Origin of the sequence: Microbacterium gilvum, from assembly GCF_039543865.1 — a bacterium.
GTDB classification, from domain to species: domain Bacteria; phylum Actinomycetota; class Actinomycetes; order Actinomycetales; family Microbacteriaceae; genus Microbacterium; species Microbacterium gilvum.
The window spans coordinates 167,559-208,856 of record NZ_BAABKO010000007.1 but is presented as its reverse complement, the minus strand read 5'-3'; the positions used below and the strand labels follow the sequence as shown (position 1 = coordinate 208,856).

Here is a 41,298-nt window from a genome sequence, read left to right as displayed (position 1 = left end):
GCGAGCCGGCCCCGGGATCCGGGGCCGGCTCGCGGCGTCTGCGCCCGCCTCAGCCGAAGGCGCGCGCGAAGCCGAGGCTGCGCGCGATGACCCCCAGCTGCACCTCCGTCGACCCCTCGCCGAGGGTGAGCACGCGCGCGTCGCGGTAGTGCCGGGCGACCGGGTTCTCGTTCATGAACCCGTACCCGCCCCAGATCTGCGTCGCATCGCCCGCGTTCGCGACGGCGGCCTCCGAGGCGACGAGCTTCGCGAGCGACGCCTCGGTCGTGAACGGCATCCCGAGGTCGAGGCGGCGCGCCGCCTCGTGCATGACGGCCCGAGCCGATGCGACGCGCGCCTGCATGCGGGCGATCGTGAACGCGATGTGCTGGTTGTCCCCGATCGGGCGGCCGAACACGACCCGCCGCCGTGCGTGGAGCACCGCCTGCTCGAGGCAGCCCTGCGCGACGCCGACGCAGAGAGCGGCGAACGCGACACGGCCCTCGTCGAGCACGCTGAGGAAGTTCGCGAAGCCGCGTCCGCGCTCGCCGAGCAGGTTGCCCTCGGGAACGCGCACCCCCTCGAAGACGAGCGGGTGCGTGTCGGACGTGTGCCATCCGACCTTGTCGTAGGCGGGCAGCGCCGTGAACCCCGGCGTCGGGACGGGCACGATGATCGTCGACAGCTCGGGGCGCCGGGCGCCGTCGTCGTCGATGCGCTCGCCCGTCACGGCGGTGACGGTCACGATGCGGGTGAGCGGAGACCCCGAGTTCGTGATGAACTGCTTCGTCCCGTCGATCGTCCACCAGCCGTCCGAGAGCACGGCGGTCGTCCTCGTGCCCCCGGCGTCCGACCCCGCCTCCGCCTCGGTGAGGCCGAAGGCCGCGAGCCCCTCCCCGCGCGCGAGGGCGGGCAGGTGCGCGCGGCGCTGCTCGTCGGTGCCGAAGCGGTGGATCGGCATCGCGCCGAGGCCGACGCCCGCTTCGAGGGTCACGGCGATCGACTGGTCGACGCGCGCGAGCTGCTCGACGGCGACGCACAGGTGGAGGTACGACAGCCCCTGCCCTCCGTACTCCTCCGGCAGCGGGAGGCCGAAGAGTCCCATCCGGCCCATCTCGCGGATGATCTCGACGGGCAGGCGCCGCTCGGTGTCGTAGGCGTAGGCGGCGGGGGCGACGACCTCGTCGGCGAAGTCGCGGACACGGCGCGCGAGCTCCTGCAGATCGGGGGCGAGCATGTCCGTGCCGGGAACGGGCGTGCGGGTGGGCGTGATGATCGACATCGTCGTCTCCTTTCACGGTGCGGCGCTCGTGGCGCCGCTGCGGGCGCGCGCGAGGATGCCGCGCGCGTGTCTCAGGACCGGCTCGTCGACCATCCGGCCGTCGAGGCGGAAGGCGCCGCGCCCCTGCGCCGCGGCGAGCACGGCGCGCGCCCAGGCGACGTCGTCGGGCGGCGGGGCGAAGGCCGAGCGGATGGCCGCGGCGTGCGCGGGATGGATGGCGGCCTTCGCCGCGAAGCCGCTCGCGGCCGCGTCCTCCGCCTCCGTCCGGCAGCCCTCGATGTCGTCGATGTCGATCCGGACGGCGTCGATCGCGGCCTTGCGGGCGGCTCCCGCGGCGAGGAGGACCGCGGACCGGGCGTGCGCCGCGACGGCGCGGTAGGCGCCGCCGGGCGTGCGGCTCGAGGTGCCGCCGAGCGACGCGACGAGGTCCTCCGCGCCCCACATCAGCGCGACGACCCGGGGGTGGTCGGCGATCGCGGCGGCGTGCACGACGCCGGCGGCGGTCTCGCACAGGGCGACGACGTCGAGATCGCCGTCGACGGCGTCGACGTCGGCGGGGCTCTCCGTCTTCGCGAGCATGACGGTGCGGTACGGCGAGCGTCGCACGGCGGCGAGGTCGGCAGCCAGGCGCCCGGACCGCGCGTCGCACACCCGGACGATCGTGCGGTCGGGGTCGAGCGCGGAGGCGGCGACGGCCGCGCGCGCGGTGTCCTTCGCCTCCGGGGCGACGGCGTCCTCCAGGTCGAGGACGACGGCGTCGGCACGCTCGGCGGCCTTCTCGAAGCGGTCGGCGCGGTCGCCGGGGCAGAACAGCAGCGCGGGACCGAGGACGGTGCTCATGCGGGCCTCCCCTGCATGAGGACGGCGCGGACGGCCCTCGCCACGACGACGCCGTCCTGGTTCCGGCCCGTGTGCTCGAGGGTCACGACGCCCTGGCCGGGGCGGGATCGCGACGGTCGGATGTCGACGACGCGCGTCTCGCCGTACAGCGTGTCGCCGTGCCGCATGGGCGCGGGGAACTCGACGGACGAGAACCCGAGGTTCGCGACGATCGTGCCGTTCGTGAGCTGGCCCGTCGACATCCCGACGATCGTGGCGAGCGTGAGCATGGAGTTCACGAGCCGCTCGCCGAACTCCGTCTGCGCGGCCCAGTGCGCGTCGAGATGCAGCGCCTGCGTGTTCATCGTGAGCGTCGTGAACAGCACGTCGTCGCCCTCCGTGATCGTGCGCCCAGGGCGGTGCTCGTAGACGACGCCGATCTCGAACTCGTCGAGCCACAGTCCGCGCTGCGTGATCCTCCGCTCGCCGGTCATGGCCGTCGCTCGTCCGTCGGGGGCTCGACGACGGCGAGCCGCTGTCCTCGGACCACGGCCGCGCCGACGACCGCCAGGAGGCGCACCACGCCCGCGACGGGCGCGCGCAGCACGTGCTCCATCTTCATCGCCTCGACGCTCGCGACGGCGTCGCCCAGGGCGACCTCGTCCCCGTCGGCGACGTGCACGGCGACGACGGAGCCCGGCATGGGCGAGACGAGCTCGGGAGACGAGGCCCGGAGCGCCCGGCGGACGAGGGCGGGGCGCGAGATCGCGCGGTCGCCGGCCGCACCCGACACCCAGAGCGTCGCGCCGTCCTCGGCGGCACGCACCTCGAGGTCGGCGAGCTCTGCGCGCGGCACGACGGCGCGCGACCCCGCCCGCTCCACGACGACGTCGCGCTCCCGCACCGTCACGACAGCCTCGCCATCGCCGTCCGCGTAGCGGAGCACCGCTCCCCGTGCGCCCGCGAGGCGCCATCCGTCGGCGCGCCACGCGCCGTGGCCGGAGGGGACCTCGTGCACGGCGCACGCGGCGAAGTCGGCGTCGGGGACGGGATCGGCCGAGAGCGCCGGCACCTCGCGGTCGACGAGACCCGTGTCGAGATCGCCTGCCACGACGGCGGGCAGGTCGAGCAGCCGGCCGAGGAAGCGGATGTTCGTCGTCACGCCGGGGAGCCGCGTCGCAGAGAGCGCCTGCTGCAGGGACGCGAGCGCGTCCGCGCGCGTCGCGCCGTGGGCGACGACCTTGGCGATCATCGGGTCGTAGTGCGCGCCGACGAGCGACCCCGCCGCCACCCCCGCGTCGACGCGCACATCAGCGGGCCACCGCACATCGAGCAGGCGCCCGCCCGTGGGCAGGAATCCGTTCGAGGGGTCCTCCGCGTAGACGCGCGCCTCGATGGCGTGACCCGCGAGCCGGATGCCGTCCTGCGTGAGGGCGAGCGGCTCCCCCGCCGCGACACGCAGCTGCTGCTCCACGAGGTCGATGCCCGTGACGAGCTCGGTGACGGCGTGCTCGACCTGCAGGCGCGTGTTCATCTCCATGAAGAATGGCTCGTCGGGGCGCCGGGCCGACACGATGAACTCGACCGTCCCGACGCCCGCGTAGCCCACGGCGCGAGCCGTCTCGCAGGCGGCGCGCCCGATGGCCGCCCGCTGCGCCGGGTCGAGCAGGGGGCTCGGAGCCTCCTCCACGATCTTCTGGTGCCGGCGCTGCAGCGAGCATTCGCGTTCGCCGAGGTGGATGACGGCGCCGTGCGCATCGGCGAGCACCTGCACCTCGATGTGCCGGGGCTCGGCGACGAACCGCTCCACGAACAGCGCGTCGTCGCCGAACGCCGCCGCCGCCTCGCGGCGCGCCTGCGCGAGCGCCGCGGGCAGGTCGTCCGCGCGGTCGACCCTGTGCATCCCCTTGCCGCCCCCGCCCGCCGACGGCTTCACGAGCACGGGGTAGCCGACCTCGGCGGCCCCCTCGACGAGGTCGGCGTCGGAGAGCCCCGGCCGCGCGATGCCGGGCACGGTGGCGACGCCGCGCGCCTCCACCGCCGCGCGTGCGCGGATCTTGTCGCCCATCGTCTCGATGGCGGGAGCCGGCGGGCCGACGAACACGAGCCCCGCCTCGGCGCACGCCCGGGCGAAGGCGGCGTTCTCGGAGAGGAAGCCGTAGCCGGGGTGCACCGCCTGCGCGCCGGCGGCGAGCGCGGCGCCGATGACGGCCGCACCGTCGAGGTACGACCGGCGCGCGTCGGCCGGCCCGATGCGGACGGCCGTGGTCGCCGCGCGGACGTGCGGCGCATCGGCGTCGGCGTCGGAGAACACGGCGACCGATTCCACGCCCAGTCGATCGAGCGTGCGGATGATGCGCACCGCGATCTCGCCGCGGTTGGCGATCAGGACCCTGTCGAACACGGCGATCACATCCGGAAGACGCCGTGCCGGATGCCCGGGAGCGGCGCCTGCCCCACGACGTCGAGGGCGAGCGCGAGCACGCGGCGCGTGTCCGCGGGGTCGATCACGCCGTCGTCCCACAGCCGCGCGGTGGAGTAGTACGGCGACCCCTGCCGCTCGTACCGCTCCCGGATGGGGGCTTCGAACGCCGCCTGCTCCTCGTCCGACCACGTTCCGCCATCCGTCTCGATCTGCTCGCGCTTGACGGTGGAGAGGACGCTCGCGGCCTGGGGGCCGCCCATGACGGAGACGCGTGCTGTGGGCCACAGCCACAGGAAGCGCGGATCGAACGCCCGCCCGCACATGGAGTAGGTTCCTGCGCCGAACGAGCCGCCCACCACCACGGTGAGCTTCGGCACGCGCGCGCACGAGACGGCCGTCACCATCTTCGCGCCGTGCTTGGCGATGCCCCCGCGCTCGTACTCGGACCCCACCATGAAGCCGGTGATGTTCTGCAGGAAGACCAGGGGGACGCCCCGCTGATCGCAGAGCTCGACGAAGTGGGCTCCCTTCTGCGCGCTCTCGGAGAACAGCACGCCGTTGTTCGCGACGATCCCGACGGGATGGCCGTGCAGCCGCGCGAAGCCCGTGACGAGCGTCGCGCCGAACCCCGTCTTGAACTCGTGGAACGCGCTGCCGTCGACGAGCCGCGCGATGATCTCCCGCACGTCGTACGGCGTCTGGAGATCGACGGGGAGCGCGGCGCCCAGCGTGGCTGGGTCGACCAGCGGCTCCTCGGCGGCGACGGTCTCCCATGGCGGCGCAGGGCTCGGCGGCAGGGTGGACACGATGTCGCGCACGATGCCGAGCGCGTGGTCGTCGGAGTCCGCGAGGTGGTCGGCGACGCCCGACACGGTCGTGTGCATCTCGCCGCCGCCGAGGTCCTCCGCCGTGACGACCTCGCCCGTCGCCGCGCGCACGAGGGGCGGCCCTCCGAGGAAGATGGTGCCCTGTGCCGCGACGATGACGGTCTCGTCGCTCATGGCGGGGACGTAGGCCCCTCCCGCCGTCGACGATCCCATCACGCACGCGATCTGCGGGATGCCCTCGGCGCTCATCACGGCCTGGTGGTAGAAGATGCGCCCGAAGTGCTCGCGGTCGGGGAACACCTCGTCCTGCAGGGGGAGGAAGGCGCCGCCCGAGTCGACGAGGCTGATGCACGGCAGGCGGTTCTCGCGCGCGATCTCCTGGGCGCGCAGGTGCTTCTTCACGGTGAGCGGGAAGTACGTCCCGCCCTTGACCGTCGCGTCGTTGGCGATGATCATGCAGCGCCGCCCGCAGACGAGCCCGATGCCCGTGAGGATGCCGGCGGCGGGCGCCTCGTCGTCGTAGACGCCGCCGGCGGCGAGGGGAGACAGCTCGAGGAACGGGCTGCCCGCGTCGAGCAGGCGGTCGATCCGCTCCCGCGGCAGCAGCTTGCCGCGCTCGACGTGCCGCTGCCGGGCACGGTCCGGGCCTCCCCGCGCCGCCGCGTGGAGGCGCGAGCGCAGATCCTCGACGAGGGCGGCGAGCGCGGCCGCGCGCCGCGCACCCTCCTCGCCTGTCGCGTCGACCGTCGTCGTGAGCCGGTCCATGGCGCCCTCCTGCCGTCACCCGCGCGCGAGCGCGAGCCCCGGTCGCTCCAGCATCCGGCCGACGTCCCGGAGGAACCCGCTCGCCTCGCGGCCGTCGACGACGCGGTGGTCGAACGTCACGGTGACGGTGAGCACGTCGCGCAGCGCGACCCCGCCCTCGTGCTCCCACGGCATGCGGCGGACGGCGCCGAGCGCGATGATCGCCGACTGCCCGGGGGCGAGGAGGGGGATGCCGCCGTCGACGCCGAACACGCCCACGTTCGAGAGCGTGAGCGTCGCGGACGTCAGCGCGGCCATCCCGATGGTGCCGGCACGGGCCTCGGCGGCGCACCGGGCGATCGCGGCGGCGAGCGACCCCGCATCGAGGCGGCCGGCGTCGTCGACGCTCGCGACGAGGAGCCCGCGATCGGCGGCGACAGCGATCCCGAGGTTCACCGTCGGTCGGAACTCGATCTCGTCCGTCTCGGGCAGGTAGGCGGCGTTGACGCCCGGCGTGCGCGGCACGGCCAGCACGACCGCGCGCGCCACGAGGGAGAGCAGGGTCGGCGCTCCCTGCTCGTCGGCGAGATCGTGCACGAGGCGCAGCGTCTCGGTGACGTCGACCTGCAGGAAGCACGCCGCCTGCGGCACGGTGAGCGCCGCCGTCATGGTCTTCGCGGTCTGGCGGCGCAGGCCCGTCGCCTTCTCACGACGGGGGCCGGGGGCTGCCGCGGGCGCACGCACCGCGCGGTCGAGGTCGGAGCGCGTGACGACCCCGCCCTCCCCCGTCGCGACGACGGCCGCGAGGTCGATGCCGCGCTCCTTCGCGAGACGCCGCACGGGAGGGTAGGCGCGGGCGGCGGCGCGCTCCTCGCGCACGAACGGCGTCTGCGCGAACGTGCGGGGTGCACGAGCGGCGCGCGTCGCGCCCCCGACCGCGACGGAGCCGACGAGCACGGGCACGCGCTCGGGCTCCGGCTGCGGCTCGGGCTGGTGCGCGGTGTCGGGCTCGTCCTCGTGCTCACGGGTCTCGGACGCGGGCGCCGCCGCCGGCGCGGCCGGATCGGGGCCTGGCGGCGCCAGCTCGTACTCGACGAGCGGGGCGCCCACCTCGACGGTGTCGCCCTCCGCCGCGTGCAGACGGCGGATGGTCCCGGCGTAGGGGCTCGGGAGGTCGACGACCGCCTTCGCGGTCTCGACCTCCGCGATGACCTGGTTGAGCGCGACCTGGTCGCCTTCCGCGACCTTCCAGCTCACGATCTCGCTCTCTGTGAGGCCCTCTCCGAGGTCGGGCAGGCGGAACACGATGCTCATCGCGCGCCTCCTGCGAGCAGCGATCGCGACGAGCGGCGGCCGAGCGCGCGGTCGACCGCGTCAAGGATGCGGTCGAGGCCGGGGAGGTAGTGCTGCTCGAGCGCAGACGGCGGGTAGGGCGTGTCGTATCCCGTGACGCGCTCGGGCGGAGCCTCCAGCGCGGCGAACGCGCGCTCGACGACGCACGCGACGAGCTCGCTCGAGACGGACGCCTCGGCGGGCGCCTCATGGGCGACGACGAGGCGGCCCGTGCGCTCCACGCTCGCGACCACGGCGTCGACGTCGAGCGGGGAGATCGACCGGAGGTCGATCACCTCGATCTCGATGCCCTCCTCTCGGGCGGCGGCCGCCGCGTCGAGCGCGGTCTGGACGAGCGGACCGTACACGGCGAGCGTTGCGTCGCGCCCGGGGACCAGCACGCGGGCGGTCTCGAGGTCGGCGGTCGCGTCGACGTCGACCTCTCCCTTGGCCCAGTAGCGCGCCTTCGGCTCGAGGAAGAGCACGGGGTCGTCGCTCGCGATCGCGGCGCGCAGCGTCGAGTACGCCTCCTGGGCGCTCGAGGCCGTCACGACCCGGATGCCCGGCGTGTGGGCGAAGTAGGCCTCGGGCGACTCCGCGTGGTGCTCGACGGAGCCGATGCCGCCGCCGTAGGGCATCCGGATGGTGAGCGGCATCCGAACGCGTCCGCGCGTGCGGTAGTGCAGTCGCGCCACCTGGGCGACGACCTGGTCGAGCGCGGGGAACACGAATCCGTCGAACTGGATTTCGACGACGGGGCGCGCACCGCGGTAGGCCATGCCCACCGCGGTGCCGACGATCGCCGCCTCGGCGAGCGGCGTGTCGATGACGCGGTCGGCGCCGAAGCGCGCCTGCAGTCCGTCGGTGACGCGGAACACGCCGCCGAGCCGTCCGATGTCCTCGCCGAGGAGGACGACGTCCGGGTCGGCGTCGAGGGCGTCGCCGAGCGCGCGTCCGACCGCCGCGCCCAGCGTCAGGGTCTCGGGCGTCAGGGTCTCGGGCGTCAGGGTCTCCTCGGTCATCGCGCGCCGCCCTCCACGCTCGCCGCGAAGGCGAGGTGCTCGGCGCGCTGGCGCTCGAGTCGTCGTGTCGGCGCGGTCAGCACGTGATCGAACAGCGTCTCGGGGGCAGGAGCCTCGGCGCGGACGACGGCGTCGCGCAGACGCGCGGCGAGCGCATCGCATCGGATGCCCGCCTCCTCGCGGATCCGGTCGACGGGTGCGCCGATGCGCGCCAGGTGCCGCTCGAGGCGATCGAGCGGGTCTTTGGCGCGCCACGCCGCCACCTCGGCGTCGTCGCGGTAGCGGGCGGGATCGTCGGTCGTCGTGTGCGGGCCCATCCGGTAGGTGACGGCCTCGACGAACGACGGCCCCTTGCCGGAGCGGGCGTGCTCGGCGGCCAGGCGGACGGCGGCGCGAACGGCGAGGACGTCGTTCCCGTCGACGCGGAGGGCGGGGATGCCGAACCCTGTCGCACGCAGCGCGAGCGGGGTCGCGGACTGCACGCGCACGGGTTCGGAGATGGCGTACTGGTTGTTCTGGCAGAGGAAGACGACGGGCGCGCGGAACGAGCTCGCGAAGACCATCGCCTCGTTGACGTCGCCCTCGCTCGTGGCTCCGTCGCCGAAGCAGGCGAGCGCGATGTCGTCGCCTCCCGCGCGGCGGGCGGCCATGGCGTAGCCGGTGGCGTGGAGCGTCTGGGCGCCGATGATGATCTGCGAGGGGGCGAGCCGGTGGACGAGGGGATCCCATCCCGACAGCGCCGCGCCGCGCCAGACCGACAGCATCTCGCCGAGGTCGACGCCGCGCAGCAGCGCGAAGGCGTGCTCGCGGTACGAGCCGAAGACGAAGTCGTCGTCGCGGATGGCGCGAGCGGCCCCCACCTGCGCGGCCTCCTGCCCGCGCGACGGCGGCCAGAGCACGAGCTCGCCCTGACGGGTGAGGGCGAACGCCTCCTCGTCGAGGCGGCGGACGACGGCCATGTCGACGTAGAGGTCGGTGAGCACCGTCTCGTCGACGTCGCCCAGGTGCGGATCGAGGACCGGCTCGTGTCGGCGGGAGCCGTCGGGGGAGATCAGGGAGAGGGGGGCGTCGATCCCCTCGACGAGCTCGCTCCGGGGAGCGGGGATGGCGATCGACATACGCGGAACCTCCTCGTTCGCGCGGCGCTTCGTGGGCGCCCGGTCGTCCCGGGTGGGGACTGTGCCGTCCTGGCGTGGACAGGCCACACGCTACGCTCCCCGAGCAGACCGAGCAACGGGATCATCCGCCACAGCGCAGATTGCTCAACCCGCCCTCTCCCGCACACCCCTGTTCTCCGTGTTCGCCTCCTCCAACGGATATCCGTTTGGCGAGAAGCCACCTGATTCCGCTGAATCCCGTGGGGTCTCGGCAAGCGGATATCCGTTGGAGTCAGGTGACAGCGGCGGAGCCGGCGACTCACCCGCGCGGGCGCTACCCGCGCAGGTCGACGTGGTGCAGGGCGCGGGCGGCGTCGGTGATGGATCCGGCGAGCGACGGGTACGCGGCGAACACGCGTGCGACCTGATCGACCGTCAGGCGGCGCTCGACGGCGATCGAGATCGGGTAGATGAGCTCGGAGGCCCGGGGCGCGACGATGACGCCGCCGACGATCGTGCCTGAGCCCTGACGGGCGTAGAGCTTCACGAAGCCGTCCTTGACGCCCATCATCTTCGCGCGCGCGTTGGAGGCGAGCGGGAGCTTGTGGACCTCGGCGCTCACGGCGCCCTCGTCGACGGCCGGCTGCGTCCATCCGACCGTCGCGATCTCCGGGCTCGTGAAGATGTTCGCCGCGATCTTGTGGGTGTCGAACGGGATGGCGACATCGCCCATGGCGTGGAAGACGGCCGTCCGTCCGAGCATCGACGCGACCGACGCGAGCGGCATCATCGTCGTGCAGTCGCCGACCGCGTACACGTTGGGGACCGACGTGCGGCCGACCTTGTTGATCCGGATGCGCCCGCCCTCGTCGGTCTGCACGCCCGCGCCCTCGAGCCCGATGTCGCGCGTGTTCGCGACGGAGCCGACCGCCATGAGGCAGTGCGAGCCCTCGACCGTGCGGCCGTCCGACAGGGTGACGACGACGCCGTCGCCCGTGTTCTCGACCGACTCGGCGCGCGACTTGGCGAGGAGCGTCATCCCGCCGCGCGTGAAGACCTTCTCGAGCACCTTCGCGGCGTCCTGGTCCTCGCCGGGGAGCACCTGGTCGCGGCTCGAGACGAGCGTCACCTTCGCGCCGAGGTTCATGTACGCCGAGGCGAACTCGGCGCCCGTGACGCCCGATCCGACGACGATGAGGTGCTCGGGCACAGCGGGGATGTCGTACAGCTGCTTCCACGTGAGGATGCGCGTGCCGTCGGGCTTCGCGGACGGCAGCTCGCGCGGCGACGCGCCGACCGAGACGATGATGGTGTCGGCCTCGACGCGGTCGAAGTCGGTGCCGCCGGGCCCCGTCGACACGACGATGGCCTCGTCGCCCTCGAGCCGCCCGTGGCCCGAGATGATCTTCACGCCCGCCTCGATGAGCTGGGCGCGCATGTCCTCGGACTGTTGCCCGGCCAGCGCCAGGAGCCGCTTGTTGATCGCGAGCAGGTTGATGGCGACCTCGGGCTTGAGGGGCTTGCCATCGCCCCCCTTCGCGTAGAACTGCACGCCCAGCTCCCCCGCGTCGGCGATCGACTGGGCGGCGTCCGCCGTCGCGATGAGCGTCTTGGAGGGGACGACGTCGGTGAGCACGGCGGAGCCGCCCACGCCCGTCGACTCCACGAGGGTGACGTCGGCGCCGAGCTGGGCGCCCGCGAGCGCCGCCTCGTAGCCGCCGGGGCCGCCTCCCAGAATCGCGATCCGCTGCGTCCGCTCGAAATCAAAGGCCATGCCCCCATTGTCCTCCTTCCCTGGGGAGGGCACGACCGGCGCGGAGGCGCCGTCGTTATGCTCGTGCCATGACAGAGCACGGCGCCCATCCCCTCGACCCGCCCGCCGATCCGTTCGAGGTCGCCAGGGCCGCGGCGTCCGACATCGCGCGCCTCACCGGGGTGGAGCACCACGACGTCGCCGTCACGCTCGGAAGCGGATGGGGCAAGGCGGCCGAGCTCATCGGCGAGACGATCGCGACCATCCCGGCCACGGACGTCACGGGCTTCTCGAAGCCCGCGCTGGAGGGCCACGTCGGCACCCTCCGGAGCGTCCGGACGCCGGCGGGGCGCAACGTCCTCGTCATCGGCGCCCGCACGCACTACTACGAGGGCCACGGCGTGCGCCGTGTCGTGCACAGCGTCCGCACGGCGGCCGCGGCCGGGGCGACGACCATGGTCCTCACGAACGGCGCCGGCGGCATCAAGGACACCTGGACGGCGGGGCAGCCCGTCCTCCTCAGCGACCACATCAACCTCACGGCCGACTCGCCGCTCGAAGGGGCGACGTTCATCGATCTCACCGACCTCTACTCGCGCCGCCTGCGCGACATCGCCCGGTCGGTCGACCCGTCGCTCGACGAGGGCGTGTACTGCCAGTTCCGGGGGCCGCACTACGAGACGCCGGCCGAGGTGCAGATGGCCAAGGCGATCGGCGGCCACATCGTCGGCATGTCGACGGCTCTCGAGGCCATCGCTGCACGTCAGGCCGGCATGGAGGTGCTCGGCTTCTCGCTCATCACCAACCTCGCGGCGGGCATCTCGCCCGACCCGCTCAGCCATGCCGAGGTCATCGAGGCGGGTCGGATGGCCGAGGGCCGCATCTCCGCGCTCCTCGCCGAGGTGGTCGGGAAGCTGTGATGGACGCCGTCGCGCAGGCGCGCGCCTGGCTCGCGCAGGACCCCGATCCCGTCACGCGCCGCGAGCTGGAGGAGCTCGTGCGCGCGGCGGAGGCGGGCGAAGACACCGCGTCGGCCGAGCTCGCCGCCCGGTTCGGCGGGCGGCTCGCGTTCGGCACGGCCGGGCTGCGCGGCCGCCTCGGAGCGGGCCCCCTCCGGATGAACCGCGTGCTCGTCGCGCAGGCGGCTGCCGGCTTCGCGGCCTACCTCTCGGAGCACGTCGACGGCGTGCCGACGGTCGTCATCGGCTACGACGGCCGCCGGAACTCCGAGGTGTTCGCCCGCGACTCGGCCGAGCTGTTCGCGGGCGCGGGCCTCAAGGCCGTCCTCCTCCCCCGGCTCCTGCCCACGCCCGTGCTCGCGTTCGCCGTTCGGCACCTCGGCGCCAACGCGGGCGTGATGGTGACGGCGAGCCACAACCCGCCCGACGACAACGGGTACAAGGTCTACCTCGGCGGCGCCGACGAGGGGGCGCAGATCGTGTCGCCGGCCGACCGCGAGATCGCCGCGCACATCCAGCGCATCGCGGACGAGCGGCCCGTGCCCGGCCTCCCCCGTTCCGGGGCCTACGAGATCGCCGACGAGTCCATCGTCGCGGCGTACGAGATCGCGACGGCCGCCGTCGCGCCCGCTCCCGCCTCCGCCGACGGCATGCGCTGGGCGTACACGGCGATGCACGGCGTGGGATGGGAGACGCTCTCGGCCATCCTCGATCGCGCGGGGTACCCGGCGCCCGCGCTCGTCGAGGCGCAGATCGCCCCGGACGGCGCGTTCCCGACCGTGGCGTTCCCGAATCCGGAGGAGCCCGGCGCGATGGATCTCGCGTTCGAGACCGCGGCGGCCTCCGACGCGGAGTTCGTCCTCGCGAACGATCCGGATGCCGACCGCCTCGCCGTGGGCATCCCGACGGCGGACGGATGGCGGCGGCTGACGGGGAACGAGATCGGACTGCTCCTGGGGCTCCGCGCGGCGCGCGCGGCTGCCGGCGAGCCCGGCGCCTCGCTCGCGTGCTCGCTCGTCTCGTCGCCGGGGCTCGGCGCGATCGCCGAGCGCTACGGCCTCGGCTTCCATACGACCCTCACGGGCTTCAAGTGGATCTCGCGCGCGCCGGGCCTCGTGTACGGGTTCGAGGAGGCGCTCGGCTACCTCGTGAACCCCGGCACGGTGCGCGACAAGGACGGCATCTCCGCCGCGGTCGCGGTGCTCGGGCTCGCGGCCGAGGCTCGCGGGCGCGGCACGACGATCGCAGGGCTCCTCGACGAGCTGACGGCCGAGATCGGCCACGACGCGAGCGGGCAGGTGTCCCTGCGGGTCGACGACGTCGGCGTCATCGCCCGCATCATGGCCGGGCTGCGGGCGGAGCCGCCGCGCGCGTTCGGCGGCGTCGATGTCGCACGCACGGAGGACCTGCTGCACCCCGCAGACGGCGGGCCGGCCGGCGACATCCTGCGGTACGCGCTCGCCGACGGCTCGCGGGTGATCGTGCGCCCGAGCGGCACGGAGCCGAAGCTGAAGGCCTATCTCGACGTGCGCGGCGAGACGGCGGACGACGCGGCGTCCCGGCTCGTCGCCCTCGACGCGGCCGTGCGCGACGTGCTCGACCGGGCGGGGAGCTGACGCTCGCCACCCGGTCGAGCGCCCGGCGCTACGCCGTCTGCCGTCGGATCGCCCGGCCGAGGCGCGCCGCCGCCTCCTCCAGCACGGCGACGGGCTTGTCGCCGAAGGCGAAGCGCAGGTGCCGGTCTGCACCCGTGCCGGGGCCCGACGGGAAGAACGACCCGCGCTGGTACTCGACGCCCTCCGCGCTCGCATCGTCTGCGAGCCGGTCGGCGTCGATGGCGTCGTCGGCGAGACGCGGCCAGAGGAAGAGCCCGCCCTCGGGCGGTGTGATCTCGAACACGCCGGGCGCCTCCGCCTCGAGCGCCGCGGAGAACGCGTCCGACCGCTCGCGGTACAGCGCCCGCGCACGGTCGAGCGTCGCGTCGAAGATGCCGGGATCGCTCGTGAGAAGCTCGGCGATGACCGCCTGCACGAACGTCGAGCTGTGCGAGTCCTGTCGCGCGCGCAGGGCCGCGACGTCGCCGGCGAGGTCCTCCGGCAGCACGAGCCATCCGAGCCGGAGGCCGGGGCCGAGGGTCTTCGTGAACGTGTTGACGTGCACGACGTGGCTCGACGTGTTGAACGGCTCCGCGCTCACGCCCTCGCCGCGGAAGCGCAGCTCGCGGTAGGGGTTGTCGGCGAGCACGAGGAATCCGTAGTGCTCCGCCAGCCGGACGAGCTCGACGCGCTGCTCGGCCGGCAGGGTGCCCTGCGAGGGGTTGTGGAAGTCGGGGACGGTGTACAGCGCCGCGGGCCGCTCCCCCGCCTCCAGCAGGGCGGCGAGGTGCGCGACGTCGATCCCCTGGGCCGTGACGGGGACGGGGAGGATGCGCGCGTCCGACAGCTCGGCGCCGCGCAGGAACAGCGGGAAGATCGGGTTGTCGACGGCGATGAGGTCGCCGCGCTCGAGGAGCGCCTGGATGGCGAGCGCCAGCCCGTGGAACCCGCCGTTCGTGACGAGCACGCGCTCCTCCGCGACGCCTTCGCGCGCCGCGATCCAGGAGCGGAGGGCGGGGATGCCCGCTGTCCGCGAGTACTGCAGGGCGGGCACACCCGGCTCGGCGAGCACGCGCGCCGTCGCGGCCGCGATCTCGTCGGTCGGCAGCGCGCCGGCGTCGGGGATGCCACCGAGCAGCTCGATGGCGTCGGCCCGGCGATCGCGCAGGGTCTGGTCTCCGAAGCCCTTCGGCACGGTGAATGCGCGGACGAGCTCCGGGCGGCGGCGCTCGACGAGCGCGGAGGGGATGGTCATGGATGCTCCCTGCGGGTCAGACGGCGCCGGCGAGGGCGCCGCGATGGGCGGACGGGTCGGGGATGGCGTCGACGAGCGCACGCGTGTACGGCTCTGCCGGCGTGTCGAGCACATCGGCCGCGGCGCCCTGCTCGACGATGCGGCCCCGCTGCAGCACGGTGACGGTGTCGGCGATCTGGCGCACGAGCGCGAGGTCGTGCGAGACGAAGAGGTAGGTGAGCCCGCGCTCGGCCTGGAGGCGGACGAGCACGTCGAGGATCTCGGCCTGCACGCTGACGTCGAGGGCGGATGTGGGCTCGTCGAGGACGATGACGTCGGGGCGGAGCACGAGCGACCGGGCGATCGCGACACGCTGGCGCTGGCCGCCCGAGAGGTCGGAGGGCCGGCGCCGGGCGAGGTGCGCGCCGAGGCCCACCGAGGCCAGCGCGTCGGCGACGGCCGCGACCCGCTCGGCCCGGCTGCCGACCGCGTACCGGTCGAGCGGCTCCCGCACGATGCGGTCGATCCGCCACGTCGGGTCGAGCGATGTGAACGGGTTCTGGTAGACGAGCTGCAGCTGACGACGGGCCGTCCGCAGCTCTCCCGATGCGCGGCCGTCCACTCGCTCGCCCGCGACGACCACCTCTCCGGCGTCGGGCTGCTCGAGCCCGAGGAGCAGGCGGACCGCGGTCGTCTTCCCCGATCCCGACTCGCCCACGAGCGCGTGCGTCGTCCCGGCGGCGACCTCGAACGACACGTCGTCGACGGCCGTGAACGGCCTGCCGTCGACCACGAAGCGCTTCGTGACGCCGCGCACCGCGATCCGCGACCCGCCGCCCGTCGTCCGAGCCGCGCGCAGCGCGTCGTAGCGATGCGGGTGCAGGGCCGGCACGTCGGCCTGCAGATCGCGTGCGTACGCCGACGAAGGGGCGGCGAACACGGCTCGCGCGGGGCCGGCCTCCTGCACGGCGCCGTCCTTCAGGACGACGAGCTCGTCGGCCCGCTCGGCCGCGATGGCGAGGTCGTGCGTGATGAGGAGGAGGCCGACGCCGAGGGACGACCGGAGCTCGCCGAGCAGGTCGAGGATGCGCTTCTGGATGGTGACGTCGAGGGCGCTGGTCGGCTCGTCGGCCACGATGAGCGAGGGCTCGGGGAGGACGGCCAGGCCGATGAGCACGCGCTGCAGCATGCCGCCGGAGAGCTGGTGCGGGTAGGAGCGCAGGATCCGCTCCGGGGCGTCCAGTCCGACGCGCGCGAACGTCCGGAGGATGCGCTCCCGGCGGGCGTCGCCATCCGCTCCGTCGAGGAGCGCCGCGGCCTCGTGCGCCTGCGAGCCGATCGTGCGGACGGGGTTGAGCGCGTGCGCCGGATCCTGCGGCACGAAGCCCAGGGTGCGGCCGCGCAGCGGACGGAACCGCCGCTCGGGGAGCGCGAGGATCTCGCGACCGTCGAGGACGACGCTCCCCCGCACGCGCGCGGAGTCGGCGGGGAGGAGCCTCAGCACCGACCGGGCGATGGTCGACTTGCCGGATCCCGATTCGCCGATGAGCGCCAGGGTCTGGCCGGCGGCGAGGTCGAAGGAGACGTCGTGGACGACCTCGGTGCGTCCGTACGACACCGACAGCGAGTCGACGCTGAGGAGCGGCGCGGTCATGGGGTGCTCCGTTCGCGGGGCGGGTGGGCGGCGGTCATGCGGTCCTCCTCAGCCAGCGGCTGATGCGGTTGACCGACAGCACGGTCACGACGATGACGGCGCCGGGGGCGGCGACGAGCCATGGGGCGGTCGCGTAGTCCTTGCCTGCGGAGACGAGGAGACCCCAGTCGGACGCCGGGGGCGGGTCGCCGTACCCGAGGAAGGCGAGTCCGGCGATCACGAGGATCGACAGGCCGAACTGCAGGACGGCGAGGGTGAGCACCGAGCGCGACGCGTTGGGCAGCACGTGTCCCACGAGCACCTGCAGCGGCGTGCCGCCCTGCAGCGCCGACGCCTCGACGAACACGGACTCCTTCGTGCGGATGACCTCCGCGCGCATGACGCGGGCGAACACCGCGACCGCCGAGACGCCCGTGGCGATCGCGGCGTTGATCGTCTGGAAGCCGAGCGAGCTCACGATGACGACCGCGAGGAGGAAGCTCGGGATCGCCAGGAGCACGTCGACGATGCGGCCGAGGACGACGTCGACCCAGCGGCCCGCGAAACCGGCGACGAGGCCGATGGCGCCGCCGACGACGACGCCGATGACCACGGCGACGAGGGCGCTCGACACCGATGACGCGGTGCCGTGCACGACGCGGGAGAACACGTCGCGTCCGAGGTGGTCGGTGCCGAACCAGTGCGCAGCGCTCGGGGCGAGCAGCTTGTCGGCTGGCACGCCGTTGACGGGATCCTGCGGGGCGAACAGCGCGGGGGCGAGCGACCACGCGAGCACGACGGCGATGACGGCGAACGACAGCACCACGGTCACGGGCACGCGCGTCGCCAGCGCGCGCACGTCGAGCGCGGGGCGGGTGAGGCTGATGGCGGTCATGGGACGAGCGCCTCCTGACGAGGAGCGGGCTCGGCGGCGCGGTCGTCGGCCGTCGTCGCGCGGCGGGCCGCCGGGCCGACGAGCTTCACGCGCGGGTCGAGCAGGGGGTAGACGAGGTCGGCGAGCAGGTTGACGACGACGAACACGACGGCGGCGAGCGACACGATCGCCTGCAGCGCGGGCAGGTCCTGTGTCGACACCGAGCGCTGCACGAGGCTCCCGATCCCCGTGCGCCCGAAGATCGTCTCGGTGATGAGCGCCCCGCCGAGCAGCTCGCCCACGGTCAGCGCGAGCACGGTGACGACGGGGAGCGACGACGGGCGGAGCAGGTGCTTCAGGAACAGCGGCGCCTGCGCGAGCCCGCGCGCCCTCGCCACCGTGGCGTACTCCTGCCGGGCCTCGTGGTCGAGGCCCGCGATGAGCACCTCGGCGATCTGCGCCGACACGGGGATGCCGAGCGCGACCGCCGCGAAGAACGTCGCCCACGCCCCCTCGGGGTCGATGATGCGGAAGACCCCGAGCTGGAAGGCGAAGACCTGGATGAGCAGGAGGCCGATGACGAAGTTCGGGATCGAGAGGAACAGCGAGGGGAACGCGCGCAGCACACCCTGCCCGTAGCGGCGGGGCAGCCGCTGCGTGCCGTAGGCGATGGCGAGGGCGAGCACCACGGCGACGAGCAGGGCCGTGCCGGCCAGCACGAGGGTGGAGGGGAGGACCTCGGCGATGAGCCGCGACACGGGCAGGTTCGACCGCATCGAGATGCCGAGGTCCCCCACGAGGAACCGCGAGAGCGACTGCCACAGCTGCACCCATACGGGCTGGTCGAGTCCGTAGTAGGCCGTGATCCGCGCGATCTCCTCCTCGCTGAACCCGTTCTCGGGGTTGCGGAGGGTGTTGGTGACGGGGTCGCCCGGCAGCACGCTGATCACGATGAACGTGAACACGTATGCGAGGACGACCACGGCGGCGGCCTGGGCGAGGCGGCGCCCCGCATAGGCCAGGTACGCGCGGTTCACGGCCGTCACCCCTCGAGCCAGGCGGTGAAGAAGTTCGCGTAGGCGACGCCGTTGTACGTCACGCCCTGGAGCGCGGGGTTCTGCACGTAGATGCGCTGCACGATCTGCGTGAGGGGCGCGAAGTACGCCTGCTCGAGGACGTACTGCTGCAGCTCGTCGACGAGCACCGCGCGGGTGTCGAGGTCGGTCGCCTGGGCGATGCCGTCGCGGAGGTCGTTGAGGGTCGCATCGCTCTCTCCGACGCCGAACCAGTTCTCGCCGTTCTCGGCGTCGGTCAGGATGGACGCGACCGTGCCGACGTCGATGAAGCTGCGCGTGACCTCGTAGTTCGACAGGCTCGTGTTGCCCGACACCTTCTCGCCGAACGTCACGACGTCGTACGCCTCGATCGAGACGTCGAAGCCGATCGCCGCGAGCTGCTGCGCGACGAGCTCGTCGATCGCCTCGCTCGTGACGAGGTACGGATTCGGGTAGAGCGTGAGCGACAGGCGCTCGCCGTCCTTCTCGCGGACGCCGTCGGCGCCCTCGGTCCATCCCGCGTCGTCGAGCAGCTGCGCGGCGAGCTCGGGGTCGTACGCGAACGCGTCGGAGTGGTCGGTCGCCTCCGGCACGTTGCTCTGGATGAACGACTCCGCAGCCTCCCAGTCCTCGGTGTACACGGTGGAGAGGATCTCGTCGCGGTCGATGCCGTGCTGGAACGCCTGGCGCACGAGCGTGTCGTCGAAGGGGGCGACCGACGCGTTCAGCCGGTATCCGTTGACGAAGCCGAGGTAGCGCGGGGTCGAGACGACGAAGCCCTGGTCGGCGAGGCCGCCGAGCTCCTGCGGCGGGATGTTGTAGGCGACGTCGGCCTGGTTCGACGCGATGGCGCCCGAGCGCGTGGACGACTCGGAGACGAGCTTGTACGTCACCGAGTCGAGGTAGGCGGGGCCGTCGTGCGCGAGCGCCTCGGGACCCCAGTCGTAGTCGTCGCGCTTGACGAGGACGACGCTGTCGCCCTCCTTCCACGACTCCACCGTGAAGGGCCCGCTGCCGACGTCGTTCGACAGGTCGGCCTGCTCCTCCGCGGGCAGGGCGAGCGTCTCGGGCGAGAGCAGGATCGAGCCGTGGTAGCCGAGCGTCGGGATGAACCCGAGCGTGGGTGCGTCGAACGACACCGCGATGGTCGTGTCGTCCACGGCCTCCGCGCTCTCGTACGTCTTGGGGAAGAGCCCGATCGGGTTGATCCCGTTCTCGGGATCGCCGAACGCCCAGCTGTCGAGGTTCGCCACGACCGCCTCCGCGTCGAGCGGCGTGCCGTCGGAGAACGTCACGTCGTCGCGCAGGTGGAGGGTGAACTCGGTCGCGTCGTCGTTCTGCTCCCAGCTCTCGGCGACCCACGGGCTGACCTCGCCCGCCTCGTCGACGTACACGAGCTTGTCCGTCACGTGCCCCCAGATGTGGCCCTGGAAGCTCGAGATCGAGCTGTTGTTGGGGATCCAGCTGTCGCCGAGCGAGTCGATGAGGAAGACGATGTCGCCGCCCTCCTTCGAGTCGGCGCCGGCGGAGGCGGACTGGTCTGCGGCACCGGCGCAGCCGGCGAGGAGCGAGGCGGCTGCGGCGAGGCCGATGCCTGCGGCGAGCGCGCGCGGGAGGCGGCGGGTCATGATCGTGCGGTTCCTTCGGGTGGGGTGGAGCCTGTGGGAGGGGTCAGAAGGCCGTGCCGGGGTTCAGCAGGGCGTGGGGGTCGAGGGCGTCCTTGAGGGCGCGGTGCAGGGCGACGACACGCGGCGGCAGCTCGAGGGCCGCGAGCTGCCGCTTCACGCGGCCGACGCCGTGCTCGCCTGTGACGGTGCCGCCGAGGGAGAGGGCGAGACGCGCGATGTCCTCGAGCGCGTCGTGCAGGGCGGCATCGGGATGGGCGGGGTCGCCGCCCGCGGGGATGGCGCGCGTCACGACGGGGTGCAGGTTGCCGTCGCCCGCGTGCGCCACGGCGGCGATGCGGACGCCGCGGGCGCGCTCGATCTCCGCGAACGCGGCGTAGACCTCGGGCAGTCGCGACTTCGGAACGGCGACGTCGCCTCCGACGAACCACTCCCCCTCGCGAAGCCCGCGACCGCTGCGGCGCAGCTCCCACAGCACGGCGGCGTCCTCCTCCGGCTCCGCCGTCACGGTTCCGCCTGCGGCATGGAGGGCCGCGCTCAGCTCGGCGGTCTGCTCGTCGATGCCGAAGCCGTCGAGCTCGACGAGGACGAGCGCCGCCCCGCGTGCGCGCAGCGAGGTGCCGCTGTGCCGGTCGATGGCGTCGAGGCTCGGCTCGTCGAGGAACTCGACGACCGCGGGGCGCACGCGAGACGCCGTGATGGCCCCGAGCGCGACGGCGCCCTCGGCCGTCGACGGGAAGAACGCGCTCAGCGTGCGACGGGCCACGGGAAGCGGCCGGGTGCGCACGGTCGCCGAGACGACGATGCCGAGCGTGCCCTCCGAGCCCGTGAGGAGCGACACGAGGTCGTAGCCCGTGACGCCCTTGAGCGAGCGGTGGCCGATGGAGACGAGCTCGCCGTCCGGCAGCACGACGTCGAGGGCGAGGATCGACTCGCGCGTGACGCCGTACTTCGCGCACCGCAGGCCGCCCGCGTTCGTGGCGATGTTCCCGCCGATCGACGAGATGGCGTAGCTGGCGGGATCGGGGGCGTAGAACAGGCCGTACGGGGCGAGCGCCGCGTTGAGGTCGGCGTTGATGACGCCGGGCTCGACGACCGCGATCTCGTCGGCCGGCGCGATCTCGACGATGCGCGTGAGCCGCTCGGTCGAGACGACGAGCTGATCGGGCGTCGCCACCGCGCCGCCCGAGAGACCCGATCCCGCCCCGCGGGGGATGATCGCGATCCGCGCGGACGCCGCCGCCCGGACGACGGCCTGCACCTCCGCCGCGCTCGCGGGGAAGGCGACGGCCGGCCCGGATCCGGGAGCGGACGCGCGCGTGCCCGCGTCATGCGCGTAGGGCGCCGTGCCGGCGCCGGGAGCCTCGACGCGGATGCCCTCGGTGCGCAGGGCGTCGAGGAGCGTTCCGATCGCGTCGGCGGTGAGGATGGTCATGGGGCGACTGTGGCAGGGCGCTCGGCGCACTCCAACGCGCGTGTCACGCGGTTGCCGTGTGTTTCGCCGCGTTTCAGGATGCGTCGCGGTGCGTCGGACGGTGTTGCCCCCGGCCGCTCCGAGAGGGCGCGCGGCGACCCGGACGTGCCGACGCGCTCCGCTCGCTCGACGACCGGAAGCAGCCCGCTGGACGCCGGTGACGCGGCTCAGCTGCCGATGATCGCGACGAGCTCGTCGAGGAAGCCGGCGAAGTCGGTGCCGCGGCGGATGATCCGCTGCACGTCGTCGCGCCCGCCGAACACCTCGACGAACTGCTCGAAGACGGTCTGGAACGCCTCGCGGTCGCTCTCGCTGAACGCCGCGAACGCGACCACCTGCACGCGCGAGTCGCCCCACGCGATGGGCGACTCCGCGATGCCGATCGCGATGGCGGTGCGGCTGGCCGTCATGCGCATGGCGTGGGGGACGGCGAGCGCGTCCGTGAAGGCGGTCGACGACATCCGCTCTCGCTCGATGGCGCCGTCGACGTAGCCGTCGTCGATGACGCCGCGCTCGACGAGGAGCGCGCCCAGTCGCCGGATGACGGACTGCTCGTCTCCCCCGATGCCGCGCACGAACATCTCCGCGTCGAAGTAGCGCTCCAGCTCCATGCGCAGCCGCGCGAGGCGGCGGGCGCGACGCAGCCGGGCGGCCGCCTGCTGCACGCGGTCGACGTCGGACTCCGTGAGGAAGGGCCGGATGCGCACGATGCGCTCCGACGGCGTCGGCGGCTCGATCGTCGTGAGCACGAGGTCGCTGTCGATCCCGCGCCAGTCGGGGTCGACGCGGGTCACGACCTCGACGACCTCGACGGCACCGCCGAGCGACCGGGCGATGCTCGAGCGCAGCAGCTCGTGCAGCTCGTAGTAGCCCGGGCAGACGATCGTCGCCGTGAGGCGCGTGCCGCCCGCGCGGGCGCGCTCGAGCTCGCCGCCGACGTGCATCGCGATGTAGGCGATCTCGTCGTCGCGGATGGCCATGCCGAGCCTCTCGGAGAGGTCCCCGGCGATCGATACCGCGACCTCGAAGATCATCGGGTAGGTCGCCTTGATCGACCGCGTCAGCGGATTGCGCGACCACGCCTGCTCCCTGGCGCGCAGCGCGAGGTTCTGCACGTGCAGCGCGAGCCGGAGCGCGAACTCCTCGCCGTCGAGCGCCACGAGGTACTCGCGGGAGACGCGGGAGACCGCGGCGCGCACGGCGGTCTCCACGGCGGGGTCGATCCCGCCGGCTCCCGCCCGGGCGGTCCCCGGCACCACGACGCGGGTGAGCAGCAGTGAGGCGAGGTGCAGGCGGTCGCCCGGGCCCAGCGCGATCCCGAAAGCCGCCTCCGCGAGACGGCCGACGACCTCGGCCAGGCGTTCGTGCTCGGCCTCCGGGTCGCCGCGGACGGCGTCGAGCGAGCGCCCCTGGAGGGCCCTGTCGACGGCGATGGAGGCGTGCAGCGCCGCGTCGGCGACGGCGAACTCGTTGACGAAGTAGCCGAGGGCGCCGAGCTCGGCCGCGAGTTCGCCCTTGAACCGGCCGAAGGCGTCGGCCGACACCGTCGTCGCGCCGACGACGCGCCGCAGCGCCTCGACGTCGAAGGCGCCGTCGTCCATCTCGTCGTGCGCGAGGGAGGACAGCAGGCGGCGGCGCGCCAGCTCGGTCCCCGCGAGGACGACGCGCGGCCCCGTGCGCTCCAAAGCGAGGTCGGTGCCCGTGCGCACGAGGGCGCGCACGCGTGAGAGGTCGCCTTCGAGCGTCGCCTCGCTGACGTGGAGCGCCGCGGCCGTGTCGTGCAGGTCGAGGCCGTCGTCCGCGTCGATGAGCGCGTGGATGAGCCGGTGCAGCCGGTCGCGCGGCGTCCCGGGAGCCGAGGCGCCCGCCTCCTTCAGGAGCGCCGCCCCCGTCGGATGCGCCCGGTAGCCCGCGGGACCCGAGGCGATCACGGGATGGCCGGGCACGCGCCCGTTGACGGCCGTCACATAGGAGCGGATGCTGCGGGGCGTCACGCCGAGCACGTCCGAGAGCGCGGCCGCGGTCATCCATCCGCCATCGCGGAGGAGGATCGCGACGAGACGATCCTGACGCTGCCGCGACATCCGCACCTCCTCCGCACGCGTCAGACAAGTCAACCACGCGCTCCGGCCGCGCCGGCTTTCCGCCCGGGCGGAAGAAAGACCAGTTGTCGCGCACCCGGTCGCTCGCGAGGATGAAGAGTCAGAAGGAGTCGGTCGATGAGGATCTTGGTGGTCTGCGGCGCAGGGGCGTCCAGCACGTTCGTCGCGCATCGCGTCAACCGCGCCGCGCGGGCCGCCGGGCTCCCCTATTCGGCCTTCGCGGGCGCGCAGGCGTCTCTGCCCGTCGACATCGACGCGGCAGACGTCGTCCTCGTCGGCCCGCATCTCGTCGCCTCGCTCGACGCGATCCGCTCCGCCGCCGTGCCGCGCGGCGTCGCGGTCGTGCCGCTGCCCGACGACGTCTTCTCCGACACCGACGGCACGCGCGTGCTCGCGCTCGTGCGCGCCGTCGCCGAACCGGACGCGCCGGTCGCGTCCAGCTGATCCGCAAGGGAGTCACCATGTCCGCTGTCAGCCGTACCGTGAAGATCGCCTCGTCGCACGGTCTGCACGCCCGCCCCGCGAAGCTGTTCGCCGAGGCCGCCAAGAACTCCGGCCTGGCCGTGACGATCGCGAAGGGCGACGGCAAGCCCGTCAACGCCGCGAGCATCCTCGGCGTCATCTCCCTCGGCGCCAACACGGGCGACGAGGTGACCCTCACGGTCGATGGCGACGGCGCGGAGGCCGTGCTCGACGCGCTCACGACGCAGCTCGAGACCGACACGGACGCGGCCTGATGGCCGAGCTCCGCGGCGTCGGCATCGGACAGGGCGTCGCCCAGGGGCCCATCGCCCGCATGGCGGCGCGTCTCGATCCGCCGCGCGAGGAGAAGAGCACGCGCGGCGCCGACGAGGAGAAGGCCGCCGTCGCGGCGGCCGTCGCGGCGGTCGCCGCGGAGCTCAACGCCCGCGGCGAGCGCGCGGGCGGCACGGCCCAGGACGTGCTCGAAGCGCAGGCCATGATGGCCGAGGACCCGACGCTCGAGGAGGGCGTGCACGCGCGCATCGACGCGGGCAGCACAGGAGAGTGGGCGGTCCATGCCGCCTTCGCCGAGTTCGCCGAGACGCTGCAGGCCATGGGCGGGTACCTCGGAGAGCGGGCGGCCGACCTCGCCGACGTCGCGCAGCGCGTCATCGCGCATCTGCGCGGCGTGGCGGCGCCCGGCGTGCCCGATCCCGGCCATCCGTTCGTGCTCGTCGCGCCCGACCTGGCGCCCGCCGACACGGCGCTCCTCGATCTCGACAAGGTGCTCGCCGTCGTCACGACCGAGGGCGGCCCGACCTCGCACACGGCCATCCTCGCCGGCGACAAGGGCATCGTCGCCGTCGTCGGCACGGGTGAGAGCGATCTCCTCGTCGACGGCGCCTACGTCGTCGTCGACGCGGCCGCCGGCCTCGTCGTCGTCGACCCCGACGACACGCAGCGCGCGGAGGCGTCCGCACGCGCCGACGCGCGCAGGGCGGCCGCCGAGGCACCCGTCACGCCCGGGGCCCTCGCCGACGGCACGGCCGTGCCGCTGCTCGCCAACCTCGGCGACCCAGACGGAGCCGCCGAGGCCGTCGCGCTGGGAGCGGAGGGGGTGGGGCTCTTCCGCACGGAGTTCCTCTTCCTCAGCTCCGAGGCGGCGCCCACGGTCGAGGACCAGACCGCGTCGTACACGCGCCTGCTCCAGGCGTTCCCCGGCCGGAAGGTCGTCGTGCGCGCGCTCGACGCCGGAGCCGACAAGCCGCTCAAGTTCCTCACGGACGAGGGCGAGGAGAACCCCGCGCTCGGACGCCGGGGCCTTCGCGCGCTGCGCCACCACGAGGAGGTCCTCCGCGACCAGCTCACGGCGCTCGCCGCGGCCGACGCGGCGACCGAGGCCGACCTGTGGGTCATGGCGCCCATGGTCGCGACGGTCGAGGAGGCCGAGTACTTCACGCGCATCGCACGCGAGCACGGCATCCGCACGGCCGGCGTCATGGTCGAGGTGCCCTCCGTCGCGCTCCTCGCCGACAGGGTGTTCGAGGTGACCGACTTCGGCTCGGTCGGGACGAACGACCTCGTGCAGTACACGATGGCGGCCGACCGCATGCTCGGCACGGTCGCGTCGTATCAGGACCCCTGGCATCCCGCCGTGCTGCGCCTCGTCGCCGAGATCGGCCGCGCGGGAGCCGCGCACGGCAAGCCCGTCGGCATCTGCGGGCAGGCGGCGGCCGACCCGCTCCTCGCCGTCGTGCTCGTGGGACTCGGCGCGACGACCCTGTCGATGTCGCCGCGCGCCCTCGTCGACGTGCGCGCCGAGCTGCTGAAGCACACGCTCGACGACGCCCGCCGCCTCGCGGAGGCGGCCCTTGCCGCCTCCGACGCGGCATCCGCCCGCGACGCGGCGCGCGCCGCGTCGAACGCCTGATCCCCACCCGAACAAGAGAGAACACATCCATGTCTGACACGGCAACCGCGGCGAAGACGCCCGGATCGCTCCGCGTCGGAGTGCAGAAGGTCGGCACCTTCCTCTCCGGCATGATCATGCCCAACATCCCCGCGCTCATCGCGTGGGGGATCTTCACCGCGTTCTTCATCGACGTGGGATGGACGCCGAATCCGGCGCTCAACTCCGTCGTCGGGCCGATGATCCACTACCTGCTGCCCATCGTCATCGCCTACCAGGGCGGCCGGATGATCTACGAGACGCGCGGCGCGGTCGTCGGCGCCATCGCCACCTTCGGCGCGATCGCGGGCTCGGACTGGCTCATCGGCCTGCAGAACGTCGAGCTCGAGGCGGCCGGCGAGAAGCCGATCAGCACCATCCACATGTTCATCGGCGCCATGATCATGGGCCCCCTCGCGGCGTGGGTCATAAAGAAGCTCGACGCGCTGTGGGAGGGCCGCATCAAGGCGGGCTTCGAGATGCTCGTCAACATGTTCTCGGCCGGCATCTTCGGCTTCATCGCCGCCGTGTTCGCGTTCTACGTCATCGCGCCGATCGTGAACTGGATCATGAACGTGCTCGGCGGCGCGGTCGGATGGCTCGTCGACAACGGCCTGCTTCCGCTCACGAGCATCCTCATCGAGCCCGCCAAGGTGTTCTTCCTCAACAACGCCATCAACCACGGCGTGCTCACGCCGCTCGGCACGGCCGAGTCGAGCGAGTCGGGCAAGTCGATCCTCTTCCTGCTGGAGGCGAACCCCGGCGTCGGCCTCGGTCTCCTCCTCGCGTTCACGTTCTTCGGCGTCGGAGCAGCACGCGCCTCGGCCCCCGGTGCCGCCATCATCCAGTTCTTCGGCGGCATCCACGAGGTGTACTTCCCCTACGTCCTCATGAAGCCGGCCCTGCTGCTCGCCGTCATCGCCGGCGGCGCGACGGGTGTCGCGACGAACGTGGTGTTCCGCTCCGGCCTCGTGGCCCCGGCGGCACCGGGATCGATCTTCGCGGTGCTCGCCCAGACGGCACGCGACAGCTACCTCGGCGTCATCCTCGCCGTCGTCCTCTCCGCCGCCGTGACCTTCGTCATCGCGGCGGTCATCCTCCGCGCGAGCCGCAAGCGCGACCTCGCCGCCGAGGCGGCGGGCGTCGACGGCTTCGGGGCCGCCGTGGCGCAGACGCAGGCGAACAAGGGCAAGGAGTCGAGCGTGCTCGGAGGCCTCGCAGGCGGTGCCACCGGCGTCGCGACACGGCCCATCGAGCGCGTCGTCTTCGCGTGCGATGCGGGCATGGGCTCGTCGGCGATGGGCGCGAGCGTCCTGCGCACCAAGATCAAGCAGGCGGGCATCCCGGGCGTCACCGTGACGAACAAGGCGATCGCCGCCCTCGACGGCACGGCCGACCTCGTCATCACGCAGGCCCAGCTCACCGACCGCGCGAAGCAGAAGGCCGCGGGCGCCGTGCACGTCTCGGTCGACAACTTCATGAACTCGCCGCGCTACGACGAGGTCGTGGAGCTGCTGCGCGCCCAGGCGGCAGGCGAGACCGCTCCCGCAGCCGAGGAGCCGGTCGTCGTCCCCACGACCACCGGCCCGATCGGCTCGGGGCGCACGCGCGCCGACGACGGCGTGCTCACGCGCGGCAGCGTGCGCATCCACCGCGGCTCCGCGACGCGGGACGAGGCGCTCCAGGAGGCCACGGACATCCTCGTGAGCGCGGGCGCCGTGACGCCGGCCTACGTCGACGCCATGCGCGCCCGCGAGGAGACGGTGTCCACGTACATGGGCAACGAGCTCGCCATCCCCCACGGGACGAACGAGGCCAAGGACGCCATCCTCGGCTCGGCGCTCTCGGTCGTCCGCTACGACGGAGGCGTCGACTGGGACGGCGACGAGGTGACCTTCGTCGTCGGCATCGCCGGGAAGGGCGGCGAGCACCTGACGATCCTCGCCAACGTCGCGGAGCTGTTCGGCGACGACGACCGGATCGCGCAGCTGAAGGCCGCGACGACGGCGGACGAGCTGTACGACCTGTTCCAGAGCGTGAACGGAGACTCCCGATGAAGGCCGTCCACTTCGGCGCCGGCAACATCGGCCGCGGGTTCGTGGGGCTGCTGCTCCACGAGGGCGGATACGAGGTCGTCTTCTCGGACGTCGCCGCGTCGCTCGTCGACGCGCTCTCGGCGGCGGAGTCGTACACGGTGCACGAGGCGGGCCCGGGCGGCGTCGACCGCGTCGTCACGGGCTTCCGCGCCGTGAACAGCTCGCAGGACGCGCAGGCCGTGGCCGACGAGGTCGCGACGGCCAACGTCGTCACCACGGCCGTCGGCCCGACCGTGCTGCGGCTCATCGCCCCGCACATCCTCGCGGGTCTGGCCCTGCGCGACCCCGACGCGCCGCCGCTGCAGGTGATGGCGTGCGAGAACGCGATCGGCGCCACCGATCAGCTGCGCGCGGAGATCACGGAGCTGGCCGGCCCCGGCTGGGACGCGCTGGAGGGGCGCGCCGTGTTCGCGAACACGGCCGTCGACCGCATCGTGCCGGGGCAGCCGGCGGGTGCGGGGATCGACGTGACCGTGGAGCCGTTCTTCGAGTGGGCGATCGAGCAGGGGCCGTTCGAGGGCGACCTGCCGAGCATCCCCGGTGCGCACTTCGTCGACGACCTCGCGCCGTACATCGAGCGGAAGCTCTACACCGTGAACACGGGGCACGCCGCCACGGCGTACCACGGCGCCGTCGCGGGCATCGAGCGGATCGCCGACGCCCTCGCGGTGCCCGAGGTCGCCGCGGCGGTCGAGGCGGCGCTCGCCGAGACCTCGGCGCTGCTCGCGGTGAAGCACGGCTTCGCCCCGGAGGATCTCGCGGCCTACCGTGAGACCATCCTGGGGCGGTTCCGGAACCCGGCGCTGCCCGACACGGTGCAGCGCGTCGGGCGCCAGCCGCTGCGCAAGCTGTCGCGGCACGAGCGCTTCGTCGGACCCGCGGCCGAGGCCGTCGAGCGCGGCCTCCGTGCGGACGCGCTCGTCGCGGCGATGGGCGCAGCGCTGCGGTTCGAGGACACCGAGGACGCCCAGGCGGTCGAGCTGCAGGGGCTGCTGGCCATGCTCGATGCCGACGCGTTCACCGCCGAGGTGACGGGGCTCGACGCGGGGCACCCGCTGTACCCGGCGGTCCGCGCCGAGGTCGCCTCCCGCCAGTCCGCCCTCGCGCGCTGAGGCGCCCCTTATCCCCCGCGCGCCTCTCGTCCCGCGCCTCTCGTCCAACGGATATCCGTTGGACGAGAGGCCATCCGATTCGGCGATATCGCGTGTGCTTTCGCCAGTCGGATGGCCTTTCGACGCGGCGGGTCGGTGCGCCTCGCGCGTAGGCTCGACCTGTGAGCAGCAGGCGCGGGCGACGGATCGCCGCATGGGTCGGAGGCGTCGTCGGCGGCCTGGTCGTCGTGGTGGTGGCGGGCATCCTCATCTGGAGCCAGGTGGGCGTCATGGGCGCGGAGGCCGAACCGCTCGCCTCCGTTCAGGACGACCCGGCGATCGTCGCGGAGGACACCTCCGGCGCGATCGTGCTCTCCCCCGCCGAGAGCGACTCCGGCGAGGCGGGCGATGTCGGCCTCGTCTTCGTGCCGGGAGCGAAGGTCGCCCCGTGGGCGTACGCCGCGAAGCTCTCCGATCTCGTCGCGGAAGAGGGGATGACGGTCGTCATCACCCGACCGTGGCTCAACCTCGCGTTCTTCGACCTGCGGCCGCTCTCGGACTTCACGTCCCTCGCACCCGAGGTCGGCACCTGGATGGTCGGAGGCCACTCCCTCGGCGGGGTGCGCTCGTGCCAGCTCGCCGCCGACGCCGACGCCCTCGTGCTGTTCGGGTCGTACTGCGCGAACGATCTCGCCGACTCGGGCCTCCCGGTCCTGTCGATCTCCGGGTCCGAGGACGGCCTCTCCACGCCGGACAAGATCGCCGATGCCCGCCCGCTCCTCCCGGCGGACGCCGAGCTCGTCGAGATCGCCGGCGCGAACCACGCCTCGTTCGGCGACTACGGGCCCCAGGCCGGCGACGGCACGGCGACCATCCCGGACGACGAGATGACGGCGCAGATCACAGAGCTCGTCGGGGCGCTCGCCGCCACGCTCGACTGACGGGTCCCCGGGCCCCGGCTCTCTCCCCCTCCCCCGGCAATCGGACATCCGTTCGCCGAATCCGCACCGCAGTGCGCGGTATGCCGTGCGGTCTCGGCACGCGCATGTGGTCTCGACGGGCACTGGACGGGACGGGCACCAGCGGCGCGACGGGGCGGGAGACGGCGCGGCCGCCCGCACCACTCGTCCACAGGCCGGTGCGCGGCGCGAGCTGTGCACATCCGCCCGCTGCACCGCGCATGCCGCGCTCCCCGGCGGGCACGATCGGGGCATGCCCGCTCGATCGCCCCTGCTGTTCACCCGTGCCGCCGTCGTCGCCGACCTCGGCCGTGCCGGTCTCGAGGCCGCGCTTGCTCTCGGCTCCCTCCTCCGTGTGCGGCCGGGCCGCTACGCGAACGCCCGCGAGTGGCAGGCGACCTACGTCGAGGAGCGTCAACGTCAGCTGTTCACGGCGGCGCGGGAGGATGCCGAGGTGGAGCCGATCGCGGCGAACATCACGGCCGCGGCCGCTCACGCGCTGCCGTTGTTCCGTGTCCGCGATGAACGGATCCACACCGTCAACGTCGACGGACGTGCGGCGTCGTCGACCTCGCGTTGCTTCCGGCATGACGACGCGTGCGACCCGGCCGACATCGTCCGCCTCGACGGCCGCCTGACGACGAGTCTGTCGCGCACGGTCTTCGACGTCATCCGGACGCAGCCCGCCGAGACCGCGATCGCCGTCATCGATGCGGCGCTGCGCCAGGTCGCCGTCGACGGCAGCGGCCGCGTGCGCGACATCGAGGCCGCGGAGCGACTGCGGGAGGACATCCGGCGGCACGTCGATGCGGGAGCCGGCGCGCGTGGCATCGTGCAGGCACGACGGATGGTCGACCTCGGTCATCCGGGCGCGGACGGCCCGGGTGAGAGCGTGAGCCGGCTCTATCTGGCCGATCTCGGCTTCGCTCCGATCGAGGTCCAGGTACGCGTGGCCGGCCCCGATGGCGGCGAGTACTCCGTGGATCTCGGCTTCGCCGGGGTGCTCGCCGAGTTCGACGGCGAGACGAAGTACCGCGACCCGCTGTTGCTGCGCGGCCGGACGGCGGAGCAGGCGGTCATCGACGAGAAACGACGCGAGGACTGGATCCGGGCGACCATGCGGAGACCGTTCCTCCGCTGGGGGATGGCCGACATCGCGACACGGGGCGCACTCGCCGATCGCCTGCGCGCCTTCCACGTCTTCCCTCGGCGAACGCCCATCCGCTGACCGAGAGCACACCGGATGACGCGAAATGCGGTGGGCTCACGTCCAACGGATATCCGTTGGACGAGAAGGAGGACGAGAAGGAGGATGAGGGAGGGAAGGCCCCGCCGGGGGTCAGCGGCGCCGTGACCGCTTGGCGAAGCCGTCTGTGATGAGGTCGATGAGCTCCTCGCGCTGCTCGACGGGGAGGAACGCCGCGGCGGCCGCGTTGAGCTGGAACTGCTCGATGTCGTCGAGGTCGTAGTCGAACGCCGCGGCGAGGATGGCGAGCTCGCGCGTGAGCGACGTGCGGCTCATGAGGCGATTGTCGACGTTCACCGTGACGCAGAATCCGAGCTGGTACAGCAGGTCGAAGGGATGGTCCTCGATCTGCGTCCCCCAGTGCGCGATCGCCCCCGTCTGCAGGTTCGACGACGGCGACAGCTCGAGCGGGATCTCCCGATCGCGCACCCAGCGCGCGAGGTCGCCGAACTGGACGAGGACCTCCTCGCCCTCCCGCGAGACGACGTCGACGTCGCGGGCGATGGCGACGCCGTGTCCGAGCCGGAGCGCCCGCCCGTCGAGCAGGGCCGAGCGGATGGACGCGATGCCTGCGGCCTCGCCGGCGTGCACCGTGACGGGCAGGAACTCGCCCGCGAGGTAGTCGAACGCGGCGCGATGCCTCGACGCGGGGAACCCGTCCTCCGGCCCGGCGATGTCGAAGCCGACGACGCCCTCCTGCCGGAAGGCGACGGCGAGCTCGGCGATCTCCCGCACGCGGTCGCTCTGGCGCATCCCGCACAGGATCTGCCCGACGCGGATGGACATGCCGGCGTCCTCGGCGAGGTCCTCGCCCTGCTCGATGCCCTCCTGGACCGCCTCGACGGCCTCCTCCGGCGTGAGCCCGCCGTCGAGGTGCTGCTCGGGAGCCCAGCGCACCTCTCCGTACACGACGCCGTCGGCCGCGAGGTCCTCCACGAACTCGCGCGCGACGCGCGTGAGCCCCTCGCGCGTCTGCATGACGCCGATCGTGATCTCGAACGTCTTGAGGTACTCCACGAGCGAGCCGGAGTCGGCCTGCGCCGCGAACCACTCCCCGAGCGCCTCGGCGTCGGAGGCCGGCAGCGCGAGGTCGGTGCCCTCTGCGAGCTCGATGACGGTCTGCGGGCGCAGGCCGCCGTCGAGATGATCGTGCAGAGACACCTTGGGCAGGCTGCGCAGCGCGACGCCTCCGACACGGGGCTCTGCGGTCTTCTGGGTCGCCATGACGGCCTCCTGGGTCTGGGGTGCGGTGCGGATGGCCCGGTGCCGGGCGGGCGGTCAGGCGGAGATGCGCTCGCGCACGATGCCGGCGCGCTCGGGAGCAGTATCGCCGATCTCCCACGCTCCGTCGAGGGACTCGAGTGCGCGCGCGAACCGCGCGGGGTCGTCGGCCGAGAGCGTGAGGACGGCCTGCCCCGCCGTGACGACGTCGCCGGGCTTGACGTGGAGGTCGATCCCGGCGGCGTGCACCACGGGGTCCTCGGCGCGCGCGCGACCGGCGCCCAGGCGCCACGCCGCGACGCCGACGCCGAAGGCGTCCAGCCGCGTGACGACGCCGGCGCGATCGGCGGTGAGCGTGTGCGTCTCCCGCGGCATCGGCAGCGGGGCGTCGGGGTCGCCGTCCTGCGCCCGGATCATGCGCCGCCACGTGTCCATGGCGCGGCCGTCCGCGAGCGCCGCCGCCACGTCGACGTCCGGCCGTCCTGCCAGGGCGAGCATCTCGCGCGCGAGCGCCACCGTGAGCTCGACCACGTCGGACGGCCCGCCTCCCGCGAGCACCTCGACCGACTCCCGCACCTCGTTGGCGTTGCCGACCGCGAGGCCGAGCGGCGTCGTCATGTCGGTGAGGAGCGCCGTCGTGCGCACGCCGGAGTCGGCGCCGAGCGCCACCATCGTCTCGGCGAGCTCGCGCGCCCGGTCGATGTCCTTCATGAACGCGCCGGAGCCGAACTTCACGTCCAGGACGAGGGCGTCCGTGCCCTCCGCGATCTTCTTCGACATGATGCTGGAGGCGATGAGCGGGATGGCCTCGACCGTGCCCGTGACGTCGCGAAGCGCGTAGAGCCTCTTGTCGGCGGGGGCGAGCCCCGTGCCCGCCGCGCACACGACCGCGCCCACGTCCGAGAGCTGCGCCATGAGCTCGTCGTTCGACAGCGCTGCGCGCCATCCGGGGATGGACTCGAGCTTGTCGAGCGTCCCTCCCGTGTGCCCGAGCCCCCGCCCGGAGAGCTGGGGGACGGCGACCCCGAAGGTCGCGACGAGAGGCGCGAGGGGCAGGGTGATCTTGTCGCCCACCCCTCCCGTGGAGTGCTTGTCGGCGGTCGGCTTCCCGAGGGCGGCGAACGACATCCGCTCCCCCGACGCGATCATCGCCTCCGTGAGGACGCGGATCTCGTCGCGTTCCATGCCGTTGAGGAGCACGGCCATCGCGAACGCCGCCATCTGCGCGTCGGCGACATAGCCGCGCGTGTAGGCGTCGACCATCCATCGGAGCGCGTCCTCGGGGACCCGGCCGCCGTCGCGCTTGGCGCGGATGACGTCGACGGCGTCGAAGGGCTCCGCGGTCATCGCTCCTCCAGGTCGCGCGGCCCGAACGCATCGGGCAGCACCTCGTCGATCGTGCGGACGCCCGACACCGTCTCGAGCAGCATGCCGGGAGCGGCATGCTCGAACAGCAGCTGCCGGCAGCGTCCGCACGGCATGAGCGTGCGCTCCTCCCGGTCGACGCACACGAAGGCGACCAGGTGCCCGCCGCCCGTCATGGCGAGATCGGAGATGAGCCCGCATTCCGCGCACAGCCCGACGCCGTACGACGCGTTCTCGGTGTTGCAGCCCGCGACGACGCGCCCGTCGTCGACGAGCGCGGCCGCCCCCACCGGGAACCGCGAGTACGGCGCATACGCCTTCCGCATGGCGTCGGCGGCGACGACCCGGAGGGCGTCCCAGTCGATGTCGGCCATCGTCATCCCTTGATGTACGGCTTGCCCGCGGCGGCGGGGCCGCGCGACTGGCCCACGAAGCCGGCGACCGCGAGGATCGTCACGACGTACGGGAGCATGAGCATGAACTGGCTGGGGATGGGCGTCCCGAGCACGGAGAGCAGGTTCTGCAGGTTCGTGGCGAACCCGAACAGCAGCGCGGCGAGCGTCGCGCGGATGGGGTCCCACCGGCCGAAGATGACGGCGGCGAGGGCGATGAAGCCGAGTCCGCCCGTCATCTGCTCGTTGAACTGCGGCACCGACACGAGGGTGAAGTACGCGCCTCCCGCGCCCGCGATGGCGCCGGCGAGGGTGACGTTCCAGAAGCGCATCGGGTTGACGCGGATGCCGACCGTGTCGGCCGCCTGCGGGTGCTCGCCCACCGCGCGCACGCGCAGACCCCATGTCGTGCGGTAGAGGCCCCACGCGACGAGCGCCACGGCGACGTACATGAGGTAGACGAGGAAGGTCTGGTTGAACAGCACGGGGCCGATCACGGGGATCTCGACGAGGCCGGGGATCGGCAGCCGCTCGAAGGTGGCGGGCCGGTTGAGCTCGAGCTCGTTCGGGACCAGCAGGATGCCGAAGAGGAACCCCGTCAGGCCCGTGACGAGCACGTTGAGCACGACGCCGACGATGACCTGCTCGACGAGGTAGGTGATGGCGAACACGGCGAGCACGAGCGAGACCAGGACGCCGCCGAGCATGGCGCCGAGGAGCCCGACGAACGGATTCCCCGTGATGCTCGACAGGATGGCGGCCGAGAACGCCCCGAAGAGCAGCTGCCCCTCGATGGCGACGTTCACGACGCCGACGCGCTCGCCGATGACGCCGCCGAGCGCGCCGAAGACGATCGGCACGGAGATCGAGAGGGCTCCGGCGAAGAGGCTGATCACGGGGATGAGGCCATCCGCCCCCGCCCAGGTGAGGAAGGCGAACAGCGCGAACGCGCCGTAGGCGATCGGCACCCACGCGCGCGTCGTGCGGTAGGCGAGCGTGTCGGCCACGGCCCATCCGGTGAGCGCGACGAGAACCGCGAGCACGCCCCACAGGAACGGCGCGGTCGGGATGCTCACCTCTCCGATGGGGATGAGCGCGTCGGCGGCGCTCAGCCGGTACGTCGTCCACCCCGAGCGCGGCGCGAAGACGAACAGCGCCGCGAGCAGGACGGTGAGCAGTCCGAGCGTGATGGCGAGCTTGGGGCGCCGGACGCGCACGAGCGTGGGCACGACGACCTCCTCGGGGATCCCCGCTGCGACCTGCGACATCACGCCACCGCCTTCCGCGCCGCGCGGGCCCTGGCCCTGGCGCTCTTCTCCGACTCGTCCTTCGGCAGGAAGAAGATCGTCCGCACGAGCGGCGGTGCCGCGACGAAGAGGACGACGAGCGCCTGCACGACGAGCACGATGTCGACCGGGATGCCCTCTGACGCCTGCATGCTGTAGCTGCCCGCCTTGAGCGCACCGAAGAGGATGCCGGCGGCGAACGTCCCCCATGCACGGCTGCGTCCGAGCAGCGCCACCGTGATCGCGTCGAAGCCGAAGCCGGCGTCGATGTGGCTGTCGAAGCCCGTCGTCACGGCGCCCTGGATCTGGTTCATGGCGGCGAGGCCGGCGAGACCGCCCGCGAAGAGCATCGCGTACACGTAGATGCGCTTCACGGAGATGCCGGCCGCGCGCGCCGCGTGCGGGTTCTCGCCCACGGCGCGCATGCGCAGGCCGAGGCTCGAGCGCTCGAGCAGCCACCACACGAAGACGGTCGCCGCGATGACGATGAGGAAGCCGACGTCGAGGTTCGGGAAGGCCGCGCCGAACAGCGGCGCGAACTGCGCGCCCTCCGGCGTCGCGGCCGAGATGGGCTGGTTGGATCCGGCCTTCTGCAGCACGCCGGCCGTGCTGACCATCCAGTCGACGAGGTAGACCGCGATGTAGTTGAGCATGATCGTGAGGATCACCTCGTGCGCTCCCGTGCGCGCCTTGATGATCCCCGCGATGCCGGCCCAGATGGCGCCGCCGAGGATGCCGGCCGCGAGCGTGAGCGGCAGCTGGATGGCGAGGGGCAGGTCGAGGCGGAACGTCAGGAGTGCCGACAGCGCCGCGCCGAAGAGGATCTGGCCCTGCGCGCCGATGTTGAACATCCCCACGCGGAACGCGAGCGCCACGCCGAGCCCGGCAGCGATGAGGGGCGCCGCGTTCCCGAGCGTGTTCGTGAGGGGGCGGATGCCCGTGGCGACGTCCTCCGCGCGGGTGTTGTAGATCGCGCCCCGGAAGAGCGCCTCGTACCCTCCCGCGACCGACTGCCAGATGGCGGAGAACGTGTCGCCAGGGCGGGCGAAGAAGTACCCGGCCGCCTCGCGCACGTCCTCGCTCGTCAGGGCGATGAGCACGCCGCCGACGACGAGGGCCACGACGACCGCCAGGATCGAGGTGACGACGCTGCCCCGCAGGATCTCGCGGAGCACGCGGTTGGACTGCGGCACGGCGGTGCGCGGCGTGCTCGTGTGGGCGGGGAGCGGCTGCTGCTGGTCGGTCATGCCGATGCCTCCTGGGCGCCGGCCATGAGCAGGCCGAGCTCGTCGCGCGGGGTATCGCTCGGCACGATGCCGACGATCTTCCCGCGGTACATCACCGCGATCCGGTCGGCGAGGGCCACGACCTCGTCGAGCTCCGTGGAGACGACGACGACGGCGACGCCCTCGTCGCGCGCGGCGACGATGCGGGAGTGGATGAACTCGATCGAGCCGACGTCGACGCCGCGCGTGGGCTGCGCCGCGAGCAGCACCTTGAGGTCGCGGCTCATCTCGCGTGCGACGACGACCTTCTGCTGGTTGCCGCCGGACAGCGTGCCCGCTGCGGTGTCGGGGCCCTGGGCGCGGATATCGAACTCGGCGATGCGGTCGTGCGCGAAGGAGTCGAGGGCGCTGCGCTGGAGCGTGCCGAAGCGCACGAACTCCGCCGCGTCCGAGCGGTCGAGGACGAGGTTCTCGGCGATCGACATGCTCGCGACCAGCCCGTCGACGGTGCGGTCCTCCGGGACGAAGCCGACGCCCGCGTCGAGGATCGTGCGCACGGACGCGCCGACGAGCTCCTGCCCGTCGAGGGAGATGGAGCCGGTGACATGGTTCTCGAGGCCCACGAGCGCCTCGGTGAGCTCCGTCTGGCCGTTGCCCTGCACGCCGGCGATCGCGAGGATCTCACCCGGTCGCACCTCGAACGAGACGTCGTCGACGACGACGACGCCCTCGTCCGTGCGCACGCGCAGATCGCGGACGACGAGACCGCCGGCGCTCGGGCTGGCCGGCTTCTTCTGCACCGTGAGCTCGACGGCACGACCCACCATGAGCGAGGCGAGCTCGGCGTTGGTGGACGTGGGAGAGGCCTCGCCCACGACCTTCCCGCGGCGGACGACCGTGATGCGGTCGGCGACCTCGCGCACCTCGCGGAGCTTGTGGGTGATGAACACGATGCCGACGCCCTCGTCGCGCAGCTGGCGCATCATCGCCATGAGCTCGTCGGTCTCCTGCGGCGTGAGCACGGCGGTCGGCTCGTCGAAGACGAGCACCCTGGCGTCGCGCGCGAGGGCCTTGATGATCTCGACGCGCTGCTGCACGCCGACGGGCAGCTGCTCGACGACGGCGTCCGGATCGACGTGGAATCCGAAGCGGGCGGCGACCTCGCGCACCTGCGCACGCGCGGCTCCGAGGTCGAGCCCACCCGTGCGCGTCGTGCGCTCATGCCCGAGCGCGACGTTCTCGGCGACGGTGAAGACGGGGATGAGCATGAAGTGCTGGTGCACCATGCCGATGCCCGCCTCCATGGCGTCGCCGGGTCCGCGGAAGCGCTGCGGGACGTCGTCGAGGAGGATCTCGCCCTCGTCGGCCTGGTAGAGGCCGTAGAGCACGTTCATCAACGTCGACTTGCCGGCGCCGTTCTCGCCGAGGAGCGCGTGGATCTCGCCCGGACGGACCGTGAGATCGATGTGGTCGTTGGCGACGAGGCTGCCGAATCGCTTCGTGATTCCGCGGAGCTCGAGCTTCATGTGGGCACCCTACCGTGCAGGTGTGGACGGGGAGGAGACGCGCCGCGGGGCGGCCGGGCAGATGCCCGACCGCCCCGCGGCGCGGCTGCGGTTTACGGCGAGTTCTCCGACTCGACCACGATGTCGCCCGAGACGATCTGCTCCTGCAGCGTCGCCAGCTCGTCGACGAGGCCCTCCGGGAGCTGCGACTCGAAGTCGTGGAAGCTCGACAGCGCCACGCCCTCGTTCTCGAGCGTTCCGATGTAGGGCTCGACGTCGAAGTCGCCCGTGGAGGCGGTGACGGTCGCGTCGTAGACGGCCTGGTCGATGGCCTTCTCGATCGACACGAACACGATGTCGGCGAGGTCGGGCTCCTTCACCGCGAGGTCGCTGTCGACGCCCATGAGGAGCACGTCCTCACCGCTGTCGGCGATCGCGGCGGCGGCGCTCGTGTAGATCGGGCCGCCGACGGGCAGGATGACGTCGACGCCCTGGTCGAGCACTCCCTGCGCGGTCTGACGCGCGACGTCGTTCGCGTCGAAGGCGCCCGTGAACGAGCCGGACTGCGCCTCGGCGTCCCAGCCGACGACCTCGACGGCGGCGCCCTTGTCCTCGTTGTACTTCTCCACGCCGTACTGGAAGCCGTCCATGAAGACCGCGACCGACGGGATCTGCATGCCGCCGAACGTGCCGACCTTGTTCACACCCGACTGCGCCGACCACGCCGCGGCCGCGTAGCCGCCGAGGTAGGCCGCCTGGGCGGTGTCGAAGACGAGCGGCTTGATGTTGGGCGCGTCGACCTCGCCGTCGAAGTCGTTGTCTGCCCAGTCGTCGATGATCGCGTAGTCGATCTCGGGGTTCGCGAGCGCCGACTCGACCGTGGCGGCCGAGAGGTTGAAGCCCACGGAGATGATGAGCGAGCAGCCCTGCGCCACGAGCTCCTCGAGGTTCGGGGCGTAGTCATTCGCGCTCGTCGACTCCATCTCTGTGACGTCGATGCCGAGCTCCTCGGCCGCGCGGTCCATGCCCTCCTTGGCGGACTGATTGAACGAGCGGTCGTTCCAGCCGCCGGCGTCCGAGATGAGGCACGGGCTGAAGTCGCTGTCGACCTCTTCGCCGCCCGTCGTCTCCTCGGGTGCAGAGCCGCAGCCGGCGAGCAGCAGGGCCGACGCGGCGAGCGCGACGCCGCTGAACGCAGCCTTCTTCGTGGTCTTCACACTTTCCTCCAGAGTGTGCGGGCCCCGAACCGTCGCAGGGCCAATATGCTCACGATAGTCGTCTTCGATCACGCGAAACGGCCCATCCGCTCGTCCGCAACGTGATAGTTACAAAACGTCATGAGGGCCCGGGGCGGCGCCCCGGGCCCTCATGCACCGCTCGGTTCAGCGGCCGCCCTTGAGGACCGCCTGCTTCACCTCGGCGATGGCCTTCGTGACCTCGATGCCGCGCGGGCAGGCCTCGGTGCAGTTGAAGGTCGTGCGGCAGCGCCACACGCCCTCCTTGTCGTTGAGGATGTCGAGGCGCACCTGCGCCTCGTCGTCGCGCGAGTCGAAGATGAACCGGTGCGCGTTCACAATCGCGGCGGGGCCGAAGTACTGCCCATCGGTCCAGAACACGGGGCACGACGAGGTGCACGCGGCGCACAGGATGCACTTCGTGGTGTCGTCGAAGCGCGCGCGGTCGGCGATCGTCTGACGGCGCTCCTTGCCCGGCTCGGGGGCGCTCGACGCCTGCAGGAAGGGCTGCACCTCGCGGTAGGCCGCGAAGAATGGGTCCATGTCGACGACGAGGTCCTTCTCCAGCGGCAGGCCCTTGATGGCCTCCACGTAGATGGGCTTCGAGATGTCGAGGTCCTTGATGAGCGTCTTGCAGGCGAGGCGGTTGCGTCCGTTGATGCGCATGGCATCCGACCCGCAGATGCCGTGCGCGCACGAGCGGCGGAAGGTGAGCGACCCGTCCGTCTCCCACTTGATCTTGTGGAGCGCGTCGAGCACGCGGTCGGTGGGGTACATCTCGACGTCGTAGTCGACCCAGCGCGGCTCGCTGTCGGTCTCCGGGTCGAACCGGCGCACGATGAACGTGACGAGGTACGACTGGATGGCGGTCTCGGCCGCGGGGGCCTCGGCGACGATCGACATCAGTACTTCCTCTCCATCGGCGGGTAGGTGAGCTCGCCCTTGTCGTTCTTCGTGAACACGACCGGCTTCCAGTCGAGCCGGATGTGGTCCTCCGGGTCGGGCGAGTGCGGGTCGCCCGTGAGGTAGGCCATCGTGTGCTGCATGTACTTCTCGTCGTCGCGGTCGGGGTAGTCCTCGCGCATGTGGCCGCCGCGGCTCTCCTTGCGGTTGCGCGCGGCGTAGGCGACGATCTCGGCGAGGTCGAGCAGGAAGCCGAGCTCGACCGCCTCGAGCAGGTCGGTGTTGAAGCGCTTGCCCTTGTCGTCGACGTAGATGTTCTTGTACCGCTCGCGCAGGTCGTGGATGGTGCCCATGACGTTCGTCAGGGTCTCCTCCGTGCGGAAGACCTGGGCGTTGGCGTCCATCTCCTCCTGCAGCGTGCGGCGGATGTCGGCGATGCGCTCGGTGCCCTTGGCGTTCCGGACGCCCTCGATGAGCTCGCGCACGCCGGCGGCGGGGTCGTCGGGCAGCGGCACGAGCTCGCCGCCGTTCT

General features: G+C 72.7%; 34 protein-coding genes (1 of these 34 cut by a window edge). 9 read left to right on the top strand and 25 right to left on the bottom strand.

Translation table 11 applies throughout. The features are described from left to right. Nucleotides 1–49 precede the first annotated feature (49 nt). The 9 genes from ABD998_RS17275 to ABD998_RS17235 form a co-directional block, all read right to left on the bottom strand. Nucleotides 50–1,261, bottom strand: coding sequence for an acyl-CoA dehydrogenase family protein (locus ABD998_RS17275; RefSeq protein ID WP_345442118.1), 1,212 nt, complete (start codon nt 1,259–1,261; stop codon nt 50–52). 12 nt (nt 1,262–1,273) lie between these two features. Continuing rightward, nucleotides 1,274–2,101 (bottom strand): HpcH/HpaI aldolase/citrate lyase family protein, encoded by an 828-nt coding sequence (locus ABD998_RS17270; protein WP_345442115.1) that lies wholly within the window; start codon nt 2,099–2,101, stop codon nt 1,274–1,276. Further along, complete coding sequence (locus ABD998_RS17265) at nt 2,098–2,574, bottom strand: MaoC family dehydratase (RefSeq protein ID WP_345442112.1); 477 nt, start codon at nt 2,572–2,574, stop codon at nt 2,098–2,100. Before ABD998_RS17265 ends, ABD998_RS17270 begins: the two co-directional genes overlap by 4 nt. Beyond that, nucleotides 2,571–4,484 (bottom strand): ATP-binding protein, encoded by a 1,914-nt coding sequence (locus tag ABD998_RS17260; RefSeq protein ID WP_345442109.1) that lies wholly within the window; start codon nt 4,482–4,484, stop codon nt 2,571–2,573. Before ABD998_RS17260 ends, ABD998_RS17265 begins: the two co-directional genes overlap by 4 nt. 5 nt (nt 4,485–4,489) lie before the next feature. Then, entirely contained in the window at nt 4,490–6,097 is a 1,608-nt protein-coding gene (locus tag ABD998_RS17255; RefSeq protein WP_345442107.1) for a carboxyl transferase domain-containing protein, read from the bottom strand. Between the two features lie 15 nt (nt 6,098–6,112). Then, the gene (locus ABD998_RS17250) at nt 6,113–7,390 is read right to left on the bottom strand and encodes a dihydrolipoamide acetyltransferase family protein (protein ID WP_345442105.1); all 1,278 of its coding nucleotides are present in this window, start codon (nt 7,388–7,390) and stop codon (nt 6,113–6,115) included. Beyond that, entirely contained in the window at nt 7,387–8,430 is a 1,044-nt protein-coding gene (locus ABD998_RS17245; protein ID WP_345442102.1) for an alpha-ketoacid dehydrogenase subunit beta, read from the bottom strand. The genes ABD998_RS17250 and ABD998_RS17245 overlap by 4 nt, the downstream gene beginning before the upstream one ends. Then, on the bottom strand, nt 8,427–9,548 hold the full coding sequence (locus tag ABD998_RS17240; RefSeq protein ID WP_345442100.1) for a thiamine pyrophosphate-dependent enzyme: 1,122 nt from the start codon (nt 9,546–9,548) through the stop codon (nt 8,427–8,429). The genes ABD998_RS17245 and ABD998_RS17240 overlap by 4 nt, the downstream gene beginning before the upstream one ends. Before the next feature lie 313 nt (nt 9,549–9,861). Continuing rightward, the gene (locus ABD998_RS17235; protein WP_345442098.1) at nt 9,862–11,301 is read right to left on the bottom strand and encodes an NAD(P)H-quinone dehydrogenase; all 1,440 of its coding nucleotides are present in this window, start codon (nt 11,299–11,301) and stop codon (nt 9,862–9,864) included. Between the two features lie 68 nt (nt 11,302–11,369). Here ABD998_RS17235 and ABD998_RS17230 point away from each other — a divergent pair, with 68 nt between their 5' ends. Then, nucleotides 11,370–12,200, top strand: a complete 831-nt coding sequence (locus ABD998_RS17230; RefSeq protein WP_345442096.1) for a purine-nucleoside phosphorylase — start codon at nt 11,370–11,372, stop codon at nt 12,198–12,200. After that, nucleotides 12,200–13,855, top strand: coding sequence for a phospho-sugar mutase (locus ABD998_RS17225; protein WP_345442093.1), 1,656 nt, complete (start codon nt 12,200–12,202; stop codon nt 13,853–13,855). The genes ABD998_RS17230 and ABD998_RS17225 overlap by 1 nt, the downstream gene beginning before the upstream one ends. Nucleotides 13,856–13,883: 28 nt before the next feature. On the opposite strand, the gene ABD998_RS17220 is transcribed toward ABD998_RS17225, so the two are convergent. The 7 genes from ABD998_RS17220 to ABD998_RS17190 form a co-directional block, all read right to left on the bottom strand. Next, nucleotides 13,884–15,089, bottom strand: a complete 1,206-nt coding sequence (locus tag ABD998_RS17220) for an aminotransferase-like domain-containing protein (RefSeq protein ID WP_345442090.1) — start codon at nt 15,087–15,089, stop codon at nt 13,884–13,886. 16 nt (nt 15,090–15,105) lie between these two features. Continuing rightward, complete coding sequence (locus ABD998_RS17215) at nt 15,106–16,722, bottom strand: ABC transporter ATP-binding protein (protein ID WP_345442087.1); 1,617 nt, start codon at nt 16,720–16,722, stop codon at nt 15,106–15,108. A gap of 34 nt (nt 16,723–16,756) precedes the next feature. Next, a complete protein-coding gene (locus ABD998_RS17210; RefSeq protein WP_345442084.1) occupies nt 16,757–17,596 on the bottom strand; it encodes an ABC transporter permease in 840 nt (279 codons plus the stop codon). Beyond that, nucleotides 17,593–18,612: an ABC transporter permease gene (locus ABD998_RS17205; protein WP_345442081.1), complete on the bottom strand. Its 1,020-nt coding sequence runs from the start codon at nt 18,610–18,612 to the stop codon at nt 17,593–17,595. Before ABD998_RS17205 ends, ABD998_RS17210 begins: the two co-directional genes overlap by 4 nt. A 5-nt stretch (nt 18,613–18,617) precedes the next feature. Further along, entirely contained in the window at nt 18,618–20,258 is a 1,641-nt protein-coding gene (locus ABD998_RS17200; protein ID WP_345442078.1) for an ABC transporter substrate-binding protein, read from the bottom strand. A gap of 43 nt (nt 20,259–20,301) precedes the next feature. Then, the gene (locus tag ABD998_RS17195) at nt 20,302–21,690 is read right to left on the bottom strand and encodes an FAD-binding oxidoreductase (protein ID WP_345442076.1); all 1,389 of its coding nucleotides are present in this window, start codon (nt 21,688–21,690) and stop codon (nt 20,302–20,304) included. A 206-nt stretch (nt 21,691–21,896) separates the two neighbouring features. Further along, nucleotides 21,897–23,813 carry a BglG family transcription antiterminator gene (locus tag ABD998_RS17190; RefSeq protein ID WP_345442073.1) on the bottom strand — a complete coding sequence of 639 codons (1,917 nt, stop codon included), beginning with the start codon at nt 23,811–23,813 and terminating at the stop codon, nt 21,897–21,899. A gap of 135 nt (nt 23,814–23,948) precedes the next feature. Here ABD998_RS17190 and ABD998_RS17185 point away from each other — a divergent pair, with 135 nt between their 5' ends. The 7 genes from ABD998_RS17185 (at nt 23,949) to ABD998_RS17155 (ending at nt 31,615) form a co-directional block, all read left to right on the top strand. After that, entirely contained in the window at nt 23,949–24,275 is a 327-nt protein-coding gene (locus ABD998_RS17185) for a PTS sugar transporter subunit IIB (protein ID WP_345442070.1), read from the top strand. A gap of 17 nt (nt 24,276–24,292) precedes the next feature. Next, complete coding sequence (locus tag ABD998_RS17180) at nt 24,293–24,568, top strand: HPr family phosphocarrier protein (RefSeq protein ID WP_345442067.1); 276 nt, start codon at nt 24,293–24,295, stop codon at nt 24,566–24,568. Further along, nucleotides 24,568–26,223: a phosphoenolpyruvate--protein phosphotransferase gene (gene ptsP / locus ABD998_RS17175; protein ID WP_345442064.1), complete on the top strand. Its 1,656-nt coding sequence runs from the start codon at nt 24,568–24,570 to the stop codon at nt 26,221–26,223. Before ABD998_RS17180 ends, ptsP begins: the two co-directional genes overlap by 1 nt. 29 nt (nt 26,224–26,252) lie before the next feature. Continuing rightward, on the top strand, nt 26,253–28,298 hold the full coding sequence (locus tag ABD998_RS17170; RefSeq protein WP_345442061.1) for a PTS mannitol transporter subunit IICBA: 2,046 nt from the start codon (nt 26,253–26,255) through the stop codon (nt 28,296–28,298). Continuing rightward, nucleotides 28,295–29,449, top strand: coding sequence for a mannitol-1-phosphate 5-dehydrogenase (locus tag ABD998_RS17165; RefSeq protein WP_345442058.1), 1,155 nt, complete (start codon nt 28,295–28,297; stop codon nt 29,447–29,449). The genes ABD998_RS17170 and ABD998_RS17165 overlap by 4 nt, the downstream gene beginning before the upstream one ends. 161 nt (nt 29,450–29,610) lie before the next feature. Further along, complete coding sequence (locus tag ABD998_RS17160; RefSeq protein WP_345442055.1) at nt 29,611–30,369, top strand: alpha/beta hydrolase; 759 nt, start codon at nt 29,611–29,613, stop codon at nt 30,367–30,369. A 271-nt stretch (nt 30,370–30,640) separates the two neighbouring features. Next, the gene (locus tag ABD998_RS17155) at nt 30,641–31,615 is read left to right on the top strand and encodes a hypothetical protein (protein ID WP_345442053.1); all 975 of its coding nucleotides are present in this window, start codon (nt 30,641–30,643) and stop codon (nt 31,613–31,615) included. A 111-nt stretch (nt 31,616–31,726) separates the two neighbouring features. Here ABD998_RS17155 and ABD998_RS17150 read toward each other — a convergent pair whose 3' ends face one another. From ABD998_RS17150 to sdhA, 9 genes are all read right to left on the bottom strand, one after another. Then, entirely contained in the window at nt 31,727–32,857 is a 1,131-nt protein-coding gene (locus ABD998_RS17150; RefSeq protein ID WP_345442050.1) for an adenosine deaminase, read from the bottom strand. A 54-nt stretch (nt 32,858–32,911) separates the two neighbouring features. Continuing rightward, on the bottom strand, nt 32,912–34,201 hold the full coding sequence (locus ABD998_RS17145; protein ID WP_345442047.1) for a thymidine phosphorylase: 1,290 nt from the start codon (nt 34,199–34,201) through the stop codon (nt 32,912–32,914). Next, nucleotides 34,198–34,593: a cytidine deaminase gene (locus ABD998_RS17140; protein WP_345442044.1), complete on the bottom strand. Its 396-nt coding sequence runs from the start codon at nt 34,591–34,593 to the stop codon at nt 34,198–34,200. Before ABD998_RS17140 ends, ABD998_RS17145 begins: the two co-directional genes overlap by 4 nt. A gap of 2 nt (nt 34,594–34,595) precedes the next feature. Next, entirely contained in the window at nt 34,596–35,879 is a 1,284-nt protein-coding gene (locus tag ABD998_RS17135; RefSeq protein ID WP_345442041.1) for an ABC transporter permease, read from the bottom strand. Next, complete coding sequence (locus ABD998_RS17130; RefSeq protein WP_345442038.1) at nt 35,879–37,144, bottom strand: ABC transporter permease; 1,266 nt, start codon at nt 37,142–37,144, stop codon at nt 35,879–35,881. The genes ABD998_RS17135 and ABD998_RS17130 overlap by 1 nt, the downstream gene beginning before the upstream one ends. Further along, nucleotides 37,141–38,649: an ABC transporter ATP-binding protein gene (locus ABD998_RS17125; RefSeq protein WP_345442035.1), complete on the bottom strand. Its 1,509-nt coding sequence runs from the start codon at nt 38,647–38,649 to the stop codon at nt 37,141–37,143. The genes ABD998_RS17130 and ABD998_RS17125 overlap by 4 nt, the downstream gene beginning before the upstream one ends. A 92-nt stretch (nt 38,650–38,741) precedes the next feature. Next, a complete protein-coding gene (locus tag ABD998_RS17120; protein ID WP_345442033.1) occupies nt 38,742–39,845 on the bottom strand; it encodes a BMP family lipoprotein in 1,104 nt (367 codons plus the stop codon). Nucleotides 39,846–40,010: 165 nt separating this feature from the next. Continuing rightward, nucleotides 40,011–40,766: a succinate dehydrogenase iron-sulfur subunit gene (locus tag ABD998_RS17115; protein ID WP_345442030.1), complete on the bottom strand. Its 756-nt coding sequence runs from the start codon at nt 40,764–40,766 to the stop codon at nt 40,011–40,013. Beyond that, nucleotides 40,766–41,298, bottom strand: the 3' end of a protein-coding gene (sdhA, locus tag ABD998_RS17110; protein ID WP_425563001.1) for a succinate dehydrogenase flavoprotein subunit. The gene runs 1,297 nt beyond the window's last position; only the last 533 of its 1,830 coding nucleotides appear in the window; its start codon lies off the right edge, out of view; the stop codon is at nt 40,766–40,768. Before sdhA ends, ABD998_RS17115 begins: the two co-directional genes overlap by 1 nt.

What these genes read in the sequence shown, in the direction of transcription:
- ABD998_RS17275 (WP_345442118.1), bottom strand. Translation starts at nt 1,261, where the DNA reads ATGTCGATCATCACGCCCACCCGCACGCCCGTTCCCGGCACGGACATG.
- ABD998_RS17270 (WP_345442115.1), bottom strand. Translation starts at nt 2,101, where the DNA reads ATGAGCACCGTCCTCGGTCCCGCGCTGCTGTTCTGCCCCGGCGACCGC.
- ABD998_RS17265 (WP_345442112.1), bottom strand. Translation starts at nt 2,574, where the DNA reads ATGACCGGCGAGCGGAGGATCACGCAGCGCGGACTGTGGCTCGACGAG.
- ABD998_RS17255 (WP_345442107.1), bottom strand. Translation starts at nt 6,097, where the DNA reads ATGGACCGGCTCACGACGACGGTCGACGCGACAGGCGAGGAGGGTGCG.
- ABD998_RS17250 (WP_345442105.1), bottom strand. Translation starts at nt 7,390, where the DNA reads ATGAGCATCGTGTTCCGCCTGCCCGACCTCGGAGAGGGCCTCACAGAG.
- ABD998_RS17245 (WP_345442102.1), bottom strand. Translation starts at nt 8,430, where the DNA reads ATGACCGAGGAGACCCTGACGCCCGAGACCCTGACGCCCGAGACCCTG.
- ABD998_RS17240 (WP_345442100.1), bottom strand. Translation starts at nt 9,548, where the DNA reads ATGTCGATCGCCATCCCCGCTCCCCGGAGCGAGCTCGTCGAGGGGATC.
- ABD998_RS17235 (WP_345442098.1), bottom strand. Translation starts at nt 11,301, where the DNA reads ATGGCCTTTGATTTCGAGCGGACGCAGCGGATCGCGATTCTGGGAGGC.
- ABD998_RS17230 (WP_345442096.1), top strand. Translation starts at nt 11,370, where the DNA reads ATGACAGAGCACGGCGCCCATCCCCTCGACCCGCCCGCCGATCCGTTC.
- ABD998_RS17225 (WP_345442093.1), top strand. Translation starts at nt 12,200, where the DNA reads ATGGACGCCGTCGCGCAGGCGCGCGCCTGGCTCGCGCAGGACCCCGAT.
- ABD998_RS17220 (WP_345442090.1), bottom strand. Translation starts at nt 15,089, where the DNA reads ATGACCATCCCCTCCGCGCTCGTCGAGCGCCGCCGCCCGGAGCTCGTC.
- ABD998_RS17215 (WP_345442087.1), bottom strand. Translation starts at nt 16,722, where the DNA reads ATGACCGCGCCGCTCCTCAGCGTCGACTCGCTGTCGGTGTCGTACGGA.
- ABD998_RS17210 (WP_345442084.1), bottom strand. Translation starts at nt 17,596, where the DNA reads ATGACCGCCATCAGCCTCACCCGCCCCGCGCTCGACGTGCGCGCGCTG.
- ABD998_RS17200 (WP_345442078.1), bottom strand. Translation starts at nt 20,258, where the DNA reads ATGACCCGCCGCCTCCCGCGCGCGCTCGCCGCAGGCATCGGCCTCGCC.
- ABD998_RS17195 (WP_345442076.1), bottom strand. Translation starts at nt 21,690, where the DNA reads ATGACCATCCTCACCGCCGACGCGATCGGAACGCTCCTCGACGCCCTG.
- ABD998_RS17190 (WP_345442073.1), bottom strand. Translation starts at nt 23,813, where the DNA reads ATGTCGCGGCAGCGTCAGGATCGTCTCGTCGCGATCCTCCTCCGCGAT.
- ABD998_RS17185 (WP_345442070.1), top strand. Translation starts at nt 23,949, where the DNA reads ATGAGGATCTTGGTGGTCTGCGGCGCAGGGGCGTCCAGCACGTTCGTC.
- ABD998_RS17180 (WP_345442067.1), top strand. Translation starts at nt 24,293, where the DNA reads ATGTCCGCTGTCAGCCGTACCGTGAAGATCGCCTCGTCGCACGGTCTG.
- ptsP (WP_345442064.1), top strand. Translation starts at nt 24,568, where the DNA reads ATGGCCGAGCTCCGCGGCGTCGGCATCGGACAGGGCGTCGCCCAGGGG.
- ABD998_RS17170 (WP_345442061.1), top strand. Translation starts at nt 26,253, where the DNA reads ATGTCTGACACGGCAACCGCGGCGAAGACGCCCGGATCGCTCCGCGTC.
- ABD998_RS17165 (WP_345442058.1), top strand. Translation starts at nt 28,295, where the DNA reads ATGAAGGCCGTCCACTTCGGCGCCGGCAACATCGGCCGCGGGTTCGTG.
- ABD998_RS17155 (WP_345442053.1), top strand. Translation starts at nt 30,641, where the DNA reads ATGCCCGCTCGATCGCCCCTGCTGTTCACCCGTGCCGCCGTCGTCGCC.
- ABD998_RS17150 (WP_345442050.1), bottom strand. Translation starts at nt 32,857, where the DNA reads ATGGCGACCCAGAAGACCGCAGAGCCCCGTGTCGGAGGCGTCGCGCTG.
- ABD998_RS17145 (WP_345442047.1), bottom strand. Translation starts at nt 34,201, where the DNA reads ATGACCGCGGAGCCCTTCGACGCCGTCGACGTCATCCGCGCCAAGCGC.
- ABD998_RS17140 (WP_345442044.1), bottom strand. Translation starts at nt 34,593, where the DNA reads ATGGCCGACATCGACTGGGACGCCCTCCGGGTCGTCGCCGCCGACGCC.
- ABD998_RS17135 (WP_345442041.1), bottom strand. Translation starts at nt 35,879, where the DNA reads ATGTCGCAGGTCGCAGCGGGGATCCCCGAGGAGGTCGTCGTGCCCACG.
- ABD998_RS17130 (WP_345442038.1), bottom strand. Translation starts at nt 37,144, where the DNA reads ATGACCGACCAGCAGCAGCCGCTCCCCGCCCACACGAGCACGCCGCGC.
- ABD998_RS17125 (WP_345442035.1), bottom strand. Translation starts at nt 38,649, where the DNA reads ATGAAGCTCGAGCTCCGCGGAATCACGAAGCGATTCGGCAGCCTCGTC.
- ABD998_RS17115 (WP_345442030.1), bottom strand. Translation starts at nt 40,766, where the DNA reads ATGTCGATCGTCGCCGAGGCCCCCGCGGCCGAGACCGCCATCCAGTCG.